The organism is Pseudomonas sp. FW305-3-2-15-C-LB1, from assembly GCF_058787615.1.
The window spans coordinates 55,467-110,704 of the sequence record NZ_JBYSZX010000014.1 but is presented as its reverse complement, the minus strand read 5'-3'; the positions used below and the strand labels follow the sequence as shown (position 1 = coordinate 110,704).

59 protein-coding genes (2 of these 59 cut by a window edge) are annotated in these 55,238 nt (G+C 56.8%); 26 read left to right on the top strand and 33 right to left on the bottom strand.

Annotation, left to right across the window (positions count from 1 at the left end):
• The 5 genes from AC3WP7_RS23560 to AC3WP7_RS23540 form a co-directional block, all read right to left on the bottom strand.
• Positions 1-1,455: the 5' portion of a GntT/GntP/DsdX family permease gene (locus tag AC3WP7_RS23560; protein ID WP_102592076.1), read on the bottom strand. The gene continues 6 nt to the left of window position 1, outside the view; 1,455 of the gene's 1,461 nt are visible here — the first part of the coding sequence; it begins with the start codon at positions 1,453-1,455; its stop codon lies off the left edge, out of view.
• 132 nt (positions 1,456-1,587) lie between these two features.
• On the bottom strand, positions 1,588-2,226 hold the full coding sequence (gene otnC / locus AC3WP7_RS23555) for a 3-oxo-tetronate 4-phosphate decarboxylase (RefSeq protein ID WP_102592077.1): 639 nt from the start codon (positions 2,224-2,226) through the stop codon (positions 1,588-1,590).
• Positions 2,223-3,515 (bottom strand): 3-oxo-tetronate kinase, encoded by a 1,293-nt coding sequence (gene otnK, locus AC3WP7_RS23550; RefSeq protein WP_102592078.1) that lies wholly within the window; start codon positions 3,513-3,515, stop codon positions 2,223-2,225. Before otnK ends, otnC begins: the two co-directional genes overlap by 4 nt.
• Positions 3,516-3,527: 12 nt before the next feature.
• The gene (ltnD, locus tag AC3WP7_RS23545; protein WP_256579925.1) at positions 3,528-4,454 is read right to left on the bottom strand and encodes an L-threonate dehydrogenase; all 927 of its coding nucleotides are present in this window, start codon (positions 4,452-4,454) and stop codon (positions 3,528-3,530) included.
• Positions 4,455-4,816: 362 nt separating this feature from the next.
• Positions 4,817-5,470: an SDR family NAD(P)-dependent oxidoreductase gene (locus tag AC3WP7_RS23540; protein WP_102592080.1), complete on the bottom strand. Its 654-nt coding sequence runs from the start codon at positions 5,468-5,470 to the stop codon at positions 4,817-4,819.
• Between the two features lie 87 nt (positions 5,471-5,557).
• Between AC3WP7_RS23540 and AC3WP7_RS23535 the strand changes: the two genes are divergently transcribed.
• The 6 genes from AC3WP7_RS23535 to AC3WP7_RS23510 all read left to right on the top strand — a co-directional run bounded on the left by AC3WP7_RS23535 (position 5,558) and on the right by AC3WP7_RS23510 (position 12,067).
• Positions 5,558-6,484 (top strand): LysR family transcriptional regulator, encoded by a 927-nt coding sequence (locus AC3WP7_RS23535; RefSeq protein ID WP_102592081.1) that lies wholly within the window; start codon positions 5,558-5,560, stop codon positions 6,482-6,484.
• A gap of 165 nt (positions 6,485-6,649) precedes the next feature.
• Complete coding sequence (locus AC3WP7_RS23530; protein WP_102592082.1) at positions 6,650-7,075, top strand: VOC family protein; 426 nt, start codon at positions 6,650-6,652, stop codon at positions 7,073-7,075.
• A 110-nt stretch (positions 7,076-7,185) separates the two neighbouring features.
• Positions 7,186-8,445, top strand: coding sequence for a cation:dicarboxylate symporter family transporter (locus AC3WP7_RS23525; protein WP_102592083.1), 1,260 nt, complete (start codon positions 7,186-7,188; stop codon positions 8,443-8,445).
• Between the two features lie 183 nt (positions 8,446-8,628).
• Positions 8,629-10,359 carry a gamma-glutamyltransferase gene (gene ggt / locus AC3WP7_RS23520; RefSeq protein ID WP_371917388.1) on the top strand — a complete coding sequence of 577 codons (1,731 nt, stop codon included), beginning with the start codon at positions 8,629-8,631 and terminating at the stop codon, positions 10,357-10,359.
• Positions 10,360-10,575: 216 nt separating this feature from the next.
• Positions 10,576-11,622, top strand: a complete 1,047-nt coding sequence (locus tag AC3WP7_RS23515) for a GGDEF domain-containing protein (RefSeq protein WP_102592085.1) — start codon at positions 10,576-10,578, stop codon at positions 11,620-11,622.
• Positions 11,623-11,818: 196 nt separating this feature from the next.
• Positions 11,819-12,067 carry a CsbD family protein gene (locus tag AC3WP7_RS23510; protein WP_102592086.1) on the top strand — a complete coding sequence of 83 codons (249 nt, stop codon included), beginning with the start codon at positions 11,819-11,821 and terminating at the stop codon, positions 12,065-12,067.
• Positions 12,068-12,231: 164 nt separating this feature from the next.
• On the opposite strand, the gene AC3WP7_RS23505 is transcribed toward AC3WP7_RS23510, so the two are convergent.
• The 10 genes from AC3WP7_RS23505 to AC3WP7_RS23460 all read right to left on the bottom strand — a co-directional run bounded on the left by AC3WP7_RS23505 (position 12,232) and on the right by AC3WP7_RS23460 (position 21,596).
• A complete protein-coding gene (locus AC3WP7_RS23505) occupies positions 12,232-13,362 on the bottom strand; it encodes a GGDEF domain-containing protein (RefSeq protein ID WP_102592087.1) in 1,131 nt (376 codons plus the stop codon).
• Between the two features lie 146 nt (positions 13,363-13,508).
• Positions 13,509-14,870: an acetyl-CoA carboxylase biotin carboxylase subunit gene (gene accC / locus AC3WP7_RS23500; protein ID WP_102592088.1), complete on the bottom strand. Its 1,362-nt coding sequence runs from the start codon at positions 14,868-14,870 to the stop codon at positions 13,509-13,511.
• Positions 14,871-14,887: 17 nt separating this feature from the next.
• Positions 14,888-15,310: an acetyl-CoA carboxylase biotin carboxyl carrier protein gene (gene accB / locus AC3WP7_RS23495; protein ID WP_102592089.1), complete on the bottom strand. Its 423-nt coding sequence runs from the start codon at positions 15,308-15,310 to the stop codon at positions 14,888-14,890.
• Between the two features lie 47 nt (positions 15,311-15,357).
• Positions 15,358-16,704, bottom strand: coding sequence for an MFS transporter (locus AC3WP7_RS23490; protein ID WP_102592090.1), 1,347 nt, complete (start codon positions 16,702-16,704; stop codon positions 15,358-15,360).
• Positions 16,705-16,944: 240 nt separating this feature from the next.
• Entirely contained in the window at positions 16,945-17,715 is a 771-nt protein-coding gene (locus AC3WP7_RS23485) for a LamB/YcsF family protein (protein ID WP_102592091.1), read from the bottom strand.
• Complete coding sequence (locus tag AC3WP7_RS23480) at positions 17,708-18,649, bottom strand: 5-oxoprolinase subunit C family protein (protein WP_102592092.1); 942 nt, start codon at positions 18,647-18,649, stop codon at positions 17,708-17,710. The genes AC3WP7_RS23485 and AC3WP7_RS23480 overlap by 8 nt, the downstream gene beginning before the upstream one ends.
• Positions 18,646-19,425 carry a 5-oxoprolinase subunit B family protein gene (locus AC3WP7_RS23475; protein WP_102592093.1) on the bottom strand — a complete coding sequence of 260 codons (780 nt, stop codon included), beginning with the start codon at positions 19,423-19,425 and terminating at the stop codon, positions 18,646-18,648. The genes AC3WP7_RS23480 and AC3WP7_RS23475 overlap by 4 nt, the downstream gene beginning before the upstream one ends.
• Positions 19,426-19,585: 160 nt before the next feature.
• Positions 19,586-20,011 carry a VOC family protein gene (locus AC3WP7_RS23470; protein ID WP_102592082.1) on the bottom strand — a complete coding sequence of 142 codons (426 nt, stop codon included), beginning with the start codon at positions 20,009-20,011 and terminating at the stop codon, positions 19,586-19,588.
• Between the two features lie 228 nt (positions 20,012-20,239).
• The gene (locus AC3WP7_RS23465; protein ID WP_102592094.1) at positions 20,240-21,103 is read right to left on the bottom strand and encodes a LysR family transcriptional regulator; all 864 of its coding nucleotides are present in this window, start codon (positions 21,101-21,103) and stop codon (positions 20,240-20,242) included.
• A gap of 100 nt (positions 21,104-21,203) precedes the next feature.
• Positions 21,204-21,596 (bottom strand): winged helix-turn-helix transcriptional regulator, encoded by a 393-nt coding sequence (locus AC3WP7_RS23460; RefSeq protein WP_102592095.1) that lies wholly within the window; start codon positions 21,594-21,596, stop codon positions 21,204-21,206.
• 113 nt (positions 21,597-21,709) lie between these two features.
• Between AC3WP7_RS23460 and namA the strand changes: the two genes are divergently transcribed.
• From namA to AC3WP7_RS23430, 6 genes are all read left to right on the top strand, one after another.
• Complete coding sequence (gene namA / locus AC3WP7_RS23455) at positions 21,710-22,750, top strand: NADPH dehydrogenase NamA (RefSeq protein WP_102592096.1); 1,041 nt, start codon at positions 21,710-21,712, stop codon at positions 22,748-22,750.
• A 73-nt stretch (positions 22,751-22,823) separates the two neighbouring features.
• On the top strand, positions 22,824-23,207 hold the full coding sequence (locus AC3WP7_RS23450; RefSeq protein ID WP_102592097.1) for a nuclear transport factor 2 family protein: 384 nt from the start codon (positions 22,824-22,826) through the stop codon (positions 23,205-23,207).
• Between the two features lie 35 nt (positions 23,208-23,242).
• A complete protein-coding gene (locus AC3WP7_RS23445; RefSeq protein ID WP_102592098.1) occupies positions 23,243-24,262 on the top strand; it encodes an alpha/beta hydrolase in 1,020 nt (339 codons plus the stop codon).
• Between the two features lie 231 nt (positions 24,263-24,493).
• Entirely contained in the window at positions 24,494-24,931 is a 438-nt protein-coding gene (locus tag AC3WP7_RS23440; protein WP_256579926.1) for a nuclear transport factor 2 family protein, read from the top strand.
• A 301-nt stretch (positions 24,932-25,232) separates the two neighbouring features.
• Complete coding sequence (locus AC3WP7_RS23435) at positions 25,233-25,955, top strand: GntR family transcriptional regulator (RefSeq protein WP_102592100.1); 723 nt, start codon at positions 25,233-25,235, stop codon at positions 25,953-25,955.
• Between the two features lie 179 nt (positions 25,956-26,134).
• Positions 26,135-27,376, top strand: coding sequence for an alpha/beta fold hydrolase (locus tag AC3WP7_RS23430; protein ID WP_102592101.1), 1,242 nt, complete (start codon positions 26,135-26,137; stop codon positions 27,374-27,376).
• Positions 27,377-27,486: 110 nt separating this feature from the next.
• Here AC3WP7_RS23430 and AC3WP7_RS23425 read toward each other — a convergent pair whose 3' ends face one another.
• Positions 27,487-28,248, bottom strand: a complete 762-nt coding sequence (locus tag AC3WP7_RS23425; protein WP_102592102.1) for an SDR family oxidoreductase — start codon at positions 28,246-28,248, stop codon at positions 27,487-27,489.
• A gap of 17 nt (positions 28,249-28,265) precedes the next feature.
• Positions 28,266-28,892 carry a glutathione S-transferase family protein gene (locus tag AC3WP7_RS23420; protein ID WP_102592103.1) on the bottom strand — a complete coding sequence of 209 codons (627 nt, stop codon included), beginning with the start codon at positions 28,890-28,892 and terminating at the stop codon, positions 28,266-28,268.
• Between the two features lie 147 nt (positions 28,893-29,039).
• Between AC3WP7_RS23420 and AC3WP7_RS23415 the strand changes: the two genes are divergently transcribed.
• The 5 genes from AC3WP7_RS23415 (at position 29,040) to AC3WP7_RS23395 (ending at position 32,582) form a co-directional block, all read left to right on the top strand.
• On the top strand, positions 29,040-29,543 hold the full coding sequence (locus AC3WP7_RS23415; RefSeq protein WP_102592104.1) for a flavin reductase family protein: 504 nt from the start codon (positions 29,040-29,042) through the stop codon (positions 29,541-29,543).
• 33 nt (positions 29,544-29,576) lie between these two features.
• Entirely contained in the window at positions 29,577-30,224 is a 648-nt protein-coding gene (gene ribB, locus AC3WP7_RS23410; protein ID WP_102592105.1) for a 3,4-dihydroxy-2-butanone-4-phosphate synthase, read from the top strand.
• Positions 30,225-30,320: 96 nt separating this feature from the next.
• Complete coding sequence (locus AC3WP7_RS23405) at positions 30,321-30,737, top strand: carboxymuconolactone decarboxylase family protein (RefSeq protein WP_102592106.1); 417 nt, start codon at positions 30,321-30,323, stop codon at positions 30,735-30,737.
• 46 nt (positions 30,738-30,783) lie between these two features.
• Complete coding sequence (locus AC3WP7_RS23400) at positions 30,784-31,905, top strand: LLM class flavin-dependent oxidoreductase (RefSeq protein ID WP_102592107.1); 1,122 nt, start codon at positions 30,784-30,786, stop codon at positions 31,903-31,905.
• 140 nt (positions 31,906-32,045) lie between these two features.
• Positions 32,046-32,582, top strand: coding sequence for a DUF1097 domain-containing protein (locus AC3WP7_RS23395; protein WP_102592108.1), 537 nt, complete (start codon positions 32,046-32,048; stop codon positions 32,580-32,582).
• A 20-nt stretch (positions 32,583-32,602) separates the two neighbouring features.
• On the opposite strand, the gene AC3WP7_RS23390 is transcribed toward AC3WP7_RS23395, so the two are convergent.
• Both AC3WP7_RS23390 and AC3WP7_RS23385 read right to left on the bottom strand, forming a co-directional pair.
• On the bottom strand, positions 32,603-33,478 hold the full coding sequence (locus tag AC3WP7_RS23390; RefSeq protein WP_102592182.1) for a LysR family transcriptional regulator: 876 nt from the start codon (positions 33,476-33,478) through the stop codon (positions 32,603-32,605).
• A 63-nt stretch (positions 33,479-33,541) separates the two neighbouring features.
• Positions 33,542-34,639 carry a helix-turn-helix domain-containing protein gene (locus tag AC3WP7_RS23385; protein WP_256579919.1) on the bottom strand — a complete coding sequence of 366 codons (1,098 nt, stop codon included), beginning with the start codon at positions 34,637-34,639 and terminating at the stop codon, positions 33,542-33,544.
• Positions 34,640-34,929: 290 nt separating this feature from the next.
• Here AC3WP7_RS23385 and AC3WP7_RS23380 point away from each other — a divergent pair, with 290 nt between their 5' ends.
• Both AC3WP7_RS23380 and AC3WP7_RS23375 read left to right on the top strand, forming a co-directional pair.
• The gene (locus AC3WP7_RS23380) at positions 34,930-36,375 is read left to right on the top strand and encodes an APC family permease (protein WP_102592109.1); all 1,446 of its coding nucleotides are present in this window, start codon (positions 34,930-34,932) and stop codon (positions 36,373-36,375) included.
• Between the two features lie 123 nt (positions 36,376-36,498).
• Complete coding sequence (locus AC3WP7_RS23375; RefSeq protein WP_172963324.1) at positions 36,499-37,080, top strand: TetR/AcrR family transcriptional regulator; 582 nt, start codon at positions 36,499-36,501, stop codon at positions 37,078-37,080.
• Here AC3WP7_RS23375 and AC3WP7_RS23370 read toward each other — a convergent pair.
• Both AC3WP7_RS23370 and AC3WP7_RS23365 read right to left on the bottom strand, forming a co-directional pair.
• Positions 37,077-37,733 carry a Rossmann-fold NAD(P)-binding domain-containing protein gene (locus AC3WP7_RS23370; protein ID WP_102592110.1) on the bottom strand — a complete coding sequence of 219 codons (657 nt, stop codon included), beginning with the start codon at positions 37,731-37,733 and terminating at the stop codon, positions 37,077-37,079. The genes AC3WP7_RS23375 and AC3WP7_RS23370 overlap by 4 nt on opposite strands.
• Positions 37,730-38,401, bottom strand: coding sequence for an SDR family oxidoreductase (locus AC3WP7_RS23365; protein ID WP_102592185.1), 672 nt, complete (start codon positions 38,399-38,401; stop codon positions 37,730-37,732). The genes AC3WP7_RS23370 and AC3WP7_RS23365 overlap by 4 nt, the downstream gene beginning before the upstream one ends.
• A 301-nt stretch (positions 38,402-38,702) precedes the next feature.
• On the opposite strand from AC3WP7_RS23365, the gene AC3WP7_RS23360 reads away from it, so the two are divergent.
• A complete protein-coding gene (locus AC3WP7_RS23360) occupies positions 38,703-39,905 on the top strand; it encodes a pyridoxal phosphate-dependent aminotransferase (protein WP_102592111.1) in 1,203 nt (400 codons plus the stop codon).
• Positions 39,906-39,928: 23 nt separating this feature from the next.
• On the opposite strand, the gene AC3WP7_RS23355 is transcribed toward AC3WP7_RS23360, so the two are convergent.
• On the bottom strand, positions 39,929-40,561 hold the full coding sequence (locus AC3WP7_RS23355; protein WP_102592112.1) for a TetR/AcrR family transcriptional regulator: 633 nt from the start codon (positions 40,559-40,561) through the stop codon (positions 39,929-39,931).
• A gap of 108 nt (positions 40,562-40,669) precedes the next feature.
• Positions 40,670-41,005 (bottom strand): LysR family transcriptional regulator, encoded by a 336-nt coding sequence (locus AC3WP7_RS23350; protein WP_102592186.1) that lies wholly within the window; start codon positions 41,003-41,005, stop codon positions 40,670-40,672.
• Between the two features lie 106 nt (positions 41,006-41,111).
• Here AC3WP7_RS23350 and AC3WP7_RS23345 point away from each other — a divergent pair, with 106 nt between their 5' ends.
• From AC3WP7_RS23345 to AC3WP7_RS23330, 4 genes are all read left to right on the top strand, one after another.
• Complete coding sequence (locus tag AC3WP7_RS23345; protein ID WP_102592113.1) at positions 41,112-41,693, top strand: TetR/AcrR family transcriptional regulator; 582 nt, start codon at positions 41,112-41,114, stop codon at positions 41,691-41,693.
• Between the two features lie 51 nt (positions 41,694-41,744).
• On the top strand, positions 41,745-42,848 hold the full coding sequence (locus AC3WP7_RS23340; protein WP_102592114.1) for an alkene reductase: 1,104 nt from the start codon (positions 41,745-41,747) through the stop codon (positions 42,846-42,848).
• A gap of 70 nt (positions 42,849-42,918) precedes the next feature.
• A complete protein-coding gene (locus AC3WP7_RS23335; protein WP_102592115.1) occupies positions 42,919-43,662 on the top strand; it encodes an SDR family oxidoreductase in 744 nt (247 codons plus the stop codon).
• A 105-nt stretch (positions 43,663-43,767) separates the two neighbouring features.
• Complete coding sequence (locus AC3WP7_RS23330) at positions 43,768-45,063, top strand: NAD(P)/FAD-dependent oxidoreductase (RefSeq protein WP_102592116.1); 1,296 nt, start codon at positions 43,768-43,770, stop codon at positions 45,061-45,063.
• Positions 45,064-45,114: 51 nt separating this feature from the next.
• Here AC3WP7_RS23330 and AC3WP7_RS23325 read toward each other — a convergent pair whose 3' ends face one another.
• Genes AC3WP7_RS23325 through AC3WP7_RS23300 form a run of 6 tightly spaced genes read right to left on the bottom strand, consistent with a single transcriptional unit; the run spans position 45,115 to position 48,756 of the window.
• Positions 45,115-46,152, bottom strand: coding sequence for an aldo/keto reductase (locus AC3WP7_RS23325; protein WP_102592117.1), 1,038 nt, complete (start codon positions 46,150-46,152; stop codon positions 45,115-45,117).
• Positions 46,149-46,739 carry a flavin reductase family protein gene (locus AC3WP7_RS23320; protein ID WP_102592118.1) on the bottom strand — a complete coding sequence of 197 codons (591 nt, stop codon included), beginning with the start codon at positions 46,737-46,739 and terminating at the stop codon, positions 46,149-46,151. The genes AC3WP7_RS23325 and AC3WP7_RS23320 overlap by 4 nt, the downstream gene beginning before the upstream one ends.
• Before the next feature lie 56 nt (positions 46,740-46,795).
• Positions 46,796-47,245, bottom strand: coding sequence for an SRPBCC family protein (locus AC3WP7_RS23315; RefSeq protein ID WP_102592119.1), 450 nt, complete (start codon positions 47,243-47,245; stop codon positions 46,796-46,798).
• Between the two features lie 44 nt (positions 47,246-47,289).
• The gene (locus AC3WP7_RS23310; protein WP_102592120.1) at positions 47,290-47,676 is read right to left on the bottom strand and encodes a nuclear transport factor 2 family protein; all 387 of its coding nucleotides are present in this window, start codon (positions 47,674-47,676) and stop codon (positions 47,290-47,292) included.
• Between the two features lie 56 nt (positions 47,677-47,732).
• The gene (locus AC3WP7_RS23305; RefSeq protein WP_102592121.1) at positions 47,733-48,116 is read right to left on the bottom strand and encodes a nuclear transport factor 2 family protein; all 384 of its coding nucleotides are present in this window, start codon (positions 48,114-48,116) and stop codon (positions 47,733-47,735) included.
• A 10-nt stretch (positions 48,117-48,126) separates the two neighbouring features.
• Positions 48,127-48,756 carry a TVP38/TMEM64 family protein gene (locus AC3WP7_RS23300; protein WP_256579921.1) on the bottom strand — a complete coding sequence of 210 codons (630 nt, stop codon included), beginning with the start codon at positions 48,754-48,756 and terminating at the stop codon, positions 48,127-48,129.
• A 188-nt stretch (positions 48,757-48,944) separates the two neighbouring features.
• Here AC3WP7_RS23300 and AC3WP7_RS23295 point away from each other — a divergent pair, with 188 nt between their 5' ends.
• Positions 48,945-49,790: a sugar phosphate isomerase/epimerase family protein gene (locus tag AC3WP7_RS23295; RefSeq protein ID WP_102592123.1), complete on the top strand. Its 846-nt coding sequence runs from the start codon at positions 48,945-48,947 to the stop codon at positions 49,788-49,790.
• 9 nt (positions 49,791-49,799) lie between these two features.
• Positions 49,800-50,768 (top strand): LLM class oxidoreductase, encoded by a 969-nt coding sequence (locus tag AC3WP7_RS23290; protein ID WP_102592124.1) that lies wholly within the window; start codon positions 49,800-49,802, stop codon positions 50,766-50,768.
• Positions 50,769-50,836: 68 nt separating this feature from the next.
• Here AC3WP7_RS23290 and AC3WP7_RS23285 read toward each other — a convergent pair whose 3' ends face one another.
• The 4 genes in view from AC3WP7_RS23285 to AC3WP7_RS23270 are tightly spaced (at most 33 nt apart) and all read right to left on the bottom strand, a layout consistent with a single transcriptional unit that may run on beyond the window.
• Positions 50,837-51,229, bottom strand: a complete 393-nt coding sequence (locus AC3WP7_RS23285) for a carboxymuconolactone decarboxylase family protein (protein WP_102592125.1) — start codon at positions 51,227-51,229, stop codon at positions 50,837-50,839.
• Between the two features lie 30 nt (positions 51,230-51,259).
• On the bottom strand, positions 51,260-52,927 hold the full coding sequence (locus AC3WP7_RS23280) for an MFS transporter (protein ID WP_102642500.1): 1,668 nt from the start codon (positions 52,925-52,927) through the stop codon (positions 51,260-51,262).
• 33 nt (positions 52,928-52,960) lie between these two features.
• The gene (locus tag AC3WP7_RS23275; protein WP_102592127.1) at positions 52,961-54,394 is read right to left on the bottom strand and encodes an aldehyde dehydrogenase family protein; all 1,434 of its coding nucleotides are present in this window, start codon (positions 54,392-54,394) and stop codon (positions 52,961-52,963) included.
• A 14-nt stretch (positions 54,395-54,408) separates the two neighbouring features.
• On the bottom strand, positions 54,409-55,238 hold the 3' portion of the coding sequence (locus AC3WP7_RS23270; RefSeq protein WP_102592128.1) for a zinc-dependent alcohol dehydrogenase family protein. It continues 298 nt past the right edge of the window; only the last 830 of its 1,128 coding nucleotides appear in the window; the start codon falls outside the window, past its right edge; the stop codon is at positions 54,409-54,411.

Sequence of the window (55,238 nt, the reverse complement as noted above, 5' to 3'; positions counted from 1 at the left end):
AAAAGGCCAGATCAACAGGGTGATAAGGAAACCGAGCGTGCCGAGGAGGGTGGTGATCACCGTCCAGGTACGCAGGCCGTCAGCCACGTTAAGTCCCGCCAACTTGGTGAAGATCCAGTAACCGGCGTCGTTGATGTGCGACATTGCCAGGCCGCCACCGCCCATGGCCAGGCACAGCAGCGCCATGTGGTTGGGCGTTAGGTTGAGCGTGGCGATCAGCGGGCTGATGATGCCGGCGGTCGTGACCAGCGCCACCGTGGTGGAGCCTTGCACAGCGCGCAGCAGCATGGTCAGCAAGAAGCCCAGCGCCAGCACCGGCAAACCTGTGGTACGCAGCAGGTCAGAGACCACTGCGCCGATCCCGGTATCTACCAGCACCTTGCCGAACACGCCACCGGCACCGGCAATCAGAATCACCATGGCCACGCCTGGCAGTGCCGAGCCGATCACATCGGAGACCTGGGTGCGGCTCCAGCCGCGGCGGGAGCCGAGCAGCCATGCGCACAGCAAGGTGTCGAGCAGCAGTGCCACAAGTGGCGCGCCGAGTACGGTCATGATGCCCCGCAGGGTCGACTCAACAGGCAGCAACGAGGTCGCCAGCGTACCCAGCAGGATCAGCACGATGGGCAGCAGGATCAGGCTGACGATCAAGCCGAAACCCGGCGCCGGGGCGGCTGGCAGTTTGGCCACGATGCTGCTGGTGGATTCTTCCAGGCCCATGTGCGAGACCGCTTGCGCACTCTGTTGCACGTTTTGGGTATTGCCATCCTGCCAGGCGCGCAGGTCGTCGTTGGTGACGTGTGGGCCGTAGACTTCGGCGCGGATATCATCGGACATTGGGTAGAAGCGGCACGTCATGCGTCCGGCGACGCGATAGCCGACGTAGCAGAGAAACGCCGTCAGCGGCAGTCCGAACATCAGCACCCGACCCAGGTCGGCCCCCAGTTGACTGGCGGCGGCGACCGCACCGGGATGCGGTGGCAGAAATGCATGCACCGTGAGCAGCGCTGCGCACATTGGCAACGCAAACATCAGTAGCGGCTTGCGAGCACGTCGTGCTACACCGTAGGCCAGCGGCATGAGGATAATCACCCCCACTTCGAAGAACACCGGCACACCGATAATGAAGCCGGCAATCGTCAACGCCAGGGGTGTGCGTCGATTACCGAAGCGTTCAATCAGGGTCTTGGCCAGCGCCTCGGCACCGCCCGACAACTCAATGATGCGGCCGATCATCGCGCCCAGTGCAATGATGATCGCAATGTGGCCGAGAGTCTTGCCCATGCCGCCTTCGATGGTGGCGACTAGATCGGCAGGTTTAACGCCCGCGACCAAGGCCACCAGAATGCTCACCAACATCAGCGCCACAAACGGCTGGAATTTGTATTTGAGTACCAGGAACAGCAGCAAAGCTATGCCTAAGCCTGCGGTCGCCATCAGGATAAGCGGGCTCATGAGCACGCCCCTTCATGTCGAATGCAAAGGGGTTTTTTGTAGCTGCAAACATCAACACGAAACTCGATAGTGGTCATGCTGGAAGGTCCTGTTGTTTTTATTGTCAGGGGTATTGCAGTGGGTAACCGATGCCTACCAGTGGGCGCCGAAAACGCTTTTAAGCTCGGCCAGGGCTGCGGCATCCAAAGGGGCCGGGCGCGGGTTGCTCATCAGCCACAGGCGTGCGGTTTCTTCGAGTTCTTCAAGGGCGTAGCTGGCCTTGGAGACTGAGCTCTCCCAAACCACCGGACCCAGTCGTTCGAGCATCACGCCACGCACACTGTTGGCGAGGCGCGCAACTTGGTCCGCCACGTCGGGCGCGCCGGGGCGTTGATAGTTGATCAGGGGGATGTGCCCGACCTTCATCACTTGGTAGGGCGTGAGTGGCGGCAGGATGTCGTCCTGCTGCCAGACACCGGCCAGGGTCAGGGCCACCAGATGGGTGGAGTGGGTATGCACCACACCACCGACGCCCGGGTTGCGATCGTAGACCTGGCGATGTAAAGCGAGGGTTTTCGACGGTTTGTCGCCAGAGACCCATTGACCGCTCAGGTCGACTTTGGCGATCAACGCCGGGTCAAGCCGCCCCAGGCAGGCGTCTGTTGGGGTGATCAGCCAACCGTCATCCAGTCGCGCGCTTATGTTGCCGGCGCTGCCCACGGTGTACCCGCGCTGATAAAGGCTGTGACCTACGGTACAGATCTCTTCGCGCAAGGCGTTTTCGTTGCTCATTGGGCACCTCCCGCCAGTTGTTTGAGGGCTTTGTCGAAAAAGTCCCGGCCGCCGAAGTTTCCGGATTTGAGCGCCAGTGCGAGTGGCTCTGCGGTGTTGCTGAGGGTCGCGGGAACGCCAGGATCAATCTGCGCGCCAATCTGCAACAGGCGCACGCCAAGGGCGGTGACCACTGCGCCAGACGTTTCACCACCAGCGACCACAAAACGTCGTACGCCATTGAGACGCAGGCTCTGAGCAATCTCTCCCAAGGCGTTTTCCACCAACTGGCCGGCGCGTTCGACGCCCAGTTGCTGTTGCACCGCCTTGACCTCGTCCGGGGTGCTGGTGGCGTAGATCAACACGGTGTGAGGTTGGTTGAGTGCGAAGGACACGGCATGGGCTACTACCGGCTCACCGGCCGCCAGTGCCAGCGGATCGATGCGCAGCGCCGGTCGCCCTGCGTCGATCCATGCCGCCACCTGGGTGTTCGTGGCGATGGAGGCACTGCCTGCCAAGACCACTTCGCCACCGTGTACGGTTGGCAACGAAGCGGCGTCGAAGTCACGCAGTTTGCCAGCCCGACGGAAGTTGTCGGGAAGGCCCAGCGCCAGGCCAGAGCCGCCAGTTAGCAATGGCAAATCACTGCAGGCGGTGCCGAGGGTATACAGGTCTTGATCGCTAAGGGCATCTGCGATCGCCATGCCCACGCCTTGCGCGCGCAACGCTGCAATCTGCTCGCGTACCTGCGCCACGCCCTGCGCGATGCTGTCGTAGCGCAGCAGGCCGACCTTTTGCGCGGTTTGCGATTGCAGCACACGAACCAGGTTGGCGTCGGTCATGGCGGTCAGCGGATGATGCTGCATGCCCGACTCATTGAGTAGTTGGTCCTGCACGAACAAATGCCCGCGGAACACCGTCCGGCCGTTTTCCGGAAACGCCGGGCAGGCCAGAGTGAAATCACTGTCCAGTGCCTTGAGCAGGGCCTCGCTGACCTGGCCTATATTGCCGGCGGCCGTCGAGTCGAAGGTGGAACAGTACTTGAAGAAAATTTGTTCACAGCCTTGAGCGCGTAGCCACTCAAGCGCTTTCAGGGAGTCGGCCACGGCCTGTTCCGCCGGGACGGTGCGTGACTTGAGCGCAATCACGATCGCATCAGCATCCAGTTCGCTGGTGACGGTGTCGCTGGGAATACCGATGCTCTGGACCGTACGCATGCCGCCGCGTACCAGCATGTTGGCCAGGTCCGTGGCGCCAGTGAAGTCGTCGGCGATGCAGCCCAGCAAAGGGCGTGCGGAAGGTAGGCTCATGGGGGGATGTCCTTATACGGGGTCTGTCTTGGCAGTCGGTAGCGAGATGCCAGGGAAAATCTTGATCACTGCCGAATCGTCTTCGCGTCCGAAGCCGGCACTGGAAGCCTGCATGAACATTTGGTGAGCCGTGGCCGACAACGGCAGTGGAAATTTGCTGGCTCGCGCGGTATCGAGCACCAGGCCCAGGTCCTTCACAAAAATATCGACCGCCGACAACGGCGTGTAATCAGCCTTGAGAATGTGCGGCACGCGGTTTTCGAACATCCACGAGTTGCCTGCGCTGTGTGTAATGACTTCATACAGGGCATCGGCCTCGACCCCCTCGCGCAGGCCCAGCGCCATGGCTTCTGCGGCGGCGGCGATGTGCACGCCGGCGAGCAGTTGGTTGATGATCTTCACTTTGGAGCCCAGACCATGTGCGTCACCCAGGCGATAGACCTTGCCGGCCATTCCAGCGAGCACGCCGTCAGCTTTTGCATAGGCCTCGGCAGGGCCGGACGTCATCATGGTCATCTCACCGGCAGCGGCTTTAGCCGCACCACCGGAGATCGGTGCGTCCAGGTACAAGAGCCCCGCGTTTATCAAGCGTTGCCCCAGCTCCACGGCGTAAGTCGGGGCTACCGTGGCGCAACCGATCACCAGGCTGCCTGGGCGCAATGCGGCGACGGCGGCATTTTCCCCGAACAGTACCGTTTCGGTTTGTTCGGCATTTACTACCACGGTGATGATCACATCGCACGCGGCTGCCATCTGCGCAGGTGAGGCACAAGCAACACCGCCTTCGCTGGCGAACTGTTGCGTGACGGTTTCGCGCACGTCACAGGCATGCACATTGAAGCCGCTGCGCAACAGCGATCGAGCAATACCGAGCCCCATTGCGCCTAAACCGATAACACCAACGTTCTTGTTATTCATGGAGGCTCCTTGAAAAGGCAGCGGGTACGTGAAGACCGCAAGTGTGCAGGCCGTTGTGCATGTAGTCGTGGGGGGAGGGAAGCGCCGGTGCGTTCGCCGGGTGGGTGTTCGGGGAGTGGTCGATCATCGTTGCCAGCCTGTTTTGTTTTTTTGTCAGGGTGTCATGCGTGCTGGAAAGATAATCCTCCAATGATCGGATTATGTGAAGTTATTTTTTAAATTAACATTATTTAACACTGCGATTCCATCGTTGACAGGCATTTGCATTGCCGTGACACACCGTCTGGCAACGGCGTGTTGAAAAATTGGCTGCAATAAAAAAGTGAGCACGGCCTTAAGCGGTGCTCACTTTGGTTGTCAGGTGGAGGGAGGGCGTCAGCGCTCTAGCGCGAGTAGGTGGCTTCCGCGGTCCAACTCGATTCTTTCTGGTTGTGCAGGTTCCAGAAGGCCTGTGCGACGCCAACAGCCTCTTCGGATTCAGGTTCGACGAATGCGGCAACAGTGACGGTTGCCACATGCACGTGATCGTTCTTGGCCGACTCGAACAGCCCGGCTGCCAGCGCCCGTATGCCTGCCTTGCCCAGGCTCAGCGAGAGATAGTCCGCATTCGGCTCGATACCAAAGAAACCACCCGTCAGCAGCAAGGTGCCGCTTTTGCATGCACACATTATGTTCAGACTCGCCTGCGCAGCAGCCAGTGCGCCGCCGATGTTGACGTTAAGGTCGTGATTGAAGGTTTCCAAGGGCTGATCAGCCAGGGAGGCTTGTCGAATAATCGCGGCGTTGTAGTGCGTCACATCAAGGCCTGTAAACCGCGCTTGCGTTTCGGCGATCAACTGCGTGACCGCGTGTGGATCCGCCGCGTCGACTTGCTCGGCGTAGGCCTCATATCCAGCCTCTTCCAGACGCTTGACGAGTACCTTGAGCTTATCCAGGTTTCGAGCGCTGAGTACGACCCGAAAGCCCTCTCGGGCAAAACGTGCAGCCGTCTCATAGCCGATGCCTGGCCCAGTGCCGATGCTCAGGAAGGTTTTCATCGTTGTTACCTCTATCAGTTAACCAATGTTGTATTCAGGCTAACAGTTGCATAATGAGAGATAATCTCTGTTGGATGAATAACTATCATGCAAAATATGCAGGAATTGCTAGGGCGTGTCACGCTTGATGAGCTGTCAGCGTTTGTCGCGGTTGTCGAGGCGCTCAGCTTCACCGATGCGGCAAAGGTGATCGGGCGCGACGCTACGATAATCTCGCGCAGGGTTGGGCAGCTTGAGGACCGGCTTGGAGTACGCCTGCTGTCCAGGACGACGCGGCGCGTTGCATTGACTGAGGTAGGGACACTTTACTACCAACGGGTTCGTGCCCTGTTGGATGAACTGGATGGTGCGAGCCAAGAGGCGAGCAACTTCGCCACCAGCCCTCAGGGATTGCTCAGGGTGTCACTCCCTATTACGTTTGGTCGCCGATGGGTCGCGCCCTTGCTGCCCGCCTTTATTGCCCTGCATCCGAAAATCCGCGTGGATGCGCGTTTTGCTGATCGATATGTGGACGTGGTGGCCGAAGGCTTCGATGTCGCGATTCGTGTGGGCGTATTGCGTGATAGCACGCTGGTTGCGAAGCAAATCGCACCCTTTCGAAATCGGCTCTACGCAGCTCCCAGCTATATCGCAGCGCACGGCCTGCCGCAGACGCTTGAGGCATTGGAGGAGCATGCCTGCCTGGGGTTCTGCAGCCACGCTAGTTGGCCAGATTGGGTGCTTAAAAATGGTACCCAGCAAAAAACCTTTCGGCCGCTGGGGCCGCTGATTTCTGACAGTTCAGAGTCGTTGCTACAGGCGGCGGTGGAGGGGGTTGGGATCATTCTGACTCCCGATTGGCTGGCCGGTGCAGCAGTGCGAGAAGGCACGCTTGTGCAAATACTGCCGCAGTGGCAAGGCGCAGAAACGGGTGGAATCTACGCGGTCATGCCCCCTGGAAGGCTTGTTCCGACGAAAACACGCGTGTTCGTCGATCAAATCACGCGCGCCATTCAGGCGGGTTGGGAGCAGTAGGCAGAACGCTTCGATACACAAAATAAAATTGTGTTTGTGAAAAATTTATATTGATTTTTTTTAGGTTGGCGGCGCTTTAGCATAAATCCACCTTGAAAAAGCCGCTGGGCAGCGCGCGCGGTGTCCGGCATCAAAAACCAATAAAAAATTGTCATCGGAGTCCTGATGAGTCTTTCTCCTTTCCACCTCGCAATCCCTGTATATGACCTGGCCGCTACGCGCACCTTCTACGGTGAAGTGTTTGGCCTTGCTGAAGGCCGCTCCAGCACGCAGTGGGTCGACTTCGATTTCTACGGCCACCAGTTGGTCATCCACGAACACCCCAAGACTGCTTCGCAGGAAAGCGTGCACAGCAATCCGGTTGACGGCCACGACGTCCCGGTTCCGCACTTCGGCATCATTTTGGAATGGGCTCAATGGGAAGCACTCGCCGAGCGTCTTAAATCCTTCGGCACTCAATTTGTGATCGAACCTTACATTCGCTTCAAGGGCCAGGTCGGCGAGCAGGCGACCATGTTCCTGTTTGACCCGTGCGGCAACGCGCTCGAGTTCAAAGCGTTCAAGGATATGAGCCAGCTCTTCGCTAAATAATAAAACCTGGCGCACGGTAAAAGTGCGCCATGGACACTCAAATGAGCTGGAAGCTCATGAATCTAGCTACTGCTTGAAGCAGTCCTTTCATTCCAACAAAAAGGCTAGACATGAAACGTATCCCCTTAGTTTGGCAGATAGTTGCCGGGCTGTTGCTTGGCGTGCTCGTGGGTTGGTATTTCAATACCCACCCGGAAAATCAAGTGTGGGTTAGTACCGAAATACTTAAGCCGCTCGGTGATATTTTCATCAAGATGATGAAGATGGTCGTCGTGCCGATTGTGTTCTGTTGCATGATCCTCGGCATTGCGGGGGGCGGTGATAACAAATCGTTCGGTCGCATGGGTGCAAAGTCGTTGATTTACTTCTTTGCGATCACCAGCCTCGCCATCGTTCTCGGCCTGTGCTTCGCCAACATTTTCGAGCCGGGCAAAGGCACCGAAATAGCCGGCATCGCGCACAACGCTGCAGCCGTGCATATGGAACCGTCGAAAGGCGCGCTGATCATCCTGCAGAACATCGTGCCTGATAACGTGATTGTCGCGATGTCGGAAGGGAAGTTGCTGTCGGTACTGTTCTTTGCCGTGCTGCTGGGCATGGCGCTGAATACCTTGCCTAAAGAGAAGAGCGCACCGGTTGTGGCTGTTGTGCAGGGCTTCTCCGACGCAATGTTCAAGGTGGTTTCGTTTGTCATGGCGTACGCCCCCATCGGCGTATTTGGCATGATCGGCGCAACCGTGGCGACCTTTGGATTTGCCTCGTTGCTACCGTTGCTCAAGTTGATCGGCGTGGTGTATCTGGCGCTGATTACCTTTGCGCTGGTGATGCTGGGTGGCATCTGCTACTTGATCGGCGAAAACGTTTTCAAGTTGATCAAGTACTTTCGCGACGAGCTGATTCTGGCCTTCTCCAGTGCAGCTTCTGCGGCTGTCATGCCGCAGCTGATGACCAAGTTGGAAGCCTACGGCGTGCCTCGGCGCATCGTCAGCTTTGTGGTGCCGGTGGGTTATGCATTCAACCTGGACGGCGCTTCGATCTTCCTGGGCGTGGCGACGATCTTTATCGCTCAGTTGTATGGCATCGATCTGTCGTTGACCCAACAGATCTTGCTGGTGGTCACCATGGTGCTGACGTCGAAGGGCGCTGCGGGTGTACCTGGGTTTGCCATCATCATCCTGTCGGCCACGTTGGCGTCCGCTGGGCTGCCGCTGGAAGGGGTCGCGTTGATTGCCGGGATCTTCCGGATCATTGACAGCGGCACCACTACCTTGAACGTGCTGGGTAATGCGATAGCCCCACTGGTCATTGCCAAGTGGGAGAAAACGCCTCTGGAGCGCAAAAGGCCTGCTGGGGTCGAGCAGAACGCTTAATCAGTGACGCACAAGAGCCTTCCACGTTAATCGCGTCGAGGGCTCTTTTTTTGGCTGACCAACCAATAAGAAGTTGTTGCGTGTTGATTCTTTTAAGGCGCTGGGTTGCTCGGTTCGGATAACGAATCGCGCCCTTTTAGTTGCCAATGTGCTGCCATTATTTATAAAAAAAACAGGTGGTCTATGTGCAAGAAATCAAAGTTCTATCGGACGCGTCGCTGCGTCGCGCTATGGATGGTGTTGTTGTTTATGGGTGTCCATCAATTCGCAACCGCGAGCCCACGCACCGCATTGACGCATTCTGCGGTGGCCGTACCTGACCAATTCGCTGCGGACACCGCCAACGCAATCTTTGCCAAAGGCGGGAATGCCGTGGATGCGGCCGTCGCCGTTGCTTTCTCCCTGGCGGTGACCTACCCAGAAGCCGGAAATATCGGCGGTGGCGGTTTCATGACCGTCTATTACAAGGGCAAACCGTATTTTCTCGACTACCGTGAGCGTGCACCCCTGAAAGCGACGCGAGACATGTTCGTCGACAGCTCGGGTAAAAAAGTTATTGCTGCCGACCAGCCGCAAGGCAGTGTCATCGGCCACCGGTCGGTGGGCGTACCGGGTACGGTCGCCGGCTTGTGGGAGGCGCACAAACGCTTTGGCAAGCTCAAATGGGCGCAGTTGATCGAGCCTGCCATTCACTATGCGCACCATGGTTTCGTCGTCGATGAAGCACTGGCGGGTATCGCTAAGAGTGAAAACGAAAAACGCTTCGCCGGTAAAACCAACTTCGCTGAACATTTCGGCGAACTGCGGGCCGGTAGCACCTTCAGGCAGCCTGAACTCGAGGCTGTACTCAAGCGCATCGCCGCGCAGGGGCCGAAAGGCTTTTACGCCGGTAAAACCGCTGCGTTGATCGTGACCGATATGAGTGCCAATGGTGGCCTGATCAGCGCGCAGGACCTCACGGACTACAAGGCCGTGTGGCGAGAGCCGATACAGGCCAACTGGAATGGCTTTCAGATTGTCACCGCTCCACCGCCCAGCTCCGGCGGGGTTGCGCTGGTTCAACTGTTGAAGATGAAGGAGATGCGCCGCGAGGATTTCCAGGGCGTACCGCTCAACTCCGCGCACTATATGCACCTGGTCGCGGAGATCGAAAAGCGGGTGTTTGCTGATCGGGCGCAGTACTTGGGTGATCCGGATTTTTACACGGTGCCGGTACATGAATTGATCGACGAACACTACCTGGCGGGCCGTGCCTCGCAGGTCAATGTGTCAGTGCCCTCGGACACCGATAAGGTCGTCGCAGGCCTGAATATCGAGTCGCCGGAAAAACCCCAGACCACTCACTTCTCAATCGTCGACAAGTGGGGCAACGCTGTTTCCAACACTTACACGCTCAATGGCTTTTTTGGCTCCGGCGTCGTCGCGGAAAAAACCGGCATTTTACTCAATGACGAGATGGATGATTTTTCGGCATTGGCAGGCGTGCCTAATCAGATGGGTGTCGTCGGCACAGACACCAATGCCATCGAGCCCGGAAAACGGCCATTGTCGTCAATGACGCCGACGATTTTCTTGAAGGATGGCAAGGTCGCCTTGGTCATTGGTACACCCGGCGGTTCGCGGATTTTTACCTCTATCTTCCAGGTCGTCAGTAACGTGTATGACTTTCACCTTGGGCTGAACGACGCGGTGGGCGCGATGCGTTTTCACCACCAGTTGCTGCCTGCCAATACGATCTTTTGGGAGCCCTACGCGCCGATTTCCGGGCAACTGGCGGCGGACCTGGGAGTGGCCGGCTATTATTTGGCTAACCAGGGATTCAATGGTGATATCCAGGCAATCAAGGTTGAGCATGGCGTGCCTGAGCCGGTTTCAGACCCCAGGGGTAGAGGGGTGACGTCTATCGGCAAGTAGCGGCGTTTGAGTACGAGACTGACCCGCGCCGACTCAGGCGCGGGCGTTGAGTGCTTCGGCTAGGCCTGTGATTCAAAGGCGCTTTCGCCGGGTGCCTGAGCCCAAGGATCGGTCACTTAGCTAAAGGCAGTCAGATGTAAGCCGATGACGTAGACATAAGTCCAATGCTCATCCGCTCCGTCGGGCAGCCCTGCATCATCCTAATGAGTCCGCTTCATGAAAACGCTATCGCCGAGTGACCATGCGCAACTGTTCCGTGAAACCACCGCGCAGTTTTGGAGGCACATCGTGCCGATTGTGCAGCTCGGTTTTTTTATTCACTGCGTGTTTATTTTCATCTTCAGCATGCTGCATTTGCCTTTGCTTGCGTTGAGCAATGTGTTGAGCGTTCTGATATATGCAGGCTGTCTTAAGGCTATTCGCGCAGGACGCTACAGCCTCACCGGCCTATTGATGAGTGTAGAAATTATTTTGCATGCGTTACTGGCCACTTGGGTGCTGGGCTGGGACAGCAATTTCTATTTTTACCTTTACTGCTTGATACCCATTATTGCGTTTAGCTTTCAAGATGCGCTCCTACCGCGGTTGGTGCTCTATCTGGCTATCCTGGCCGTGTCGGTGGGTGGATTCGCCTTGCGTAGATACCTTGGCATCAACTCCGGCGTGGCGCTTTATTGGCTTGAGTTATTTGGCATCGTAAACGTGTTGGCTGCCCTTGGCGTGCTGCTGCATTGCACTGCCCTGTCGGTACGTTTCACGCGTTCAATGCAAGCAAAACTGTTTCAGACCGCCAATCGCGATAGCCTGACCAATCTCTATACCCGGCGTCGGGTAATGCACGAGGTGCTGCAGTTAGCCGCGTCGGGGTCATCCACGATCATCCTGTTGGATATTGATCACTTCAAACAGATTAACGACCGTCTGGGCCATGAGCGGGGTGACTGGATCCTCCAGCGAGTGGCGCAAGCCATCAACAGTAATGTGCGGGCCACAGATGTGGCTTCACGCTGGGGTGGCGAAGAGTTTCTGGTGCTGATGCCTTCCACACCTGTACAGGCGTCAAAGGCTGTGGCGGAGCGAATCCTGTTGCGAATCCGCGAATGGGTAGGGCAGTTGGATGATGCCCCGCTGACTGTCACGGCGACCCTGGCCGTGAGCGGAATCCGCCCTGGAGAAAGCTTTGAAAGCGCCCTCAATCGCGCGGATCAGGCGTTGTATCAAGGCAAGCATCAAGGGCGTAACCAGGTGGTCTTGGCCGATTGAGTGTGCATCCTCAACGGCATCTGCACGGCGCCTGCGCAGGCTGTTTCCTTGGGGTTTATCTTCAATGAAGCTGACAGCTCACGCGCCTCATCAACTTTGAACTAATCATTATTCCTGACCCCCTAACGCTGTGCAGGATACCTCCAGCTGAGGTTTATCCGAGGTTACCCACTTACATGCGAAGGGCAGGTTAATCATGAAGAGCGAGCAGGTAGAAGGTGTTGCAGAAAAAATCGCCGGCAAAGCACAAAGCGTCGTCGGGAAGCTGTTAGGTGATTCGCAGATTGAAGCTGAAGGCGCTGGGCGACAAGCTGCTGGTCAACTGACACAAACCTATGGCGATGCACTGGACAGCGTATCCGCGTTCGTTAAGGAGAAACCCGTTGCTGCAATTGCGATTGGTGCGATCGCCCTGCTTGTTATGGACCGTTTGTTGCGTCGCTAGGCCGGGAGAGGAACCTTTATTCGTTTTCCCGAAACCTTCCCTCGTGCTCCCTGAAGTGTCTATCTGGCGAGTACGAGGGCGACGGTATCTGGCTGGCGGAGCGGCGCTTGATCCAAGGTAAGTTTCAGGCCAGGCATTCATCGTGGGATGGAAGTCGAACTTTCTTATCCAAACCTGAAACAGTTCTTGCCCGCAGATTTTGCTTTGTACATGGCGGCATCAGCTCTGGATAAGATCTGTTCAACACTCCCGAGCTCTGATGGGGCGTTCTCGGTAATGCCGATGCTCACGCCGAGACCTTCATAATTCGCGCTTTTACCCGTGTAATCTTTGAGGCTTTTAATAATGCGGTCGGCAATGAGTGAGGCGGATATTTTGTCGGTATCCGGCATCAATACGATGAATTCGTCACCGCCTATTCGTGCAACTGCGTCACCCTTGCGTACCACCTTGGTGACCATTTCAGAAAAAGAAACCAATACGCTGTCGCCAGTGGCGTGGCCGTGAGCGTCATTGATTTTTTTGAACCCGTCCAAGTCCAGACAAAGCACGCAAAAATGACCGTCTCCATTGGCCGTCGAGCCAAGTAACGCTGTCATCCTATTCAAAATGCCTAAGCGGTTCAGCACGCCGGTCAGTTTGTCATGGGTGGCTGAATGGGTACTTTGCGCTTCTGAAATATAGGCTTTCTTCAGGTTTGCATTGAGGTTGTTCAGCAGTACCCAAAAGCCAGCGAGGTACATGGGCGCTTGGAGAATCAGAACCCGCAACATCGGTTCCGGTTGGAACAACGTGGCCAACTTCATCGGTATATCTGTGAGAAGGATTTGCGTAAACGCGTAGCGTGGTATGCCTTGGTTTCTCATGGCAATCGCCCCATTCATGCTGACTGCCGATGTGCATGCCAGTACTTGGAGTATCGGATCCTGACTGATAATGCATCCCGCAGTGCCAATGCCTATCTCGGCGGCCCAGATCAGACCGAAGAGCAGAGAAAGATCCGTCGCGTAGCGGAGCCTGGATTTGCCGCTGACCGTAAATTTCTGTAGTAGAAACCAGCGGGTGATCCAAATCATCATGTCGGCGACTAACCAACTGATGAAGAACAGCGTGGGGTGAAGTACGACTGCAACGCTGCATACGAGCAGCGTGTTCATCCCCGCTGCGATTAGCGCAGCGCGAGATGTAAAAGGGCCTTTAAGGAGCTTTAAGCGTATGTCTCGGTCCAGGCTTTCGTTGTCTTTCACAAACCAGCGGATAAAAGCGGTACGTGGAAAAGAGTGAAGATTACGCATAGTGCTGCTCCGCTACAAAGCGACAACGAGTAATGGCCTTTTAGCATTATTCGTGAAGCCAGGGTAAACGGCTTTACACAGCGCTATTGGTATAGGGATACGGTCGGGGCTAGTCATCATTATCGGACTGGCCCCGACCATCGATTTCAATCCTGATTTGCCAGCTTGTGTTCCAGGTAGTGAATGTTCACACCCCCTTCGCAGAAGCCTTCATCGCGAACCAGGTCCCGGTGCAGCGGGATGTTGGTCTTGATGCCGTCGACCACGATTTCGTCCAGGGCGTTACGCATACGGGCCATGGCCTCGTCACGGGTGGCGCCCCAGGTGATCAGCTTGCCGATCAGCGAGTCGTAGTTGGACGGCACCTTGTAGCCGCTGTACAGGTGCGAATCCACACGTACGCCGTTGCCGCCGGGCGCGTGGAAATGCTTGACCAGGCCAGGGCTTGGGATAAAGGTTTTCGGGTCTTCGGCGTTGATGCGGCACTCCAGGGAGTGGCCGTGCATCTTCACGTCGTCCTGGGTGAAGGACAGCGGGTTGCCGGCGGCGATGCTGAGCATCTCCTTGACGATGTCGATACCCGTGACCATCTCCGAAACCGGGTGCTCTACCTGCACGCGAGTGTTCATCTCGATGAAGTAGAAGCGGCCGTTCTCGTAGAGGAACTCGAAGGTACCGGCGCCACGGTAGTTGATGTCGATGCACGCCTTGACGCAGCGAGCCAACACTTCTTCGCGGGCTTTTTCGTCCAAACCTGGTGCCGGGGCTTCTTCCAGTACCTTCTGGTGGCGACGTTGCAGCGAGCAATCGCGGTCACCCAGGTGAATGGCGTGGCCCTGGCCGTCGGACAATACCTGCACTTCCACGTGACGTGGGTTGGTCAGGTATTTTTCCAGGTAGACCATCGGGTTGTTGAACCAGGCGCCTGCTTCAGAGCGGGTCTGCTTGGCGGCTTCGATCAGGTCTTCTTCCTTGTGCACCACGCGCATGCCGCGACCACCACCGCCACCGGCGGCCTTGATGATCACCGGGTAACCCACTTCGCGACCAATGCGCAGAGCGGTTTCCTCGTCTTCAGGCAGTGGGCCGTCGGAACCAGGAACGGTTGGCACGCCGGCCGCGATCATGGCTTCCTTGGCGGAGACCTTGTCGCCCATCAGGCGAATGGTCTCGGCTTTGGGGCCGATGAACGTGAAGCCGGATTTTTCCACCTGGTCGACGAAGTCGGCGTTTTCCGCGAGGAAACCGTAGCCTGGGTGGATAGCGGTAGCGCCGGTCACTTCTGCTGCGGCGATGATGCTTGGGACTTTCAGGTACGAGTTCGTGGCCAGTGGCGGGCCGATGCAGATGCTTTCGTCCGCCAGTTTCACGTGCATCAGTTCCGAGTCGGCCGTCGAGTAAACAGCGACGGTCTTGATGCCTTGTTCCTTACAGGCGCGCAGGATTCGCAGGGCGATCTCACCGCGGTTGGCGATCACTACTTTTTGCAGTTTTGCGACTTCACTCATTCTGACCTCCGCGTCGCTCAAACAATGTTGAACATGGGCTGGTCGTATTCAACGGGCTGACCGTCTTCGACCATGATTGCCTCAATCACGCCACTGCAGGTTGCCTCCACCGTGTTCATCATTTTCATGGCTTCCACGATGCACAGGACATCGCCCTTTGCCACGGATTGGCCAATCTCAACGAACGCTGCCGAAGTGGCTGAGGCCTTGCGGTAGAAGACGCCCACCATCGGTGCCGAAACAACCGTGCCTGCTGGTTTGGACTCGATCTGTACAGTCTGATGCTCGGATACTGGCGAGGGGGCGACCGCTTGGGCAATGGCGGCGGGTTTGTTGTCACGACGAAGACGGACCCGATTTTTGCCCTCTTTGAAATCGATCTCCGCCAGGCTCGACCCTTCGATCAACTTGACGAGCTCTTTTAGTTTTTCAATGTCCATGCTGCTGCAACCTTATGTTTGGAATAGGGGCTTAACGTCGCGTCGAACTATCTAAGGAGGCTGCCCTTTGAGGTTTCACGCAGCGTGAGAATCGCTAGCAAGGCACATACCGCAGCGCCCGCCATGAAATAGCCCGGTACCAGTAAATTGCCGGTCTTTGTGATAATCGAGGTGACCACGTAGGGGGTGATACCGCCCCCGAGGATTGCGCCCAGGTTGATGCTGATCGCCATGGCCGTGTAGCGCACACGTGTCGGGAATTGTTCTGCGTAAGTTGGGTAGCCAACCGATTGAACGATCGGCATAGGCAAGGTCGCGACGAACATGGCCAGCGCTGCGATCCAAAGGCTGCCGCTGTCCATCAGGATCATCATGGGAATCACTAGAATGGCGTAGCCCAGAAAACCGATGCTCAGCGCTTTCTTGCGACCGATGCGATCTGACAAACCGCCCCAGAAGGGCATCATCGCCGCCATGCACAGGCTGATCACCGCGATCACCCAGTAGACTTTGGATTTATCGAAGTGCAGGTAGGTCGTGAGGTAGATGTTCATGAACACCATCCCGATGAAGTAACCCGCATTCTGTGCAGAAGCAAATACGATCACCCGGAGCAATGCCGGCAGGTTTTTGCTGAATACCTCTTTGACCGGCGCTACCGGTGGCTTTTCCTTCTCGAGGAAGGCTTTGAATTCCGGCGTTTCTTCAACGTTGTGCCGCATGTAAAACGAAAACATAACCAGCGGGATGGACAGGAAGAACGGGATACGCCAGCCCCATGCCTGCAATTGCTCGGCACTGAGCAGCCCGGTGGTGATACCGCACACAATCGCGCCAGTGGCGCCACCCACGGCAACGCCCAGCGGTGTGAATGAACCGAAGAACCCGCGTCGGCCGTTGGGAGAAGATTCCGCCACAAACGCTGCGGCGCCGACCACTTCACCGCCGGCGAAAAAACCTTGAGACAGTCGCAACAGCACCAGCAGGATAGGCGCGGCCAGGCCGATCTGGGCGGTGGTTGGAAGCACCCCTATGAGGGAGGTGGCGGTGCCCATCCCTATCACGGTGCTGAGTAGCACTCGACGTCGACCGATACGATCGGCCAGGCGACCGAGCAGTACGCCGCCTATAGGGCGAATGACAAAGGCGATACCGAACACCGCTAACGTAGCGAGGAGGGCGGCGGCGGGGTTGTCACCGGGAAAGAATAAAGGCGCGATGATGGTCGCCATATAGCCGTAGATACTGAACTCATAGTATTCAACGGCGGTGCCAGTGGCCGATGCCATGGCTGCGCGCTTGGCAATGACACCCGACTGCGTTGTGCCGCCAGTGGCGTGTGCATCGACATCGATGTGCGGCGAGTGCGTATTTTCAGAAAGAACACGAGACATAAATACCTTCCACTCTGGCCAATGGCCAAAAGAGTTAAGTGGCAGAGGGGCCTGCCTTGAAAGTGACGTACTGAAAACCGACAGTGCACAGTTCATCCGGGCATTCAGGCGCCCAGACGCATCCGTAATTGACTATTCAGCTCTCAGACGAGGTTTTAAGCTCGGCAGTTAAAACGAGGAGGTTGATTCGCGAGGCATGGTTGTTTCCTTTTTATTATGGGTCAACGATATGGGTGTCACTTAAGTACGCGTACGCGCGGGTTTTTGAATGCTGATGCCTTCTTTGAGCAGTGCGTGCTTGATCGCACTGGCAAACGCCGCAGCGCCGGGCTGGTCGCCGTGTATGCAAAGCGTGTGTGCTTTCACGGGGACCCAGGTCCCCTGGACAGTGCGCACTTCACCTAAGTGCAGCATGTTCATGACTTGGTCTATGGCCTCGTGGAGGTTCTCAATCATTGCGCCAGGCTGGCTACGGGGTGTCAGCGTGCCGTCCTCCTGGTAGCTGCGATCGGCAAACACTTCCTCTGCTACGTTCAAACCGCAGGCTTGGGCCGACGTGACCAAGGCACTTCCCGACAAACCGAAAAGAATCAGGCCCGGATCGATGTCCTTGACTGCCCTGCAGATCGCGTCGGCGGTGGGCCGGTGGACAGCCGCGAAGTTGTAGAGCGCACCATGCGGTTTGACATGGCGTAGTTCGACATTGGCCGCTTTGGTGAAGCCCAGCAACGCACCGACCTGGTAAACGATGAGTTCGTACACTTCATCTTCGGACAGCGTCATCATTCGGCGCCCGAAACCTTGCAAGTCGTCAAAGCCTGGATGGGCCCCTACGGCCACGCCTAACTTCGCGGCCAGTGCAACGGTCGCTCGCATTGAACGCGAATCCCCGGCGTGAAACCCGCAAGCGATGTTGGCGGAAGTGAGGTGGGGAAGAATCGCCGCATCGTCGCCTGCGCGATAAATGCTGAAGCCTTCGCCAAGGTCGCTGTTGAAATCTATTTCAGGCATTGAAGGCCTCCATCGCTTTGAGTGTGCGAGCGCGGGTGAGTAGCAAGGCTTCGGCAGCGCTCAACTCTACGAGCGAGAATCGCAACGTGTCGCCCGGCAGCAACTGCGCCAGTCGGGGCAGATCGACGCTGGCCACTTGGGCAATCCGTGGGTAGCCACCGGTCGTTTGTCGGTCGGCCATCAAGATCAGCGGCTTGCCGCTGGGGGGCACCTGGACAGTACCGAACGTGACACTTTCCGATAACAATTCTTTGGGCGAAGACAACGCCAGCGATGTGCCATCGAGTCGGTAGCCCATACGGTCCGAGTCACCGCTCAGGGTGTAGTCATGGTTCAAGAAGTGCTCTTGTGATTCAGCGGAAAAGTCCTTCCATTCTCGCCCCGCGATCACTCTTATCGGTTCGCAGGCAACCGCTTCATACAACCCGAAATTGGAACGAGGGCTGACGCGTGGCGGGTTGGCAAACGAGGAGCAAATGGGAATCAAATCCCCGGCTTGCAGCGAGCGGCCGCGCAGCCCTCCGAACCCGCCACGGGAGTAAGTGCTGGTGCTGTTCATCAGTGGGTGCAGTAAAAAGCCGCCCGCTACCGCGAGGTAACTGCGGGCGCCCTGTCGTCGTCTGCCAAAACTCAAGGTACTGCCTGGAGACACCACGGCTGCCACGCCGGGCTTGAGCGGGATCGCATCCAGCTCGGCGCCAAGGTCTGCGCCGGCAAGCGCAATCACGGCTTTTGCCTGAAAGAGCAGCGTCGGGCCCTGGAGTGTCATTTCCAACGTGCTGAAGGTACGAGGGTTGCCGACCAGCAGATTGCACAGGGCATGCGCATCCTCATCCATAACGCCGGTTACGGGTACGCCCCAATGCTGGAAGCCATGCCGCCCTGTGTCCTGGAAGGTTGAGAGCATGCCGGGCTTGATTACCTTGATGGTCACTTCGTGTTCTCCAGAGCCAACAGATCAAACTCATGGCGGGTAATGGGTACGAATCGAATCTGGTCGCCGCTCTGTAACAGGCAGGGCGGCTCACTCAAAGGGGAAAACATGGGGAGCGGTGTACGCCCTATGAGGTTCCAGCCGCCGGGGAGATCAGCCGGGTAAATCACACTTTGCCGGTTGGCGATGCCGATGCTGCCTTGTTTGACCAGCGTGCGAGGTGTCGCGCGACGCGGCAGCGACAGGGCGCTATCGTGCATGCCGATGTACGGATGGCCTGGGGCGAAACCGACCATCAACACATCCAGCCAGTCAGCCGTGTGAGCAGTTATCACCTCATTGGTGGTCAGGCCACAGGCCTGCGCGATGTCTTCAAGGTCCGGGGCGAATTCCGGGTCGTAGCACACGGGAATGTCGAGGCGGGTGCCGATCGTTGTGACAGCACTGCGCGAGTCCTTGAGGCGCTCGGTCACAAGTGTGCAGATCGATTCGTATGGCGACACACCGGGGAAAAGGCTGGCGATTGACTCGGGACAGTAATGAACGCCGACGGTAACCATCGCGGACACAACATCGGTGACGCCCGGCAGTTGGCCTTCCGCGCCCAGGGCGCGTAATTGATTGCCGACCGAGGCGGCCTGGCGGTTGAGGTCTATGGAAAATACGCTGCCGAATACCAGGATCACGCAGCGATCACCGCACGGCTCAAAGTGCCATTTAACGGTGGAGAGCGACGCCCTTGGCGGCTCATCCAAAATGCGACTGAGGTCGGACATAGTGTTCTCTATCCTCATGCGGCAGGCAAAGCATCGGCCAGGCACGTGCAGCGAGACAGAGAAAGCACAAGCTTTCACAGGTATCCGGCGCAACACAGCAAGGCTTCACGGCGTTTTAGTGCGCCGTCGCTCTGATGGCGACGGTCGCTTGAGCAACAGATTACTTGGCGAACAGCTGGCTCATATCTTTGAACGCCTTGAACTCCAGCGCATTGCCGCAGGGGTCGAACAGAAACATGGTCGCCTGCTCGCCGACCTGGCCCTTGAAGCGAATGTAGGGTTCGATCACAAATTGAGTGCCGAAGGATTTAAGACGCTCGGCGAGCGCTTCCCATTGAGCCCATTCCAAAATGATGCCGAAGTGCGGAACCGGGACGTCGTGGCCGTCAACCGGATTGCTGTGCACGCTTTCCTGCGAAGCAGTCTTGGGGTGCTCGTGGATGACCAACTGATGGCCGTAGAAATCGAAATCGACCCACTGCGTGCTGGATCGGCCTTCGGCCAAGCCGAACACCTCACCGTAAAAGGTACGTGTAGCGGCCAGGTCATACACTGGGATTGCGAGGTGGAAAGGGGAAAGGCTCACGGTGATTTCCTATTGATTTGTTTTGATCTGGATCAATTCTTATCCGGAAACACGGCGGGGAAAAGCGCAAATTCTGTGTCCTGAGCACGAATTATTTCGATGAGTAAATCAGTAACAAAGGCTTTTGCACCATTGTTGTTCGTGCTGCACCACGATGGTTCGTACAAAGGCTGAAAAGCTCACGGTACCGCGGTTGATTTTCTATTGCCCCTATGAACTCGAAAGGCATCACACCGCCTCAAGGACACAGGTCCGGAAGATGTTGAACAGCGGTGAATGTTTTTGCCGGTATTTCGAGACCAGTACGATCTCCCTAAAAAACGTGAGTTTGCGTAGCTCCAGCACCCTGACATTGTCCGCGTGTTCGAGCCACAGACCCGCCTTGGGTACCAGCGAAACGCCGAGCCCGCTGCGTACCATTTTGACAATGGCATCCAGTTCATCGAGCTCCAGTGCCTGATGCACATGGATCTTTTGCTGCTTGAGAAACTGGGTGACCAGCCGCCCGCCAAACGAGCTTCGGTCATACCGCACAAAGGGTTGTTCCGCCAGAATCGCCATCGGGTCATCACCTACCACCTCCTTGGAGGTGATCAATACGAAAGCCTCGCGAGCAATGACTTCGGCATGCAGATCCTTGGGCAAGGAAAACGGCGGTTTGATCATGATGGCCAAGTCCAGCTCTCCGGCATCGACCTGGCTGAGCAGATTTAACGACACACCTGGTACAAGGTTGGTTTCGATGAACGGAGCCTGTGCTTTTAAGGCAACCAGCGCCTGTGGCAGGATCCCGGTCTGTACAGTGCCAATTGCGCCGATGCGTAGCGCGCCATGGAAGTCATTCGCGCTGTCGGCAGCGCCCATTCGCCCAAAAAGCCGCAGTATCTCTTCCGCCATCGGGATGGCACGTTGACCTGCTGAATTGAGGGTGGCCGAACGCCCGGCACGATCAAACAGTTTGACGCCCAGCGTTTCCTCAAGACTTTTGATCTGGGCGCTGACGGCCGACTGGGTCAGCCCCACCTGCTGTCCCGCTGCCGCGAAGGTGCCCCTTTGTGCAACGCAGATAAATGTCCTCAATTCTCTGATCATGTCGAACCGTGACCCGTAAGTGTCTATTTTCGCAGAGGGTAGTCACTTTTAATCTGTTTACCAATAGTGGTGCTGGCAACTGGATAAGAGTCGGTTGCGTCTACGAACCAAGAGATTCCAACGGTGTTTCGTCGATCGCAGAGCGCCGGAAACTAAGGATCGTATGCTCATGCACAGCTCCCCACTCGCGCATTGCTCTCACTAAAGGCATGAGCGTACTCCCTAACTCTGTGAGCGAATACTCGACCTTGGGCGGCACCTCGCGATAGATTTCACGATGGATAACCCGGTCTGTCTCCAGCTCCCTCAGCTGGAGCGTGAGCATCCTCTGGGCAATATCTGGCATAAGCCTTCGCAGCTCGTTGAAACGTTTCGTTCCGGACATCAGGTGGAACAGTATCAGCGCTTTCCATTTGCCCCCGATGACGTCGACTGTGAACGCAACGGGGCAGGCGAACGCCTCAATTTCATCTTGAGGACTACATTTCTTCACCTTGCACCTCATTAGTATAAAAAATGTGCCTATAGCACAAAAAAGTGCGTACTTACGCCTTTGTAGTGCTTACGTTAGCATTATTCCGTATCGACCACTACGGAATAATCCAGATGAGTTTGTTGCTTTCCCCTCACGAAATAAAAGGCCTGAAACTGAGAAATCGTGTCGTCATGTCGCCCATGTGCATGCACATGGCCGCGGACGACGGTTTTGTTACTGAGTGGCACCGAGTGCATTACGGCGCTCGCGCCTTGGGCCAGGCGGCATTGATTTTCCCCGAAACGCTGGCAGTCCACGCCGACGGCCGTATCGGGGCCGGCGACCTCGGTATTTGGAGCGATGAACATGTTGTCGGCTTGAAGGCGCTGACTGAACTGCTCCACAGCTTTGGTGCAAAAGCGGGTGCCCAAATCGGCCATGCTGGGCGCAATGCTGACCTGCCGAACCTGATTCATATCGCGCCATCGGCTATCCCGTTTACGGAAACCAGCCCAGTGCCTCGTGCACTCGCGGCTGACGAAATTCCGGGTTTGGTAAAGCTCTATGGTGACGCCGCACGACGTGCCAGTGACGCGGGCTTCGATGTGCTTGAGATTCACGCCGCACATGGCTATTTGCTGAGTGAGTTCCTTTCCCCGCTCGCCAACACTCGCGATGACGAATATGGCGGTGACGCCAATCGTCGCTATCGCTTCCTGCGCGAAGTGTTGGAGGAAGTCAAAACGCACTGGGGCGATCGCCCTCTGTTTGTTCGTATTTCCAGCTCCGATTACGCCGAAGGTGGCAACACGCCTGAGTCATTCCTTGAATACGGTCGCTGGATGAAAGAGCAGGGCGTGGATCTGATCGACTGCAGCTCCGGCGGGATCAAGATGATCAAGGTGCAGACCTATCCAGGTTACCAAGTACCGGCTGCTGAGTTGCTGCGTAAGGAACTGCACATTGCTACGGGGGCCGTGGGTGTCATCCAGAGTGGTCGTCAAGCCGAAGAAATCCTGCAGAACGGCCGAGCTGATCTGGTGTTTGTCGGGCGGCAAATGCTGCGTGATCCATTCTGGGTGCGCACTGCAGCAGATGACTTGAAAGAAATCATTGAGATTCCCGCCGCATACACACGTTACGGCTCTGTATGGCTCGATACCAAAGCGTGAATGAGTCACGCCCCAAACGGGCGGCTGGGCGTTCCGAATCTTTGATCCAATTCAATTAAGCAGGCGTAAAAACATGAGCACACCTACATACGTACACGAATACCAAGCCATCATCGGGGTGCTGAACCAGTACATCGAGGGCTGTAAGCAAGCGAAAAGCAGCATCATGAAGCCAGCTTTCAACGAGCAAGCAACCATGTTCAGCGTCGATGGCAACGGTCAGTTGGCCGGCGGCGCGATTCCAATCCTGTTCAAGGGTATTGACGAGGGTTTTCGCCCATCGCCTGACGCGCCGGCAGCTATCGTGCGCATTGAGATCGTCGGTACGGCGGCCAGTGCTCGTATCGACGCCAATGACATGTCAGGCATTTCCTTCACCGACTTTTTCCATCTGTTGAAAGTTGATGGAAAGTGGACGGTCGTCAGCAAGATCTTTCACACCCATGTCGCGCCTTGAAGCTCTGTCGTCCTTGGCATAAAAATGGAAATGTCATGAAAACCCTTACCTCTGCTCTCGCTCTTACAGTCGTTACCCTTGCGCCCGGTACTGCCTCCGCCACCGCTTACCCGGGCGTTGAGCAAAACACCGCGAAACTCTTGCAATCGCTTGAAGGTGTGCCGACGCTCGACTCCATGACGCCGGTCGATGCCCGTGCGGCGCTGGCGGGTGCCCAGGCGGCCCCCCAAGTGGCCTTGCCAGCGGCTGACGTCAGCGAGAAGACGATACGCGTCAGCGGCAGCGATCTGAAGTTGACCATCGTGCGTCCGGTCGGCAGCCAACAGAAGACCCTGCCGGCGTTCATGTATTTCCATGGCGGCGGCTGGGTGTTGGGTGACTTCCCGACTCACGAACGACTGGTGCGTGACCTGGTGGCAGGTTCGGGGGCGGTGGCGGTCTTCGTCAACTACAGCCTCTCGCCAGAGGCGACATACGGCGTCGCCACCGAGCAAGCCTATGCCGCGACTAAATGGGTGGCCGAACATGGCAAAGAGATCAACGTAGACGGCACGCGCCTCGCTGTAGCGGGCAACAGTGCGGGAGGAAACATTGCCGCCGTGGTTGCCTTGATGGCCAATGAGAAGGGTGGCCCCGCACTGCGTTCGCAAGTGTTGCTGTGCCCGGTGACAGATGCCAACTTCGACACGCCGTCGTACAAGGAGTTTGCCAACGGCTATTTCCTGACCAAGGACATGATGGAGTGGTTCTGGGACAACTACACGCGGGACGCCGAAGCACGTAAGCAGATTTACGCTTCACCGCTGCAGGCAACGACCGAGCAGTTGAAGGGCTTGCCGCCGACGCTGATCCAGACCGCCGAATTCGATGTCCTGCGCGATGAAGCTGAAGCTTACGGCCGCAAGCTCGATGCTGCGGGTGTAGCGGTTAAGACGGTTCGCTACAACGGCATGATTCACGATTTCGGCCTGTCGAATGCGTACAGCCATCTGCCGACGCCGCGCAGCGCGATTGCACAGGCATCTCAGGAACTGAAGGCCCACCTGAGTCGGTAATTTCAAAAGATAGAACCCGCAGGTCATGATGAAACTGCGGGTTTCGTTATTGAAAACACATCCTCTATCTCACTGCGAGGCTGCCTGTGCATAGCAGATTCTCCGGGCGTCTGCTGCGCATTTGCTGTTGAGCAACCCTCAATAATTGCACTCCCTATGACGAGCGACTAAATGAAAATAATGTCTATCAAGCACTTGTTTTTTGCGGCCATGATTTCAAGCCTTGGCGCGATGGCTCAAGCACAAAACGCACCGAGCAACCCACAAGTGACCAGCAGTAAAGCAGTCAGCAAACCTACCTATGTAGAAGACTATCAAGCGATCACTGAGGTGCTTAACAAGTACATTGAGGGTTGCAGGCAGGCCAAGAGCAGTATCATGAAACCCGCGTTCAACGAACATGCGACGATGTACAGCGTCGGCGCCGATGGCAAGTTGGCAGGCGGCGCAATTCCAATCTTGTTCGAAGGAATTGACAAGGATTTCCACCCTTCGCCTGATGCACAGGCGGCTATTACGCGCATTGAGATCGTCGGTAATGCTGCCAGTGCTCGCGTCGACGCCAACGACATGTCCGGCATTTCCTTCACCGACTTCTTCCATCTGCTGAAAGTCGAAGGCAAGTGGACGGTCGTCAGCAAGATTTTCCAAACGCATGAGGCGCCTTAATCAGGTTAAGGCAGTGCCTTAAGTTCGATTATCTGGCAACGCGTCCGAACGCTATAGGTCGGACGCATTGTTGACTCTCCCCCAGCGATTCCCTGTTTCTACTGCCGGCCCAGGCCGCCATCGTGCCCGCAAATCCTCCTTAGGTAGCTGTACAACGCTTGGTTAACATACAATCAGACAATTTCCTGGTCCGCACTGTGCTTTCCGGGAGCCTTGGGGCTGGCATTCACCGTTGCCATTCACGGCTGATCACCTGTGGATAGTCCTGAGCAAAGAAGATTCGTATGAGGAGAGAGTGTCGATGAGTGAATCAAGCCTCCAGGTTCCTAAGCGTGGCGCGACCCTGCGTTTGTTGGTGGAAGACAAGATTCGGGAAGCTATCTCCACCGGCGTGCTGCGCCCCGGCCAGCGTTTAGTCGAACGTGAACTGTGTGAGATGACGGGGGTAGGGCGTACCTCCATCCGTGAGGCGCTGCGTCAACTCGAGGCGGAAGGATTGATTACCTGCAACCCTCACAAAGGGCCTTCGGTGAACAAGATATCGCTGGATGAGACGCGCCAGCTCTATGCCGTACGCGGCCTGCTGGAGAGTTTCTCCGGGCAGGAGTTCGCGCTAGTGGGCACTGATGCTCAGATTCGACGGCTGGAGGAAGCGGCCGCGATGTTCGAGTTTCGTGCCCAACAGTATTGGCAATACCCAGATCGCGATCTCGAAAGCACGCGCCTTGCGCGGGATGCTCTGATCGAGGCGAAAACCCAGTTCTATGTGTGCTTGATGGAAGGTAGTAACAACGTCTTCATTGTTCAGATGCTGACGACCTTGCATAACCGCATCACGCTGCTGCGAGCGATGTCCATGACGCAACCGGGGCGGCTCCAGCACTCGGTTGAAGAGATCAAAGAGATCGTCGCAGCGATCAAAGCCAGAGACGGAGCCAGGGCCGGAGAGGCTTGTCGCAAGCATATTCAGCTTTCGGCCAATGTGGCTATCAGCTACCTGGAGAGTGTCGAGGAGGAATCGTAATTTTGTCCGATTGACAGATTGTCTGCAAATCTGGATATTCATCACGGCGTGGTCTCGCCTTTATCCTGTCGCCTGGCAGTTGATAAATGCGCACCGGCTTGCGACCTATACACCCCCCGTGGGCGGTAGGACACTGACGTGATGACGCGTTGCTGCAACAGTGACGCAGGAGAAAAATAATGACTGCATTCATCAGTTTGAATGAGCGGCTGGTTGAAGCTTACCCGGACCCTGAATTGCGCCGGCTGGCGCCTGGGCTATCGGTGGCCGTTGAGTTCAGCGTAGGCGGGCAGTCCATTGGGCTGAGTGTTGTCGACGGACGACTGTTCAAAGGCTTTACGGGGGCGCCAACAATTCGCATCGACGCTGACGAATCTGAATGGGAGCGCGTCCTGTGTTCCCCGCCGGTTGCCACTTACCATAGCTTCACAGCGCTGCAGATTGCCAACCCGACGTTTGAGGTGAGTGGCGATGCACAGCTGATTGCCCAGGCGCGGCCGTTCCTCGAGCGTTTGTTCGAGTTGGTGACCCTGACGCCCGCAGCCCCGGCGGTCGCTGTCGAGCGGTCTGTTTCCCAGATTCAAGGTCGCTATGCCGACGTCCGTGTGGCGGGGCAGCCTTACGAGATGTATTACGAAGTGGCTGGGGAGGGCATCCCCTTGTTGTTCCTGCACACTGCAGGTGCCGACGGTCGACAATACTTTGCGCAGATGGCGGACGTCCGCATGGCGCAGCAATTTCGTATGTATGCGATTGATCTGCCGTTTCATGGTAAGTCGATGCCACCACGAACCTGGGATGGGGCGCCTTATCTGCTGACCAGTGAGCGTTATCAGCAATGGTGTACGGCGTTTATCGAGCAGGTGATCGGCGGGCCGGCCATTGTGGTCGGTGGCTCTATGGGCGCGGCGATGTCGCTAGTGCTTGCGGCGGAACGCCCTGAGCAATTGATCGGCGTGGTGGCGCTGGAGCCGCCGTTCCAGTCGCGTGGCCGTCGCAACCCGTACCAGAATCATGTGCAGGTCCATGGCGGGCTACACAACGGCGCCTATGTACGAGGTTTGATGAGCCCGACCAGTCCTGTCGAGGATCGACGCCGTGCCAGCTGGATTTATTCTCAGGGTGGTCCCGGTGTCTATCCTGGTGACTTGGCGTTCTACAGCGACGAGTTCGACGGGGCCGTCACCGCGCCGCGAATTGATGCCGGACGTACCCCGGTGGCGCTGCTCTCGGGCACTTATGACTATTCGGCTACGCCGGCGGACGGTGCCAAGTTGGCCGAGTTGATACCGGGCGCGTTGCATCTGGTCATGGACGGCCTGGGGCATTTTCCGATGACTGAACACCCGGATCATTTCCGTTCTTATCTGATGCAGGGCCTGGCCCATGTTACACATCAATCAGGGCTGACCACCGCCTGAGTACGCCGATATAAAGCCGCCGGTCGCGCCTTGTTTGTGATCGGCTGCTTTAGTTTATGCGAGCACAAAAAAAGCCCGGTATTCACCGGGCAAAGGTCACAGGTATAGGGTCAATCAACCAAATGGTTGCCGATCGAGGAGCCTCCATCCACCGTCAGGATGCTGCCGGTGGCAAAGCGTGAGCGATCGGATGCGAGAAACAGGAAGGCCTCGGCGATCTCCTCCGGCTGCCCCATTCGATTCAACACGGCGCGGGCGTCGAAGGCGGCGCGCAGTGCCTGTGGGTTTTCCGACTGGGCAAAAATTTGGTCGAAGTAGGGGCTGTCGATAGTGCCCGGCGCGACCGCGTTCACACGAATGCCATCAGCCGCGTGGTCCAGCGCCATTGCACGGGTGAGCGCGGATACGCCGCCTTTGGATGCGACATAGGCGGTGCGGTTGGCAATCGCGCTGGTGGCGGTGTAGGAAGTCGTGTTGATGATGGAGCCGGATTTCTGCCTGGCCATCACAGGAACGACGTGCTTGGCGCACAGAAACATGCCTTTGAGGTTGACCGACATCAGGCGGTCCCAATCCTCTTCTTCGATGGTGACAACGTTGCCGGTCAGGCCGAAACCGGCGTTGTTGACCAGTACATCGATGCGGCCAAAATGCTCAATGACTGTCTCTACCATTGACTGTACGTCTGCATTGACGGCGACATTGCAGGCGATAGCAAAAGCGTCGATCTCATCCGCTGTAGCGCGTGCGGCCTCAATGTTTACGTCGGCAACGATTACTGATGCACCGTGTTTGGAAAATAGGGTGGCTATCGCTTTACCAATGCCGCTGGCGGCGCCCGTGACAATGCAGACCTTATTGTGTAATTCCATAGCGCTTATCTCTCTGATCAAACCACTGGGCCGGCCCATTTTTGGCGGAAGGATTCGTGCGTCAGCATCCTCGCGTACCAGGCCTTGAGGTTGGGCAGTTCCGCACGGGCGAAGTCCATGTTCAGCCAGCGGTGAGCGTGCACGGCCCAGGCAATGTCAGCGATGGTCATCGTTTGCCCGCAGATGTATTCGTGCGCGGCCAGGCGCTGTTCGATCCAGCCCCATACCCTGCCGGCTTCGCGAATTGCGGTTTCCAGCGCGCGTGTATCGCGCTTGTCTGGGGCGGTACGAATCAATTGAAAAAACACCACCGTCTGGGGCCGAGTCAGTTGCGTCTGCTGGCAGTCCAGCCACTGGTCTACGACCGCACGTAACCTCGGCTCCGCGGGGTAGAGGGGGCTGGTCGGCGCATAGGCGTTACACAGGTAACGCAATACAGCATTGCTTTCCCAGATCGTGAAGTCGCCGTCTACCAGCGTTGGCACCAAGCTGGTGGGGTTCATGCCACGGTAATCGTCTTCTTCAAGCCCGCCGAAAACGTTGCCCAGGTCGATCCTTTCGTAGTCGAGACCGAGCTCGTCCATCAGCCAGACAACTTTCATGACGTTACTGGATTTCATGTGGCCATACAGCGTGCGTGGCATGGGTGTATTCCTCGTTGAAGTAAAATCTCGATTACTTATAAAAGTCGTCAGACAATCTGTCAATCAGTCAAAATGTTTTGACAGATTGTCTGACGATCTGTAGGTTTTCATTCCAACACCCCATGGGACTCCTTGGAAGAGGCAGACATGAAAGAACAACAACAAGAACAAGAACTCGTTAACGACTTCAAGCAAGCAATGCGTCGCTTGACCTCAACCATCTCGCTGATCACCACGCGCCATCTGGGCCAGCCGTTCGGCATGGCAGCGACGGCCGTGCAATCGGTGACTGCCGATCCCGCCACGATCCTGGTGTGTGTCAATCGCTCCGCCTCGATCAGTACGGCGTTAGAGGTGAGCGGGCGCTTCGCGGTCAACATGCTTCACCTTTCCCATGTCGACCTGGTACCGATTTTCAGTGGCCAGCTCAAAGGCCATGAGCGTTTTGAGCACGGTCAATGGGTTGAGCAGCACGGCGTGCCGGTGCTGGCCGACGCGCAGGCAGCGCTGGTGTGCGAGGTGTGTGAAGTGGCGACCATTGGCTCTCATGATGTGATTTTTGGCCGAGTGCTTTGGGTCGACACCAGGCCGGATATTTCGCCACTTTTGTACGAAGACGGGCGCTTCGCCAGATCCGCCGCGATCAAGTGATATCTCCTTAGACTTGAGACCGTAGAGGTTGTTATGGGCTTTTCAACGATTGAGAAAGCACTCGAAGTCATCGCTACCGGCGGGATGGTGATCGTGGTGGATGACGAGAGCCGCGAAAACGAAGGTGATGTAGTGATGGCTGCCGAGTTCGCCACCACGCAGGCGTTGACGTTTATGGTCAGTCGATGCCGAGGAATTGTCTGTGCGCCGATGCCTGAACGCATTGCGCGGCGGTTGGAATTACCGCTGATGGTGGAGCGCAACACCGACTCCATGAAAACCGCGTTCACGGTCTCGGTGGATTTGATAGCAGGCGTCACCACCGGAGTTTCAGCGGCAGAGCGCGCGTTGACGCTTCGAGCACTTGCGGCGGCAGACACTACAGCACAGGCACTTTCAAGGCCTGGGCATATTTTCCCGCTGATAGCGCGCAGCGGTGGCGTTGAAGAGCGCGCTGGTCACACTGAGGCGGCTGTTGATCTTGCTGAGCTGGCTGGGTTGTCACCGGTTGGTGTGATCTGCGAGATCCTCAAAGACGACGGCAGCATGGCGCGTCGCGCCGACCTGGAAGTGTTCGCAAAACAGAACGGACTCATCATTATTTCGATTGCAGAGTTGATTGTGTGGAAAGCAGCGAATGCTGTTAGCGCTAAACAAGTAAGGCCCAGTTTGGTGGCATAGCACTAACCCAGTTTTTTAACCGCAACACTTTAGCGCGATGGCTGTGTAGGCAGTCATAGGGTCGCCAAGGTATTAACTCACCCCGAGGAAGATGAAATGAACAGCCAAGCAAAAATTACTTCGCCTGATGGCAACCAACTTTCCGAGCGTTTTCATGAGGGCCTCAAGACCCGCCGTGAAGTGCTGGGTGAAGCGTATGTTGATAGCTCCATTGCCAAGGCCAGCGACTTTAACTGGCCCGTACAGGAGCTGGTCACTGAGTACTGCTGGGACGCTATCTGGAATCGCCCGGGGCTGGACCGTCGCACACGTTCCTTCCTGAACCTTGGCATGATTTCAGCGTTGAACCGTCCCCACGAATTGAAGCTGCATGTTCGCGGCGCAATCAATAATGGTTTGAGCAAAGAGGAAATTCGTGAGGTGCTGCTCCAGGTAGCGATTTATTGTGGTGTCCCCGCTTCCATTGATGGCTTCCGCCTGGCGCAGGAAGTTTTTGACGACATGGGCGTGTAATCCAGGGTTCCCCCAGCATCAACAACAATAAAAAGAGGAATGTGAAATGGACATGCAGGAACGTTTTCACGAAACCGGCAACCCAATGTTCAACGATAACGCGTTGAAACTGGGTGTATTCGGAACCAACTGCTCAAACGCCTGTGCGATCACCACTGCCGAATCCACCTTTGAGCCAACCTTTGAGCACAACGTAAAGATCGCCCAGCAGCTGGAAGCGGCGGGTTGGGAATGCATGGTGCCGATCGCGCGCTGGAGGGGGTTCGGCGGTGAGACCAACTTCAACGGCACCAATATGGAGACGTTTACTTGGGCGGCCGCCATGGCCGCTGTTACGACCAAGTTGCAGTTCTTCTCCACGACCCATGTGCCGACCATTCACCCCATCGTCGCCGCCAAAATGGCCACGACCATTGATCATATCTCCAAAGGTCGTTTTGGCTTGAACCTGGTAACCGGCTGGTTTACGCCGGAGATGGAGATGTTCGGTCGCGAGATGATGGAGCATGACCAGCGTTACGAATACGCGGATGAGTGGATGGATATCGTGGCGGCGCTGTGGGCGCGCAATGGCGTGGACTACAACGGTGACTTCCACAAAACCAAAGACGCTGTCATGGAGCCCAAACCCTACAACAGGGCGGGGCGCCCAGTAATGATCTGCGCAGGGTCGTCAGGTAAAGGCTTGGATTTCACAGCCAAGCACTGTGATTTCAACTTTGGTTTCATGCAGGACATGGAAAAAGGCGCCGCTTGGGTTAAGCATGTCAAGGAGCTGGCCCGTTCCAAATTCGGGCGGGAGTTGGGGACCTTTACCTCGTGCCCGGTCATCGTTCGAGAAACGGAGAAGGAAGCCCGCGAATACTACGACTACTACGTCAAGGAAAAGGGCGACAGGGTAGCGTGCGACAACTTGGCCGATGTGCTGCAAGTCCAATCGCAGAACCATTCCGCAGAAATGTACGAGAAATTCAAGGAACGTTTCATTGCGGGTTGGGGCGGTTTTCCACTGATTGGTTCGCCTGAACAAGTGGCTCAAGGCCTGATTGACCTGAAGAAAACAGGGGTCGATGGCACGTTGTTGACCATGGTCGATTACAACGAAGAGTTGCCGTTTTTCAATGAACGGGTCATGCCGTTGCTTAAACAGGCGGGCCTGCGTAACTGAGTGTTGAGTCAACGAAGCCAGGCCCCATGCTCAATGAGGCCTGGCTTACGCTTACTTGCGTGAAAAATAATAAATCGATGTTTTCCACAAACGCCTGATGCACGACCAACAATAATAAGCGCGTTGCAGGAGTGAATAGGATGTCGACAAGATTTTCGTTGAATTTAAGCCTGTGGATCGGTATTACCGTCGGGTTGTATGTGTTGTTGTACCTGATGAGCCCGCTGGGCTTATTGGGCGCACTGCCGTGTACGTTTGTTGCGTTGCCTATCTATTTGAGTGGTGGCGCGAGAGCCGATAAATTTGCTGACGCGTGCCTCAGCGCGGTAGCGGGAGTGGTCTGGGGACTCGTGTTTATTTATCTGGATTCGCTATTTGCACATCAGGGCTTACACCGGCTGGCCGCATCAGCACTTTCGGTTGGACTCGTCACGATAGCGCTATGTGCTACTCACTTGCTGTTCACGCCGTGGGGCATGTTTTCAAATATCCCAATGATGTTTGGTGCCGTGGCGTGTACCTTCTTAGTCGGGCCGGACAAGTGGTTCTACATCATGGTTACGCTGTGTCTGGGTGTGCTGTTGGGGTTCATCAATCATTCGGGACGCAAGTTCCTCGATGATCATGGGCGGTGGACGCTATTTCGCACACGTAAAGTTGACGACTCAGTGCGTTAATTCACCGCTTACGTATGAGCCTAGTGTTTTTTTACCGCCTGCTCGGTAATCAGTTGGGCCAGTAACTTTACCGGCGGATTGAGACTGCGGCGCGCACGATGAATCAATCCGATATCTCGATGGAATGTGCGTTGTTTCAGGTCAATGGCGCGTACTTCGGCAGGCCACGCCTTACGGGTGGCCGTTTCCGGTACCAAGGCCACACCGACACCATTTGCAACCAGCTTGATGATTGCATCCAGCTCATCGAGTTCGCAGACTTCATGCAATGAAAGATGGGTTTGTCGCAAGAACCGGTCCACTTGGCGTCCGCCGAAAGATGAACGGTCATAACGGATAAAGGGCTGGCTCGACACCAACTCGGCCCAATCTTCTCCCGGCATATCGGCGGGGACGATCAGTCGGTACGGTTCACGCGCCAAGGTGGTCCAGCGCAAATCACTTTGAAGTGAGAAGGGCGGGCGAATGATCGCGGCCACGTCGATTTCGCCCGAGTCGACCTGGTTCACCAGCTCCATCGAAAGGCCTGGTACCACACGCGTCCTGCATTCTGGGGCTCGGCGATGAAATTCAGCGAGCGCGTCAGGTAAGTAAGAGCGTTGAACGGACGCAATCGCCCCGACCGTTACCAGGATGCTGGCCGGCAAACCCACCGAACTGCTGCCCAGGTTCTTGAACTGGCGCACCAGTTCCTCGCCCTGCACCAGCACTTGATTTCCCATCTGATTGAGTTGGGCTGAGCGCCCTTTGCGGTCAAACAACTCCACGCCAAGCTCCGCCTCCAGGCGTTGAATCTGGGCGCTGACCGCAGCTTGGGTCAGGCCTATCTTGCTGCCGGCTGCTGCAAAAGTGCCTTCTCTCGCCACGGCGATGAGTGTTTTAAGTTCTTTGATCATGCGCAAATAATAATTATGTTTTTCTGGAAAATACATTCATTTTTTTTGCGTTTAAATGCGCTGTCAACTCAGTGGGGGCCAGGTTCCCATCTCCACACAGGGAGGGTTGCGGTGCGTTTCAGAAGGTAACTCTCCAAATTGATTTTTGTAGTACTGGGAGAACATCCCAAAATGCCAAAACCCCCAGCGCATGGCGGCTTCAGACACCGAAGGCACTCCGCTTAAAATGTCTTTACGCGCGCCGTGCAACCGAACCTGGCGGATATATGTACATGGATTGACGCCTACCACCTGAATGAATGCGCTATGCAGTCCGCGACGGCTCATGTTCAAGTGTTCGCACAAGGCCTCTACTGAGTGGTTGGCGGTGGGGTTGCTCAAAACAAATGATCGCGCCCGGTCTACCATAGCTCGATGGACGCGATGATCTCGCGGAGAAGAGGAGGACGTAATGGACAGACTGCCCATGGCCTCAAGCGCCGCGACGGTGACGTCCTCGCAGAGTTGAAGGCGCGTTGGATCACTGTCGAGCGAATCCGGACGCGCCACTGCGGAACTCAGTGCCGTCAGCAGCAAGGATTTGTAGCGGGCGATCCCCTTTGTATCGCCCTTGAGCAAGCAGGCGCCGTTGACCAAGCGATCTGCACTCACACCGTAAAGCCCCTGGGAAAACGTGTTCAGGAATGACGCATCAATAGTCGCTGCAAGAATGTCGGATTTGGTCGTCGCACAGAAACGTGCTTCTTCACCTTGGCGCATGATGAATAACGAATCGGCCTGCATTTCTCTGTTCTGCCAGGAGCACGTCCCTTGATGCAGGGTGACCCCGATCATCACCACATCGGTGTCAGCGACCGATCGTTGATCGATAGCCTGATTGATCCATTCCCTGAACACTTGGACTCGCCCGAGAGAAGCGCGCGCGACGCCGCCTTCAAAGTTTCCGCAGGAGAGTTGGGTGTAATCCTGCGCCCAGTCAGGAAGAATTCTTGATTGAAGGAAAGGGTCATTTGATTGCTCGCACGCGACTCTAGGCGGTACGCAGGGCGGATGTGCGGTAGCTGGATTACGTTGCATCACGACAGTCTCCGAAGTCTGCCGATATTGCAGCAATGTTCGTTCCAAATAGCCGCTCGCCTTCAACTGTTCAGATGAAATCATAGGCCTTTATATGCACTGTAATGAGGCGTGCGTTTTCCTTTGGTGCGCACTTTAAAAGCAATATGGTTGGAGAGCGCACGCGCCGTTATTTGATAGCGGAAGTTTTGGTGTGCGCGCAACAATGTTTGCGCCGCAAGTTGTCGATTTCGCAGGTGGGTGTATTAGAGGTACCCCCCTTCGACGCTAATCCTTTAGTTGCTTGTTGGACAGTTGCGAACTTGCTGAAACCGCCAGGGCAGGGACGTCGAAGTTTTTCAGTGATCTTTTAATAAAAAACGATAGGGGCGAATATGCACACTCCAGAACCAGGTGTCAGTGATAAAAAACCGGGATTGTCCGGGTCGTTAGGTGTCACATCGATTGTGCTGATGGTGATTGCGACGGCCGCGCCGTTGACCGTGATGGTTGCCAATACACCGCTCATTATTTCCATGGGTAATGGCGCCGCCGCACCCTTTGACGCGATGATTGCAACGGTGATTATGTTTCTCTTCAGTGTGGGATTTATCTACATGTCGAGGTACATCACCAACGCGGGCGCATTCTATTCCTACATTCAAAAAGGCATGGGCCGATCCATAGGTTTAGGGTCTGCGACCATGGCGGTGATTTCGTATTTTATGATCCTGGTGGCGTTGGAGGCTTACATCGGCTTCGCGTTGTCACAGCTATTGCTGACCACGCTCGGAATCACCATTTCATGGTGGGTGCTGGCCTTGGCGATCACCGCGCTAGTGGGGATCCTGGGCTACCAGAAAATTGAATTGAGCAGCAAGTTCCTGGGGGTGGCGTTGGTGCTGGAAATCCTCATCGTTCTGGTGGTGGACGCTGCCATTATCGGCAGCGGCAGTATCGGCCCGGATGCGCTGGAGCCTTTTTCTGCGACGACCATCCTGTCGGGATCCCCGGGGCTTGGGATAATGTTTGCCATCTATTGCTTCACAGGCTTTGAATCCACGGTGGTTTACCGCGAAGAAGCGGTGAACCCGAACGTGACCATTCCCAAAGCCACTTATATCGCGGTGTTTGTGATTGGTGTGTTCTACGCCGTGTCCATGTGGTGTCAGGTGAATGGTGTGGGGTTATCGCAAGTGGTACAGCAAGCGACTGATCACCCGGGCGATATGTACTTGACCATGGTGGAGCGATTTACCAACAAGGCGTTTGTGGATGTGATGCAGGTCTTGCTGGTTACCAGTCTCTTTGCGTGTGTGTTGTCGCTGCATAACATCGTCGTTCGCTATCAATATGTGCTGGGACGATTTGGAGTGCTTCATTCGAAGCTGGGGAGTGTGCATCAGAAGCATGGCTCCCCCTTTGTATCCTCAGTGCTGCAAACCACGTTATCGCTGGCGGCGGTCGCTGTCTGCGCGTTGATCGGAATGGACCCGGTAACGCAGATTTACGCATGGGGCGCGACAGCCGGAACGCTGGGGTACATGGTCATCCTGTCGCTAACATGTATTTCTGTGCTGGTGTTCTTCCGCAGAAGTGACGCGCCGCATCCTATCTGGAATACCGTTATTGCACCCATTGGCGGGTTTCTCGGGTTGGTCGCTTGCTTGATCGTGGCGGTCCAGAATCTACCCGCGTTGGTTGGCGGTGAGAATGCAGCACTCGCGGCCTCCATCATGGAGATGATTGTGACGATTTCCTTTGTCGTGGGCTGTGCAGCGGCCTTGATGATGAAGGTGATGAGCCCTAGCAGATTTGCGCTGTTGAAACAGGTAGGCTGAATAGCCTAGGTAATCTCGTCGCAAGCTGCTGTTTTGATGCTGAGAAGGGCCTGGTTGCAACGCATGTGAACAACCTCCAGGCGCTCCCCCGAGCGCCTGTTTTTTGATAGCATGCGCCGCATTATGAAGAAGCCCGCCCAAGATATGCGCCAGCACATCATCGATGTCGCCAGGTCGCTGATGACCCAGAAAGGTTACACCGCCGTCGGCCTTACCGAGTTGCTCGCGGCTGCGGGTGTACCTAAAGGGTCGTTCTATCACTACTTTCGATCGAAAGACGAGTTCGGCCAAGCGCTGCTCGAAGAGTACTTTGAAGAGTACCTCACGAGGGTCGATGTGCAGTTGGCCAGTGAAGGCTCCGGAGCCGAGCGCCTGTTGAGCTATCTACGCTATTGGGCCGAGACACAGGCGTTTGATCACACTGATCAAAAATGCCTGGTGGTCAAATTGGGTGCGGAAGTGTGTGATCTGTCCGAAAACATGCGCGGGGTGCTTGAGAAGGGGACAGCACTGATTATTGAGCGGATGATTCGTTGCGTCGAGCAAGGCAAAGCGGATGGCTCCATTGACGCGTCCGTAGACGCAGCAATATTGGCTGAAGCGCTCTATCAAATGTGGTTGGGTGCCTCGTTGCTGGTCAAGGTCAATAGAACACGTGAGCCTTTTGACGCGGCGCTTGATATGAGTCGTCGCTTATTGGCCTAGCCAGGCTTCGTCATGCTGCTCGACGTCACCACATGAATGCCTGAGGCCTGATTGATTGCGGCGTCCAGTAGCGCACGAGCAATCTGCGCCGGAGGGTTGAGACGCCAACGTTCAGGTAATAGCGGCGAGGCAAGTTTCAACAGCAAAATGAGGGCGCGCTCGGCATGACGCACTTCCTCGCGCTTGCCTCCAATCACACCAGGGCGCACATACGTCAGCGATTCAAACCCCACCTTTGCCAGGTCCTGTTCCAGGCGACCTTTGACCTGGTTATAGAAAAATGACGACTGCGCGTCTGCGCCAATAGCCGAATTGAGCACATAGGCCGGCGTTCCATGATCGCGTGCCAGCCTGGCCACGGCCAATGGGTAGGTGTGGTCAACTCGCTCGAAAGCGGCTTTGGAACCTGCCGTTTTTAGCGTGGTGCCCAGCGTGCAGATCACGGCATCCACTTGCCAGATGCCTGCCTGTTCGTCCAGATGGTCAAAGTCGATAGGGGGGGCGATGAGTTTCGGGTGCGACGCCAGCGCTTTGCGCGTCGGCGCGTAGACCACGCCGATGCGCGGATCCGACAGTGCCAGCGCCAATACATGGCTACCAACCAACCCGCTTGCGCCGACCAGCAGTAGCGCCAATGTGTTCGGCTCATTCATGCCTGGGAGTAATCCCGGGCAACATGCTGGATAGCATCAGCGACAGGCGTGGTGCCTTGGGTCAGTTCGATGATGACGCGATTCACGTGCGGCTGTTCAATGATCTGCAACAGAGCTGCTGCTACATCCTCACGCGGCACGTCACCGTATGGGATGGCCAGGCCCGCGCGGACTTTACCGGTGCCTGCCGAGTCCAGCAGCGTGCCCGGGCGCAAGATGACCCAGTCAAGGTCGGTCGCAGCCAGGTGCACGTCGGCGCGTTTCTTCACCGCCATGTAGTTTTCGAAGGTCTCGGAAACCGTTTTGCCTCGCGATGCTTCCGGAAACGCCGAGACCAGCACAAAGCGCCGGATGCCCGCCTGTTGAGCCGCGGCGACGGACAGTTCCAGCCCGCGACCATCAATGGCATCGGTCATCTGTGCGCCACCTTTGCCGCCTGCGCCGGCCGCGAACACGACGGTATCGCTGCCTGCCATGAGTTTGGCAAGAGCGTCTGTATCGAGTTCAAGCAGGTTGCCGGCAACGGGTTCGGCACCCAGCGCCTTGAGCTCGTCGGCTTGTTCCGCATGACGGTATAGCGAACGTGGTTGGTGACCCCGTTTCGCCAGTTGTTGGGCGAGACTACGGGCGACTTTGCCCGAGCCGCCGACGATAAAAACGGTGTTCACTGCGTTCATAGTTCCTCCAGACCAGGCGATGTGTCACAAATGGCCCGCTCAAGCGAACCTGCAAACGCGGTCGACGAATGCATGTTGGTCTTTATTTTATATTGGTCACTACAGAACGTGTCAAGCGCTTGGTGCTTTCGCTTGCGGCCAATTTTGCGCCATTTCAACTAAGTCAAGAGCAGAAAAAAGGCAGATAATTAACAAATATAATTGCTTAAATTCATCCAGATATATTGTTTTAATTGTTTTGTAGGGGGCGCTAGCATTCACGCATTGTCAACGAATGCTGAAGAGTGGCCCCATGCAATTGCTCGGAAATCTGCTGAAAGCGGTTAAACCCTCGCCCACGCTGGCAATCACGCGCAAGGCCGCAGAGCTGCGCAGAAATGGGGTGGATATCATCAGTTTGTCGACCGGCGAGCCGGACTTTCCAACCCCCGAGCACATCAACGCCGCCGCCAAGGCAGCTATTGATGCAGGCCAGACCCGTTACACCGATGTGGATGGCACCCCCGAGCTCAAGGCGGCAATCGTTCGCAAGTTTCAGCGCGAAAACGGCATCACTTACGCCACCGACGAAATCAGCGTCGGCACCGGCGGCAAGCAAGTACTGATCAATGCGCTGCAGGCAACATTGAACCCAGGTGATGAAGTGATCATTCCTGCACCTTACTGGGTCTCCTATCCGGACATGGTGCGCCTGGCAGGGGGGACTCCAGTGGAAATTCCTTGCGCGGCCAATCAGCATTTCAAGATCACCGCTGAACAGCTCAAGCAGGCGATTACACCACGCACCAAGTGGCTGATTTTGAATTCTCCCAGCAACCCGACGGGTGCGGGTTATAGTGCGGCTGAGCTTGATCAATTGGGCGCCGTATTGTTGGAGCACCCGCAGGTCTACGTGCTGACGGATGACATGTACGAGCACCTGAGTTATGACGGTTGGGTGTTTTCCACCCTGGCTTCGCAGGTGCCGGCGCTACATGGCCGCGTGCTGACCGTAAATGGTGTTTCAAAGGCGTATTCAATGACGGGCTGGCGCATTGGTTATGCGGGCGGTCCTAAACCTCTGATTGCCGCCATGGCCACCATTCAATCCCAGACCACCAGCAATCCCTGTGCGATATCCCAGGCTGCCGCGGTGGCAGCTCTGGATGGGCCTATCGATTTTCTGGCTGAGCGTAATGAAGTGTTCCGTCAGCGCAGGGATCTTTGCCTGGATGCGTTTAACAACACGCCCGGCCTGGTGTGTCGCCGTCCGGAGGGCGCTTTTTATCTCTTTCCTTCCTGCTCAGGGCTGTTCGGGCGCAAAACGCCAGCCGGTGAGGTGCTGACGAATGACGTTGATGTCTGCCGGTACCTGCTTGAGGCTGCGCAGGTGGCAGTGGTGCCGGGGAGTGCGTTTGGATTGGAAGGCTACTTCCGCATTTCTTTTGCAACCTCTACGGCACTGCTGGAGCGTGCGTGCGCAAAGATCAGGCAGGCGTGTGAACAGCTCGTTTGAACCTATCAGTACGTTTCGCGGAGTTAAGCTGGGAGGGAGGGGGCTAGCATCGCAACGGCTGTCGCGCCGATCCCTTGCAGATCCTCTCGGCTGGCAGCGTCGTGTGCTTGTAGCGACATGCCTTCAAGCAGGGTATTCAGGGCAGCTGCGAGCAGGCGGGTGTTGGTGTCATGGAGCAGTTGACCCTCCGCGACCGCGCGGTCAAGACGTTGTTGCAGGAAGTCACGGCCTTCCTGACGCAAGGCTTTGAGAGTGGCGGTGACTTCTTCTGCATCGTCCGAGACATTGACCGCCGCAAGTACGACCATGCACCCACAGGGTGCCTCGGGTTCGGTCAGGATTGACGCCGACGTATGGAAGAACTCGCTGATGGCGCGCACGATGTCCGGCTCGCTGTCCATGCGCTCCCACGTGGCGTCCCAAAACGTTTCTTCGTAATAGGCAACCGCTTCCAGGAACAATTTGGCTTTGTTGCCAAACGCCGCATACAGGCTGGGCGGGCTGATGCTCATTGCTGAACACAATTCCGCCACAGAAGCCGGCTCGTAGCCACGCTTCCAAAACACTGCCAGCGCATGCAGCAGAGCTTGGTCGCGGTCGAACGCACGCGGGCGTCCTTTTGCGCGTGGAACAGGGACTAGGGTGGGGTCAGTCATTGAGTGCAGCACCTTGGGCGTATCGCCAGACGAGTATGCCTGGAGGAGATTTCTGCCCTAATGATACACAAAATGAACTTTTCGGTTGCACAGCGTAATGCTCAGATTTCAGGTCGGCCGTGACGCGTGCCCAAAGGGCGGTACTTTGTATCGCTCAAGCACGTGGCCAATACCGCTCAACAGCGGTATCACATGCTGCGCAATATCATCGGCAACAGCGGTGGGCACCATCTCTGCGTTCCGGCGAAAAAACAATGGATCCTGAAAAATCAATCTGAGCTTGGACAGGCTGTTGCTGACTGCGGGCTGGCCGATGTTCAAACGCTCGGACGCCCTGGTGACACTTTTTTCCTGATAAAGAGCGGCGAAGATCACCAGGCAATTGAGGTTGAATTGCGCCAGGCTCTCGGTATTGAACGTTGACGTGGGGGGAGGGGAGTTCATGAGCATGACCCTGTCATTTGTCTTCGTTCGCCGTTGGTCGTAGAACGTGAGGCTATTCTAAAATCTACTAGACGACCGGTCTAGTTTTAATTAGAGTGGCTGCATTATGAAAAAGCATCATTCTGAAACACGCCAACACATCCTGGACGTCGCCAGGACGTTGATGACTCACAAAGGCTACACCAGCGTAGGGTTAGCTGAGGTGGTAGCGGCTGCGAGCGTGCCGAAAGGTTCGTTCTACCACTACTTCAAATCAAAGGATGAGTTTGGTCAGGCACTGCTTGAACAGTATTTTTCCGACTATCTGGCAACGGTCGACACGTTGTTGATGGGCTCCGCACCTGCAGCGCAAAGGTTACTGAGTTACTTCCAGTATTGGGCGCAGACCCAGTGCTCTGATTTGCCTACCGACAAGTGTCTAGTGGTCAAATTGGGCGCCGAGGTCTGTGACCTCTCGGAGGGCATGCGCTTGGTGCTCGACCGAGGCACGCAAGCCATCCACGCGAAGCTTGAGCGCTGTATTGAGCAGGGGCTTGTCGATGGTTCGATTACGTCCACAGCGCCAAGTGCGACGCTTGCGCAATCGCTCTATCAGGTTTGGCTCGGCGCTTCGTTGATGATGAAGATTGGCAAGCGCGATGACGCCTTTGAAACGTCCCTGACTTTGGCAAAGCGACTTTTGTCGTAGCTATTTTTTACCAACTTACTAGACGACCGGTCTATTTAAATGAGGTTTATCATGACAGATAACGCGACTCGTACCGACTTATTCACCCCGATTAACCTGGGCGCGATGAAACTCGCCAACCGTATTTTGATGGCGCCCGTAACCCGTAGCCGCTATGCCGAAGATGGCATTCCCAACGAGCTGCACGCCGAGTATTACGCTCAACGCGCCACGGCGGGCTTGATCGTCGCTGAGGCCACCAATATTTCCGCGCAAGGTCGCGGTTACGCGGCCACCCCCGGCATCTGGAGCGAGGAGCAGGTTGCAGGCTGGAAGAAAGTCACGGACGCCGTGCATGCCGCTGGTGGCAAGATCGTCAGCCAGCTGTGGCATGTGGGTCGCTTCTCCAGTGTCGAGCTGCAACCTGAGGGTGCCGCACCGGTCGCCCCTTCCGCGATCAAGGCTGAAGGCGACACCTATACCACCAACGGCTTCGTCCCGGTGTCGATGCCTCGGGCACTTGAAACCGATGAGATCCCGGGGATCATCGAGCAGTACAAACGTGCTGCCGAGAATGCCAAGCGTGCTGGTTTTGATGGTGTAGAAGTTCACTCGGCCAACAGCTACCTGCTGGACCAATTCCTGCGGGACTCGACCAACCATCGCACCGACCAGTACGGCGGCTCCATCGAGAACCGTGCACGCCTGACCCTGGAAGTGACCGAGGCAATCGTCAAAATTTGGGGCAACGACCGCGTGGGCATCCGCTTGTCGCCGGTAACTCCGGACGCCGGTAACACACCGCCCGACAGCAATGTCATGGCGATGTACGGCTACCTGATCCAGCAGCTGAACGCATTCGACCTGGCGTATCTGCACTTCGTCGAAGGCGCCACAGCGACTTCCCGCGACGTACCTGAGGGCGTCGATATGGACGCGTTGAGTGCGCAGTTCAACGGCCCCTTCATCGGTAACAACAACTACGACCTGGACATGGCTATTGAACGCCGCGCCGAAGGCAAGATCGATGCCGTTGCGTTTGGCCGCCTGTTTATCTCCAACCCGGACTTGGTCGAGCGCCTGCGTCGTGGGGCCGAACTGACCATCGCGCCACGTGAGTCGTATTACGGCGGCGGTGCGAAGGGCTACACCGACTGGCCACTCGGCAACTACTGATCCCCTTACATCCGCGATAACCCCAAAAACTGCCCGCACAGACGGGCAGTCACCAACGAGAGGAACGCCCATGAACTATCTGCAGAATAAAACCGCGATCATCACTGGCGCATCGTCCGGCCTGGGTGCTGCATCCGCACGTGCCTTGTCCGAGAAAGGTGTTCGAATTGTTGCAGCAGCCCTGGACCAGCAGGGCCTGGACGCCATCGTCAGCGAGCTGAAAGGCAAGGGCGGTGAAGCGGTAGGTCGCGTCAGCGACGTCACCAACCCTGAGGATATGAAAGCGCTGGCGCAATTCGCCCAGGACTCTTTCGGTTCGGTGGATATCCTGATCAACAACGCAGGCTTGATGCTGTTTTCCAACTGGGTCGACCTAGCCACCGATGATTGGGAAAAGATGATCAACGTGAACATCAAAGGCTACCTGCATGGTATCGCGGCGGTGTTGCCGTTTATGCTCAAACAGAAGTCGGGCCAGATCCTCAATATGGACTCGGTGGCCGGTCACCAAGTCGGGCCTGCCGCGGGTATCTACAGCGCCACCAAATTCTTCGTTCAGGCCATGACTGAGTCGATGCGCAAAGAGCTGGGCGTGCAGCACGGCATCCGTGTCAACACGGTAAGCCCGGGTGTGATCAACACGGGTTGGGCCGACAAAGTGACCGATCCTGCAGGTCGTAAGGCGGCCCAAGAGTTGAACAAGATTGCGATCTCGCCGGATGATATTGGCCGAGCCGTGGTGTATGCGCTGAATCAAGCCGAGAACGTCACGGTCAACGATCTGATCATTTCGCCGACCCGTCAAGATTGGTAAGCAGTCATCGTTGAAACCATCAAGCCCAGGCACTGGCGCAATGCTGAGTGTCTGGGCGCTACAGGATCCATCCTGTTTTCCCTGTAAAAGCAATGAGACCCTTCCATGACACACCGTATTTTGATTGTCGGCGGTGGCGCTGGCGGTCTGGAGCTTGCAACCCGTTTAGGCAAGACCCTCGGTAAGCGCGGCACCGCCCACATCACACTCATCGACGCAAACCTCACCCATATCTGGAAGCCACTGTTGCATGAAGTCGCGGCGGGCTCACTCAATGCCCACGATGACGAGTTGAACTACGTGGCTCAGGCCAAGCGGAATCACTTTCGCTTTCAGCTCGGCCGCATGAGTGGTCTTGACCGCGCTGCCAGATCCGTTCGACTTGCGTCGATCTTGGATGGTGCCGGTCGAGAGCTGGTGCCAGAACGTACCTTGAACTATGACACTCTTATCATTGCCGTCGGTAGCACCACCAATGATTTTGGCACCGTCGGTGCGGCACAGCACTGCCTGTTCCTCGATACCCGCCAGCAAGCCGAACGCTTCCATCAGCAGCTGCTCAATCACTATCTGCGCGCGCAGGCGCTTGGCATTGCGGGTGAGAACATCAGCGTGGCGATCGTCGGCGCGGGTGCGACCGGAGTGGAACTGGCCGCCGAGTTACACAACGCCGCCCATGAGCTGGCTGCCTACGGGCTGGATTGCATCCAGCCGCATGACATGCACATCACTTTGATTGAGGCCGGACCTCGAGTGCTGCCGGCGCTGCCTGAGCGCATCAGCGAGCCCGTCCATCGCACGCTGGAAAAGCTTGGGGTGACGGTGATGACAAATGCCGTCGTCAGCGAGGTCTGCGCAGAGCATCTCAAAACCCGTAACGGGGAAGTGATTGAGGCCAGCCTCAAAGTCTGGGCAGCGGGAATCCGAGCGCCGTCCTTTCTCAAGGATATCGACGGCCTGGAGACTAACCACATCAATCAACTGAGGGTGCGCCCTACGTTGCAAACCACGCTGGACGATGATGTCTTTGCGTTCGGCGACTGTGCCGCGTGCCCGCAGCCGGGGAGTGAGCACAACGTGCCGCCGCGTGCTCAGGCCGCGCACCAGCAGGCGTCGATGCTGGTCAAGAGCCTTCAAGCGAGGCTTGAAGGCAAAGCCCTGCCGGCCTACGTCTACAAGGACTACGGCTCATTGGTTTCGCTGTCACAATTTTCAGCGGTGGGTAACCTGATGGGCAAACTGATGGGCAGTGTGACGCTGGAAGGTTGGTTGGCGCGGATGTTTTATGCTTCGCTGTACCGCATGCATCAGGTAGCGCTCTATGGCTTGTTCCCTACCGCACTACTAGTGCTGGGCAATCGCATCGGTCGAGGCACCGAACCTCGATTGAAGCTGCACTAGATCGTAGATGGACTGAGCGCAGCCCCTCTAGCGCTGCGCTCATTCAACGTGTCAACGCATGGGTTCTTCGCCCGGCACCGGCGCGTGTTCGGGAATCAGATGTTGTTCTTTGAGCTGCGCCCAGAATTGCGCGGGAATCAGCGTCGAAAAAGCCGCTACGTTCTGCTCGACTTCCTCAACCGATTGGGCGCCAAACACCAGCGACCTGACAGCCGGGTGGCAAGCGGAAAACTGCAGGGCCGCCGCGGACATCGCGACGCCATAGGATGCGCAGACGGACTGTATGATCGCTACGCGCGCAGCGATGTCGGCCGGTACGGCGCGATAATCAAACATTGCGCTGGGACACGCACCCAGGGCCAGCACGCCTGAATTGAACGCGCCCGCCGCGATCACCGCGACTTCACGGCGTTGCAGTTCATCAAAATGCCCGTTGAGTGGCTCATGGTTAAGCAGTGTGTAGCGGCCCGCAATCATCGCGCAGTCGATGGCGAACTCTCGCGCCACTTCCACGACCACATCGGTTTCATTCACACCCAAGCCGACGGCAGACACCACTCCTGTGCTGCGCAGTTCGTCCAGCGCCCTGTACCCACCCTCACGGATCTGTTTCCAATACTGGTCCGCCTGCAGGCCGTGCCAGGCACGCCCCAGGTCATGAACCAGGAGTACGTCGATGCGATCCAGCCCGGAACGCTCGAGGCTATGTTCCACCGAGCGCATGAAGCCATCATAGGTATAGTCGTATTGGTAGTGCGGGTTGTGAAGGAACCATCTTGAGTCCGCCGGGCGCTGAGCTGCCGGCACGTCTGCGGTGTCGAGTACGCGGCCGACCTTAGAGCTGACGACCACCTCTTTTCGCACATTCAGTTCGCGTATTGCGCGACCCAAAGTGTATTCCGCTCGCCCGGTGCCATACATCGGCGCCGTGTCGAAATACCGGATACCCACTTCATAGGCCGACTGCACGATGGCCGCCGCCTGCTCGTAATCGATGTGGGGGCTATAACCCATCTGCACCGTGCCCAGTCCAACGGCACTGAGCTCAACGCCCGACCGGCCAAGCCTGCGTTTTTCAAGTGGGCTCATTGCGGATCTTCCTTTGTCGCGACGTCCAACGCTTCACCGATCGCATAAAAGTGACCGCCTGCGATGTAGTGCAGGCTCCGGAAATCCGGATCGGCGCTCTCGAAGTGCCAATGCCCGTCCCTGAATACGCGCGTGTCGGCCCAGGCGCCGACGACTTCACCGATAAATAGATCGTACGTCGACTGGTTGTGCGGTTCGGGTAATAGTTTGCACGCAAGCCAGGCTGAGCAGCCGGTCACGAATGGCGCGTCATGGCCGCTGATACTGAATAGCTCGACGCCGCTATGAGCCAGCTTCTGTGGATCTTCCTGCAGGCTGGTGCTGCCGACATCGCGGGTTAATTGCAGCTGTGCCACCGTGGGAACCTGAATCACAAAGAGGCCGCTACGCTCTACCAGTTCGCGGGTTGTCGCGATCTTGTCCAGCACCACAGTGACTTTGGGCGGTGAGAAATCCAATGCACAGGCCCACGCCGCGGCCATTACATTTCGAGTCTTCTCGTATTGAGCAGATACCAGCACGGTGGGGCCGTGGTTGATCAGCCGATAGGCTTTTTCAAGCGGCACTTCGGCAATGTGGTCGTGCATCGTAGCTCCAGAAAAATGAAACCCCGCATCCATTGCTGGAGCGGGGTAGGGCACATTCATGCGGTGGCGGTTTGGTTCAGGTAAACCTGGAGGCTTTCGTGACCACCAACAATGAGTGACTCAATGGTCGAGGTCCATTGCCCCTGCGGATCAGGCTCACGCGTGTCGAAGGTTGCAGACCACAGAATCACGACTTTTTGCTCGCCGGTCAGCGGGATCAATCGCACGGTCAACACGTAGTTGTCCACGGGCAGCGGCGCCTCAACGAAGCGATAGGAGAACTGTAGATTCACAGCGTCTACCGACAACAACTGCTCGCGCAGAATGGCGCCGTCCTGCAACGTCAGCCGACGGATGCAGCCAACTAGACCGTCCGGCTGACCGTCTTCGATGACGCTCTGCGGGATCGCCGGGTGCCACTGGCTGATTTTCCCGAAGCGCTTGAGTACATCCCAAACGCGCTCGGCGCCGCCGTCTACAACGGCGCTGTATTCAACTTTTGCCATGATTCATCACCTTAAGAAACATCATTGCGTTCAGGCCGCTCGGATCAGCCTTCGAACTGGTGATAAACCTTGGCGATCACCTTCCAGGTGCCGTCGATTTTGATCAGCGTCAGGTAGTCGTTGTAATCGGCGCCAATCGCGTCCTTTTCCATGTCCACGCGTACAACGGCAGTGGTCGGGGTGATTGCCAGCACGTCCAGGCGTGTGCTGATATCCGGGGCCTTACCATTAGTGCGGACGAAGTCGAACAGGTTGCTGATCGGGCCGCCCAACAGTTTGCCGTTGGTGAAGCCGTACATCACCGCTTCCTTGTGGAAGGCCTGCTCCAGCAGTTCCGGGCTGCCGGCACGTAGGCCGTCAGCGTATTGTTGGGCCACGGCGACAACGGCGTTGTAATCCTGGGTCGGTACCGCTTTGATGTTTTTGCTCATGGTCAAACTCCTTTGCATGATTTTGGCGCCAATGAGGCGCGGTTCAAACGGATGGGTTAAGGAGCAACGTGGGTGTGGTAGATCTTGCTGATGACGGTCCACCTTCCTTCAACCTTCAGCAGGTTGAAGAAGTCGGTGAAGCAGAAGCCGGAGATGTCATTGGTATCAATACGTGCGCTGGCAGCTGTGCCCACGATATCGACGTTGACGATGGCGCCTTTGGCTTCTGGTGACGGGCGGAAGGCGCTGTCGATGATGTCGAACAGACCCTGGATCGGGCCTCCGGTCAGCTTGCCTTCGCCATCTACACCAAAGATGGTTGCCTGCTCACTAAAAGCCGGTTTCATGATGCTGCTCTTGGCGTGTTTGCCGCCTTCGTTGTAAAGGCTCAGCACTTCGACGATTGCGTTGTAGTCATGGACGTATGTTGGGTTGCTCATGGTGTAGCTCCTATTTTAAAGGGGGTTGATGCAACGCTTGATTGATTGCGCTGCGGGCGTATCGGGCAATGGTCAGTAATGCCAGCAGGGCAACTGCCAGTCCCGACCAGGTCATGATTTGTGCAGTGCGGCTGGTAGCAACCTCGCCGCTGATGATGTGTGTGACGTCTACCGCCAGCGAGCCCAGGTACACGTACAGAAATGTTCCAGGAAGCAAGCCGATCCAGGTGGCAAGCATGAAGTCTGTGCGTGCGATTCGGCTGGCGCCGAGGGCATAACTCAATGGCGCGAACGGCACGATCGACGCCAGGCGCAGAAGAAAAACAATCCGAAAACCGCCTGACTGAATAGCTTTGTCGACCGCGGCAGACCTCGGGCTACTTTCAGTGCGCCGAGTAACCCACGGCCGCAAAAACGATCGGCTGATGGAAAATGCAGCGATTGCGGACAGCACGCCTGCTGGAGAGATGAGCAAAGTTCCCCACATCGGGCCGTACACAAAACCGGCCAGCGCCGTGAGTATCGAGGCGGGCACAAACGCGAGAGTGGCCACCACGAATATCGCCGCATAAAGGGCAATCCCGACGGTGCCGAGCGCGCGAATAATCTCGACCCACTGCGCGATGTTGTGCACGGCCATCTCTATCACTTTGCCCATCCCAATCGTCGCCAACGGCTATTTAGTTAGCGATCGCTACGTATTGAGTGTATTTTATAGTGGTCACTACAGTTGATGTCAACACATTTACCGTTGGTGTATTGGCAATGTGAAAAACGGCCTCCGGCGATGCTTCACGGCCAATACCCGACGGCCTGCGGGAGTACGCCATGACGCAAAAGTTTTATGCACAAGACACCTGTTTCTACAGCTCGATGGGCACCTACAGCTTTGAGGACAGATGTGAAATCACAAAGGAGGTCGGCTACGACGCGACCTATCTATCAATCTGGGATGGGCGTAACTGGGCAGCGGTTGAGCAATTGAACACTGTCAAGGCGCGATACGACCTTGAGGTCGCTGGCATCTATGTGGTGCTTAACCTACGCCTGGGTTTAGAGGATGAACAGAACGCTGGCATCTACAAGATGCTGCGCGTGGCACCGTTAGGCTCCACCGTCGAACTGGCTATTAAAACGGCAGGTGACTTCGCGCGTTCAGACCCAAGGGGCGATAAGCCTGTGGTGCGTTGGTTGGCTGAAGCGTTGTCTATCGCGCAACAACGCAATATCCGCATCTTGATCTACACGCATTTGCTGCACTGGAGCGAAAAACACGACGACGCCTTGCGCATTTGTGAACGACTCAATCACCCCAACCTAGGCATCGTTTTCTGCGGCTATCACTGGTACGCCGGCGACGGCGAAAAGTTGGGCGCAACGCTGAGACGTGCGCTGCCCTTCCTAAAGCAGGTGAATCTTTCAGGTGCGCGCCGCAGCCCTCTGGGGTGGGGCCAGACTGCGACCATCGAGACCCTCGACCAGGGCGAAATGGACAACTTTGCGGTCATGGCTCAGTTACGGCGGCTGGGTTACGACGGCTACATCGGCTGGCAGGGGTGGGATGAAAGTGGCGACGCGTTCACCAAGCTGCGCAAATCGCTTGAGACATTGCGCAGCATGGAAGAGCGTGTGCGCAATTTCCCGCATTGGGCCCGTCACGTCGACTCTCATTAAGGAGCTTTTATGTTTTCGTTGTCTACTAAGCCGTGCCAGGCGTTACCGGGTTTCAGCAGGACCTACCAACGTGGAAAATTGACCCTCGGCTTGTTTTTCCCGATTGAGGCGTACGAGGGCGATATGCCCACCATGTACAACCAGGTGACGTTGGCCCAGCAAGCGGAAAAAGCCGGTTTTGCGTCCTTATGGTTTCGCGACGTGCCGTTGCGGGATCCGACATTCGGTGACGTAGGGCAAATCTACGACCCCTGGACTTACCTTGGCTTCATTGCCGGACAAACCCAGGATATCGCGCTGGGTACTGCTGCGATTGTTGTGCCCATCCGTCACCCGCTCCATTTGGCCAAGGCTGCAGCGAGCATTGATCAGCTCAGCGGCGGCCGATTATTACTTGGCGTGGCGTCTGGCGACCGCCCGGTGGAATACCCGGCCTTCAATGTCGAATCGCAAAGCCGTGGCGAGCGATTCGTTGAACATTTGGAGGTCATTCGCAAAGCCCTCGGCACCCAGTTTGAACCCATTCGCTGGAGTGAAGGCGAGTTGAGTCATGCCGATCTGGTCCCCAAACCCTTCGGTCAATCCATTCCCTTGTTCGTCACCGGCAGTAGCCGCCAGACATTGCAGTGGATTGCCAGAGAAGCTGACGGTTGGATCTCTTACCCGCGCGGCATGGATAAGCAACGGGATATCGTTCGCCTCTGGCAGGAGACAGTACGCGAGCAGGCAGGCGATGCGTTCAAACCCTTCAGTCAGTCGCTCTTTATCGACCTGACAAACGATCCTGATACTGCCCCCACACCGATCCACCAAGGTTTCAGGCTGGGCCGCAATGCGCTTTTGGAGATGCTGCACACGCTGCAATCCTTCGGCGTGAATCACGTGATGATACAACTCAAATATGGCCAGCGTCCGGCATATGAGGTGTTGGACGAATTGTCGGAATTTATCCTGCCGCATTTCCCTGCGTTGGTTTAAGTTCATCGAACAAAGCAAAACGCAGCCCTGAGGCTGCGTTTGTGTTCTCAGGGCTTGGCATTACCTGCTCACAGTTTGTGCTCGGTGTTCCAGGCCTTGATGGCTTCCGTCGCCACCCGGAACGCCGCGAGTGCGCTAGGCACGCCCGCGTAGATCGCAGCCTGCATCAACGCTGCGCGGATCTCGTCCACGGATACACCATTGGTCAACGCGCCCTTCACGTGCACGCCGAGTTCATGGTGCTGGTTCATGGCCGTCAGCATGCCGATGTTAAGCAGGCTGCGTGTTTTGAACGGTAAGGTCTCATCACCCCACACTGCGCCCCAGCAATACTCGGTTACCAACGCTTGCATGGGTTTGTTGAAGTCGTCAGCCGATGACCAGGACTTCTCAACGTGGGCGGCACCCAGGACGCTTTTTCGATTCTCGAAGCCTTTATCAAACAGTTCGTTATTGCTCATGGTTTCACCTGGCTCAGGGGAGGGGAGAGGTTATAGGTTGATGTCGATATCGCGCGTCTCGCGCAGAAAAAACAGGCCGACTACGAACGACACGCCGATCCAGGCCACCGGATACCAAAGGCCGAAATAGATATTGCCCATCTGCGCTGACAGGGCGAAGGCAATGGTGGGCAGCAGTCCGCCGATCCATCCACTGGCAAAGTGGTAGGGGAACGACATGGACGTATAGCGAATACGCGCCGGGAACATTTCCACCAGCATGGGCGCTACCGGCGTCAGCGAAATCACGCCGCAGAACACCAGCGCCATTAGCAGCAGGAATACTTTGCCGCGCTGGAACTTCTCAGGGTCCGCTTTGAGAGGGTATCCCGCCTCATCCAATTGGCTCTGCAACGAAGCTTTCAGAGTACCGACGCGGGCTTTGGCGGCCGCCGCGTCGAGGCCGACGGTACCTTCAGAGACCAGCTGTGCCGAACCCACTTTGATTACCGCATTGGCTTGCCCCGGTAGCGATTGGGTTTCGTAGCTGATGCCGGTGGCGGACAGGGTTTGTTTGGCCACGTCGCAGGGACTACTGAAGGTACGGGTGCCGGTCGGATTGAACATGAAAGAGCATTGGGACGTGTCGGTGACTAACGTCACAGGTGTGCGTTGCTCAGCGGCCATCAAGTCAGGGTTGGCGTAGAGCGCCACGCCTTTGTAGATGGGGAAAATAGACAGTGCGGACATCAAAAAACCCGCCAATAGTACGGGCTTGCGCCCTAGGCGATCACACAGCCAGCCCGCCAGCAAAAACATCGGCAGTGCCGTCATCAACGCCAGCGTCAGCGTGGTGTTGGCTTGCTGAGGATCAACTTTGAGGTTCTGTGTCATGAAGAATGTGGGGTACAACACTGCAATGTAATAGGCACAAGTCATGCCTCCACAGATGCCGAACAAGGCGATCACCAGGCGGCGCAGGTTGGTTTTGTCCAGAAAGGTTTCGCGCAGCGGTGATTTCGACAGACGCTTTTCGGCTTTCATTTTTTTGAACGCCGGCGACTCTTCCATGCCCATGCGTACGGAAATCGAAATACCCAACAACACCAACGAAAACAGGAATGGAATACGCCAGCCCCAGGTGTTGAAGTCATCGCCGCTGATGTAACGGCACGCCAGAATCACACCGAAAGCCAGCAGCAGCCCCAGGGTGCCGGTGGCCGAAATCCACGCCGTATTGAGGCCGCGCTGGCGATTAGTTGAGTGCTCCGAGACGTAGGTCGCTGCACCGCCGTACTCGCCGCCGAGCGCCAGGCCCTGCAGCATCCGCAGTGCTATCAACAGGCTGGGCGCAAGGATCCCGGCGTATTCATAGGTCGGCAGCAGGCCCACCGCAACCGTAGAAATACCCATGATCACAATGGTGATGAGGAAGGTTTTCTTGCGACCGATGCGGTCGCCGATACGCCCAAACACGATTGCACCAACGGGGCGCATGACGAAGCCGACAGCAAAGGTCAACAGCGCGAAGATAAACCCGGTAGCGGTGTCCAGGCCCGAGAAGAAGTTGATCGCGATCACCGACGCCAGCGCGCCATACAGGGTGAACTCATACCATTCGAACACGGTGCCCAGGGACGCGGCAGCAATTACTTTGAGGGTAGAGCGATCTACACCTCGGGTGGCGTTCAAGTCCACCGACTCAGCAGTCGTTTTCATTTTTCACAACCTGTCTTGTTTTTATGGGTGTGTTCAGTTGGCAGGCGCGTAGCCGACGATGGCTTTGGTTTCCAGGTATTCCATGAGGCCGTGCGCACCCCACTCTCGGCCATTGCCTGACTGTTTAAAGCCGCCGAATGGCGCGCCGATATCGGCAGGCGGATAGTTCAGGTGGACTTGGCCGGCACGCAGGCGTCCGGCTATGTCGCGGGCGCGGCTCAAATCAGCGGATTGCACGTAGGCAGCCAAACCGTAGGGCGTGCCGTTCGCGATTTGAATGGCTTCTGTTTCGCTGTGATAGGCAATGATCGACAGCACCGGGCCGAAGATTTCCTCTTGGGCAATGGTCATGTGAGGGGTTACGTTGGCGAACACCGTAGGCTGGGCGTAATAGCCTTTCTGCAAGCCAGCAGGACGGCCGATGCCACCGCAGATCAGCTCGGCGCCTTCGTCAATGCCGGTTTGCACAAGGGTTTGAACGCGTTCGAACTGAGTCCGGTTGACCAGCGGTCCGAGCTGAGTGTTTTCATCCTGCGGATCACCGACACGGTACTTCACGACTTCGGCCCGAGCGATTCGCACCACGTCGGCCATGCGTTCTGCCGGCACCAGCATGCGGGTCGGGATCGAGCAGGATTGCCCGCTATTGGTGAAGCACGCGGCGATACCCTTGGGAACGGCCTGACTGAAATCTGCATCGCCCAGTAATATATTTGCGGACTTGCCCCCTAGCTCCTGAGCGACGCGTTTGACCGTATCGGCTGCAGTTTTCGCTACGCGGATGCCGGCCTGGGTTGAGCCAGTGAACGACACCATGTCGATGTCCGGGTGCTCGCTGATAGCGTGGCCTACAGTGGGACCGTCGCCATTGACCAGGTTGAAGACCCCCGGCGGCACGCCAGCTTCGTCCAGCACTTCGGCAAACAGCAAGGCTGAGAGTGCAGAGAATTCACTGGGCTTGAGGACGATCGTGCAGCCAGCCGCCAACGCAGGAGCGATCTTCACCACGATTTGGTTGATCGGCCAATTCCACGGAGTGATCAACCCGCACACGCCGATGGCTTCGCGACGTATCTGGGTCGTGGCATGCTGCTCGTCGAACTCAAAGTTGCGCAGTACGCGAATGATTTCCTCGATATGCAGCGAGCCTCGTGCCGCCTGGGCCGCGCGGGAGAAGGCAATCGGCGCGCCCATTTCCAGGGTCATCGCCTGGGCAAACTCCTCGTATCGGCGTTTGTAGATGCTCAATACGCGCTCGAGTAATTCGATGCGTTGCCCGGGAGTCCAGCGTGAGTATTCCGTGAATGCGCGGCGTGCGGCTTGAACCGCGCGATCCACGTCTTCGGAACTGCCCATGGCCAGTTCGGCGTAGGCCTGCTCATTCGCCGGGTTGATCAACGTGAACGTTGCTTTGCCGATCGGCGCGACCCATTGCCCATCAATGTAAAACTTGTTTGTAGGATACATAGCGACACTCCTGCTCAATCGAACGTGATGATCTGGCGAACGGCTCGGCCGTCACGCAGGCGATCCATGCCGACGTTGATCTCATCCAGGGTCAATCGGTGCGTCACCAGTTTGTCGATCGGCAGTCGACCGAGACGGAACAATTCCAGATAGCGTGGGATGTCGCGGCTAGGCACGCTGCTGCCCATGTAGCTGCCGCGCAAGGTGCGCTCGTCAGCCACCAAGCCAACCATGGGCACCTCAAATGTTGCGTCAGGTCGAGCCAGGCCTGCGGTGACGACCTCGCTGCCGCGCTTGCCGACTTTCCAGGCCGTTTGCAACGCAGCGGATGCTCCGGCGAATTCCAGCGCCACATCGACACCGCCGCCGGTCAGATCTCGGATGGCTTCGACCAGGTCCGGGTCGGCCGCATTAAACACATGCTGAGCCCCCAACGATTTGGCCATCGCCAGTTTTTCCGCATTGGTATCGATTGCGATCACCTGGCTTGCGCCGGCCGCCAACGCGCCTAGTTGTGCAGCCAGACCTACGCCACCCATGCCGACGATCGCGACGGTCGAGCCGAGCTTGATACTGGCGGTATTGGTCGCAGCGCCCACGCCTGTCAACACGGCGCAGCCGAACAGCGCCGCATGTTCCAAGGGAATATCTCGGGCCACGCGCACCAATGAGCGCGTCGAAACCACAGCGTATTCGGCAAACGCAGAGATGCCCGAGTGATGATTGAGGATTTGTTCCCCACGCTGCAGGCGACGATCACCGCGCAACAGCGTGCCGGCCGCACCCGCTACCGCGCCGGGTGCGCAAAGAGCAGGGCGCCCGCCCGAACATTCAACACAATGAC

Excerpts from the sequence above, each read along its gene's own strand:
- AC3WP7_RS23475 (WP_102592093.1), bottom strand. The coding sequence starts at position 19,425 with ATGTCCGACCTCAGTCGCATTTTGGATGAGCCGCCAAGGGCGTCGCTC.
- AC3WP7_RS23320 (WP_102592118.1), bottom strand. The coding sequence starts at position 46,739 with ATGCACGACCACATTGCCGAAGTGCCGCTTGAAAAAGCCTATCGGCTG.
- AC3WP7_RS23325 (WP_102592117.1), bottom strand. The coding sequence starts at position 46,152 with ATGAGCCCACTTGAAAAACGCAGGCTTGGCCGGTCGGGCGTTGAGCTC.
- AC3WP7_RS23430 (WP_102592101.1), top strand. The coding sequence starts at position 26,135 with ATGACTGCATTCATCAGTTTGAATGAGCGGCTGGTTGAAGCTTACCCG.
- AC3WP7_RS23360 (WP_102592111.1), top strand. The coding sequence starts at position 38,703 with ATGCAATTGCTCGGAAATCTGCTGAAAGCGGTTAAACCCTCGCCCACG.
- AC3WP7_RS23450 (WP_102592097.1), top strand. The coding sequence starts at position 22,824 with ATGAGCACACCTACATACGTACACGAATACCAAGCCATCATCGGGGTG.
- AC3WP7_RS23335 (WP_102592115.1), top strand. The coding sequence starts at position 42,919 with ATGAACTATCTGCAGAATAAAACCGCGATCATCACTGGCGCATCGTCC.
- AC3WP7_RS23440 (WP_256579926.1), top strand. The coding sequence starts at position 24,494 with ATGGCTCAAGCACAAAACGCACCGAGCAACCCACAAGTGACCAGCAGT.
- AC3WP7_RS23275 (WP_102592127.1), bottom strand. The coding sequence starts at position 54,394 with ATGTATCCTACAAACAAGTTTTACATTGATGGGCAATGGGTCGCGCCG.
- AC3WP7_RS23435 (WP_102592100.1), top strand. The coding sequence starts at position 25,233 with ATGAGTGAATCAAGCCTCCAGGTTCCTAAGCGTGGCGCGACCCTGCGT.
- AC3WP7_RS23285 (WP_102592125.1), bottom strand. The coding sequence starts at position 51,229 with ATGAGCAATAACGAACTGTTTGATAAAGGCTTCGAGAATCGAAAAAGC.
- AC3WP7_RS23445 (WP_102592098.1), top strand. The coding sequence starts at position 23,243 with ATGAAAACCCTTACCTCTGCTCTCGCTCTTACAGTCGTTACCCTTGCG.
- AC3WP7_RS23415 (WP_102592104.1), top strand. The coding sequence starts at position 29,040 with ATGAAAGAACAACAACAAGAACAAGAACTCGTTAACGACTTCAAGCAA.
- AC3WP7_RS23385 (WP_256579919.1), bottom strand. The coding sequence starts at position 34,639 with ATGATTTCATCTGAACAGTTGAAGGCGAGCGGCTATTTGGAACGAACA.
- AC3WP7_RS23530 (WP_102592082.1), top strand. The coding sequence starts at position 6,650 with ATGAGTCTTTCTCCTTTCCACCTCGCAATCCCTGTATATGACCTGGCC.
- AC3WP7_RS23350 (WP_102592186.1), bottom strand. The coding sequence starts at position 41,005 with ATGAACTCCCCTCCCCCCACGTCAACGTTCAATACCGAGAGCCTGGCG.
- AC3WP7_RS23425 (WP_102592102.1), bottom strand. The coding sequence starts at position 28,248 with ATGGAATTACACAATAAGGTCTGCATTGTCACGGGCGCCGCCAGCGGC.
- AC3WP7_RS23390 (WP_102592182.1), bottom strand. The coding sequence starts at position 33,478 with ATGATCAAAGAACTTAAAACACTCATCGCCGTGGCGAGAGAAGGCACT.
- AC3WP7_RS23315 (WP_102592119.1), bottom strand. The coding sequence starts at position 47,245 with ATGGCAAAAGTTGAATACAGCGCCGTTGTAGACGGCGGCGCCGAGCGC.
- AC3WP7_RS23345 (WP_102592113.1), top strand. The coding sequence starts at position 41,112 with ATGAAAAAGCATCATTCTGAAACACGCCAACACATCCTGGACGTCGCC.
- AC3WP7_RS23355 (WP_102592112.1), bottom strand. The coding sequence starts at position 40,561 with ATGACTGACCCCACCCTAGTCCCTGTTCCACGCGCAAAAGGACGCCCG.
- AC3WP7_RS23510 (WP_102592086.1), top strand. The coding sequence starts at position 11,819 with ATGAAGAGCGAGCAGGTAGAAGGTGTTGCAGAAAAAATCGCCGGCAAA.
- AC3WP7_RS23380 (WP_102592109.1), top strand. The coding sequence starts at position 34,930 with ATGCACACTCCAGAACCAGGTGTCAGTGATAAAAAACCGGGATTGTCC.
- AC3WP7_RS23370 (WP_102592110.1), bottom strand. The coding sequence starts at position 37,733 with ATGAATGAGCCGAACACATTGGCGCTACTGCTGGTCGGCGCAAGCGGG.
- AC3WP7_RS23465 (WP_102592094.1), bottom strand. The coding sequence starts at position 21,103 with ATGATCAGAGAATTGAGGACATTTATCTGCGTTGCACAAAGGGGCACC.
- AC3WP7_RS23305 (WP_102592121.1), bottom strand. The coding sequence starts at position 48,116 with ATGAGCAACCCAACATACGTCCATGACTACAACGCAATCGTCGAAGTG.
- AC3WP7_RS23525 (WP_102592083.1), top strand. The coding sequence starts at position 7,186 with ATGAAACGTATCCCCTTAGTTTGGCAGATAGTTGCCGGGCTGTTGCTT.
- AC3WP7_RS23540 (WP_102592080.1), bottom strand. The coding sequence starts at position 5,470 with ATGAAAACCTTCCTGAGCATCGGCACTGGGCCAGGCATCGGCTATGAG.
- AC3WP7_RS23535 (WP_102592081.1), top strand. The coding sequence starts at position 5,558 with ATGCAAAATATGCAGGAATTGCTAGGGCGTGTCACGCTTGATGAGCTG.
- AC3WP7_RS23400 (WP_102592107.1), top strand. The coding sequence starts at position 30,784 with ATGGACATGCAGGAACGTTTTCACGAAACCGGCAACCCAATGTTCAAC.
- AC3WP7_RS23290 (WP_102592124.1), top strand. The coding sequence starts at position 49,800 with ATGTTTTCGTTGTCTACTAAGCCGTGCCAGGCGTTACCGGGTTTCAGC.
- ribB (WP_102592105.1), top strand. The coding sequence starts at position 29,577 with ATGGGCTTTTCAACGATTGAGAAAGCACTCGAAGTCATCGCTACCGGC.
- accB (WP_102592089.1), bottom strand. The coding sequence starts at position 15,310 with ATGGACATTGAAAAACTAAAAGAGCTCGTCAAGTTGATCGAAGGGTCG.
- AC3WP7_RS23405 (WP_102592106.1), top strand. The coding sequence starts at position 30,321 with ATGAACAGCCAAGCAAAAATTACTTCGCCTGATGGCAACCAACTTTCC.
- otnK (WP_102592078.1), bottom strand. The coding sequence starts at position 3,515 with ATGAGCCTACCTTCCGCACGCCCTTTGCTGGGCTGCATCGCCGACGAC.
- accC (WP_102592088.1), bottom strand. The coding sequence starts at position 14,870 with ATGAGTGAAGTCGCAAAACTGCAAAAAGTAGTGATCGCCAACCGCGGT.
- AC3WP7_RS23515 (WP_102592085.1), top strand. The coding sequence starts at position 10,576 with ATGAAAACGCTATCGCCGAGTGACCATGCGCAACTGTTCCGTGAAACC.
- AC3WP7_RS23280 (WP_102642500.1), bottom strand. The coding sequence starts at position 52,927 with ATGAAAACGACTGCTGAGTCGGTGGACTTGAACGCCACCCGAGGTGTA.
- otnC (WP_102592077.1), bottom strand. The coding sequence starts at position 2,226 with ATGAGCAACGAAAACGCCTTGCGCGAAGAGATCTGTACCGTAGGTCAC.
- AC3WP7_RS23330 (WP_102592116.1), top strand. The coding sequence starts at position 43,768 with ATGACACACCGTATTTTGATTGTCGGCGGTGGCGCTGGCGGTCTGGAG.
- ggt (WP_371917388.1), top strand. The coding sequence starts at position 8,629 with ATGTGCAAGAAATCAAAGTTCTATCGGACGCGTCGCTGCGTCGCGCTA.
- AC3WP7_RS23395 (WP_102592108.1), top strand. The coding sequence starts at position 32,046 with ATGTCGACAAGATTTTCGTTGAATTTAAGCCTGTGGATCGGTATTACC.
- AC3WP7_RS23300 (WP_256579921.1), bottom strand. The coding sequence starts at position 48,756 with ATGGCCGTGCACAACATCGCGCAGTGGGTCGAGATTATTCGCGCGCTC.
- AC3WP7_RS23375 (WP_172963324.1), top strand. The coding sequence starts at position 36,499 with ATGAAGAAGCCCGCCCAAGATATGCGCCAGCACATCATCGATGTCGCC.
- AC3WP7_RS23485 (WP_102592091.1), bottom strand. The coding sequence starts at position 17,715 with ATGCCTGAAATAGATTTCAACAGCGACCTTGGCGAAGGCTTCAGCATT.
- AC3WP7_RS23295 (WP_102592123.1), top strand. The coding sequence starts at position 48,945 with ATGACGCAAAAGTTTTATGCACAAGACACCTGTTTCTACAGCTCGATG.
- AC3WP7_RS23340 (WP_102592114.1), top strand. The coding sequence starts at position 41,745 with ATGACAGATAACGCGACTCGTACCGACTTATTCACCCCGATTAACCTG.
- AC3WP7_RS23505 (WP_102592087.1), bottom strand. The coding sequence starts at position 13,362 with ATGCGTAATCTTCACTCTTTTCCACGTACCGCTTTTATCCGCTGGTTT.
- AC3WP7_RS23490 (WP_102592090.1), bottom strand. The coding sequence starts at position 16,704 with ATGTCTCGTGTTCTTTCTGAAAATACGCACTCGCCGCACATCGATGTC.
- AC3WP7_RS23310 (WP_102592120.1), bottom strand. The coding sequence starts at position 47,676 with ATGAGCAAAAACATCAAAGCGGTACCGACCCAGGATTACAACGCCGTT.
- namA (WP_102592096.1), top strand. The coding sequence starts at position 21,710 with ATGAGTTTGTTGCTTTCCCCTCACGAAATAAAAGGCCTGAAACTGAGA.
- AC3WP7_RS23420 (WP_102592103.1), bottom strand. The coding sequence starts at position 28,892 with ATGCCACGCACGCTGTATGGCCACATGAAATCCAGTAACGTCATGAAA.